The sequence below is a fragment of the Pseudoselenomonas caprae genome (genome assembly GCF_008271345.1).
In the GTDB taxonomy this organism is placed as follows: Bacteria; Bacillota; Negativicutes; order Selenomonadales; family Selenomonadaceae; genus Selenomonas_A; species Selenomonas_A caprae.
In genome coordinates this window covers 173,015-222,496 of the sequence record NZ_VTOZ01000001.1, presented here as the reverse complement: position 1 = coordinate 222,496, position 49,482 = coordinate 173,015, and the positions used below count along the sequence as shown (strand labels likewise).

Below are 49,482 nucleotides of genomic sequence, written 5' to 3'. Positions count from 1 at the left end.
CGCTGGCCTGCCCGGCACATGTATCTAAGTACGTATTAAAGCAGCCGCGCGGGTCATTTAGCGGGAGCGGAGAAAAAGTGCACCCGCCCCCACCCAAGCTGAGCTGTAACGAGTTTGTTTTAACCACGTACGGACAGATAAACTGCAATTTATCTATATCTTTTTGCATCCCGTCTCACAATTCACATATGCTTGACCGGTACCGGGCCACGCGAGAGCGCAATCGCTCCTGTGCGGGCAATCTCCAGGATCTCATACTCTGACAACACCTCAATGATTCCATCGATCTTGCTCTGCGATCCCGTGAGCTCGACCACGACATCCTCCGGACCGACATCGACGATCTTAGCCCGGAAAATCTCGACAATGTTGATGATATCCGCGCGGTTCTTGCGGCCTGCCTTGACCTTTATCATGACGAGCTCGCGCTCGATGGACTCCACCTTGCTGAGATTGACGATCTTGATGACATCGATGAGTTTCGACAGCTGTGTCACCACCTGATCGAGCTCATTTTCCGACTCGACAGATACGACGATATTGATGCGCGTGACCTCCGGCTCTTCGGTATAGCCAGCCGATATGCTTTCGATGTTGAAGGCGCGGCGGCTGATAAGCCCCGATACATGTGTGAGCACGCCAGGCTTGTTGTCGACCAGGACGGCCAGCAGATATTTTTTCATCATCACTTACTCCCTCCCAGTACCATCTGATCCAGACGTTTGCCGCCCGGCACCATCGGCAGGACATCTTCTTCCTCTGGAATCAGGACATCGATGAGTGCAGGACCTTTTTCCGCCAGGATAGCCGGCAGTCTCGACTCCAGCTCCTCCTTAGCCTTCAAGCGATAGCCCTTGAGCCCCATAGCCTCGGCCAGTTTGACGAAATCGGTCTTGCCCTTGAGCTCGGACTGCGAATAATGATGGTTATAGAACAGGCGCTGCCACTGGCCAACCATGCCCAGAATGCAGTTGTGGACGATGATGACCTTGACATCGATGTCGTTATCGGCAATCGTCGCAAACTCCTGGCAGTTCATCATAATGCTGCCATCGCCTGTGAACAGCACGACCTTGCTGTCCGGCTTGCCGATCTTGGCCCCCATCGCCGCCGGCAGGCCATAGCCCATGGTCCCCTGGCCACCAGAGGTCAGGAAATGACGCGGCTTATAGACGTCAAAGAACTGCGCCGCCCACATCTGATGCTGGCCGACATCCGTGACGGCGATCGTATCTTCATCCGACAGCTCGCTGACCTTCCGGATCAGTGCTCCCGGCTTGATGAGATCACCTTCTTCCCGATAGCTGAACGGACGCTCCTCGCTCATGGCGACGGCATGCTCAAGCCAATCCTTGTACTCTGCTGCAAATGCCCTGCCCGTAGCACTGAGCTTTTCCTTGAACAAGGGCAGGGACCAGCGCAAATCGCCGAGCACGCGGTAATCTGCCACAACATTCTTATTCACCTCAGCCCTGTCGAGCTCAAAATGCACGACTTTGGCCTTCGGCGCAAAGCCGGATACCTTGCCGGTCACCCGGTCGCTGAAGCGCATGCCGATACAGAGCAGCAGATCACACTGCTGGATGGACATATTGGCCGCATACGAACCATGCATGCCCGCAAAGCCTAGGAAGCCCTTATGGTCCGCAGGGACGACGCCCAAGCCCAGAAGTGTCGTCGTCACTGGCACGCCGAGAAGCTGGGCGATCTTGCGCACCTCGCCGGCCATCTCAGAGCCCACGACGCCGCCTCCCACGAACAGCAGTGGCCGCTCAGCCTGCTTGACTGCCTCGACCACAGCATCGATTTCCGCTTCGCTGCCCGTGTATTCACCCGAATAGCCGCGCAGCTGGACCGTTTCCGGATATTCATAGTCGAATTTCGTATCGAATACGTCCTTGGCCACATCAATGACGACTGGCCCCGGACGGCCCGTGCGGGCAATGAAGAACGCTTCCTTGAGGACGCGCGGCAGTTCCTTTACATCCTTGACGAGATAATTATGCTTTGTAATGGGCGTCGTGATGCCAAAGATGTCCGCCTCCTGGAACGAATCCTTGCCGATATAGGGATTAGCCACCTGTCCGGTGATGCAGACGAGCGGAACCGAGTCTGTACAGGCCGTAGCAATGCCCGTGATGAGATTCGTCGCCCCTGGCCCCGAGGTCGCAAAGACAACGCCGACCTTGCCCGTAGCGCGGGCATAGCCGTCAGCTGCATGGACTGCGCCCTGCTCATGGCGCGTGAGCACATGCGGGAATTTCATCTTGTAGACAGCATCATACAGGGTCAGCACTGCACCGCCCGGATAGCCGAAGACGACGTCCACCCCTTCTCTTTTCAGGCTCTCCAACACAGCCTGAGCTCCATTCATCAACACACGAAAGCCCCCTCTAGCATTTTGTTTACAAAGCGTATTTTTGTTTTGCTATATTATACACTATTTGTATACAATATTACAACCAGAAAATACATCTTTAACAAATATGCTCCGAAGGCTTTCAGCAGCGATGGTCACTGGCCAGCACCAGCACACGCACCTCTGCTGCCCCAGCCCGCTTGATTTCCCGGGCACAGGCACCAAGCGTAGCCCCTGTCGTCAAGATGTCATCGACCAGCAGGACATGCTTGCCTGCAAGGCTGGCCGCCGCACAGACAGCAAAGGCACCTTTGAGGTTCTCCCGGCGCTGCTCCGGTGTAAGCTCATACATGGGCAGAGTGGCCTTGACGCGCTGCAGAGCCCGTACCATCGGGACACCATGCACCTGCAGCCATACGGCAAATATCTGCTCCGACTGGTTGAAGCCACGCAGCCGCTCGCGGCTGGCATGCAGCGGCACCGGTACGGCCACCTCACTCCATGCCAATAGCGCCGCTATCCCCTTATCCGCATCAGCGGCGGCCAGCAGCCGGTGGATATAGGGCAAGGCACTCTGCTGCCTCCGGTATTTGAGCCGGCGCAGAAGGTCCCGCATCCCGCCCCGATATAGGCAAAGCGCCCATGCACTGCCGGCAACCGGCTGCATGGGCGCTGGAACTGGCAGCCGCGTTGGCTGACAAACCTGACGGAGACAGGTCTCGCACCAGTCTCCCTTATTCTTGACATATTTATGGCAAAGCGGGCAATGTGCAGGAAAAAGAAAATCCCACAATGCTTGAAACAGATCACTCACCATAACAGCACCTCAATCAATGGCGCTGGAAGAAACCACGCTTGGGACGCTTATGATCCCATACCATGACGGCTTCGAGTACCGAACCGGCAATGCAGCGCGCCTTATCCGAAATCGTGAAGCACTCTTCCTGCCCCATCGTCGGGTGGATATCGGCTACCTTCTGCCCCTTGCGCACGCGTGAACCGCCGTGCAGGGCACCGCGCAGCACACCATCGATCGTCGCCTTGAGCTCAATGACCTGCCCATCGTCTGTGTGCAGATGGGCCACCGATTCGCCCTGCTTGACCATCAACGAGATGCTGCGAAGCATCTCCAGCCGTCCATTCTCTGGCGCAAAGACCAGATGCTCGACATTCTGGCTTATCCCCACCGTGGCATTGTCCAGATTCTGGTCCTTCGAGGAAAAGCCCTCATAGATCAACCGGCCAAGATTATGGCCACGTCCAGTCTCCACTACCACGTCCACATCACGGCCAGCACAGAACCCCGGCCCCAAGGCTACCGTATGTTCAGCCATATCACGCTTGGTTCCCTTGTTCTCATGGGCCACCATCGCATCGACAAGCACCTGCGGTTTGAATCCCCGCACGCATTTGGCCTCCGGATCTTCCAGCATCACGAGCTGTCCTTCCTTCAACCGCCTTTTCGCATCCTCAACATTTTTCGCACGATAGCAGGTGATACGCTCCACGGTCGCCTCACCGCGGTACATGGCCTCCGAATACGCGACACGCCGCCGGGTAGCCGTCGGCTCCGCCTGCTCCAATACCAGCACGCGGAATCCCGTACGGTAAAGCGCGTGGATCACACCACTGGCGATCTCACCGCCGCCACGTACGATTATGAGATGTTTCATTGCGTTTGCTCCCTTTCATTCTGTTCTATATCTTCTCTATTATACTATATCTGCATAAAAGCGCGGCTTATTTTTTACAAAAAAAATATTACATATTTTGTACGAAGTATTGCAATCGTCTGAAAAATATGTTAATATAAAGGCGTAAAGAGGAGATAGATAAGCAAACCAGCAGGAAAGTAGTCCTGGAGGTCGAAAGCTTGCCAGGTGTTTATCCAGCCGAAACAGGCTCTCTTCAAGAACAACCATATCTGGCTATTACGAAAGGATGTGAGTGTTTATTGAAGATATCACGCAGTTACCCTTTATCCCGGACTGACTAGCAAGTGCAGAGGTGAAGAAAACGATTATCCTCAGGACGGAAGCGAGACGTAATGATGGTCAGGTGGCCGCCAGTCGTACTCAGAGTCTGAGGAAGTTGGGAGCACATCGTCGGCGCCACGAGATAAAGTGAGTGACTATCCCGGGTAAATCTTTACGAATCATCTGGAAAACCGTCGAAACTTTAGGAACCCTATCGTTATCGGTAACGGCAAGATGACTAACAAGAACGTGTACATGAACCATGGTGTAAGGCACATTGTTTCAGCTGAACATCTACATACGTAGTCAACAAAGTGCGCAGCCTTCCTGCTCGAGACGGAATGTTGCAGACAAATGAATAAGAAGGATCACAACTATCTATGTTTATCAAAGAATAAAGCCGGTTCTCGGAAATGAGAACCGGCTTTTGTCATGCCTGGATTTTTTCAGCTGTCTTCGTATTCACGAACACGCAGGGTAAGACCGCGCTCTGCGCAGATTTCCCGGCAGCGGGCGATCTCCTCAGGCCCTTCCACTTTGTCGACGATGGTCAGCACGACATTCGGCACATACTGCTTGCTGCGCTCAGCAAAGTCCAGCATAGCCTCATACGACTTGATGCCATACTTGGCCCGCGTGAGCTCATAGTAACGCTCCGCATTGGACGCATTGAGGCTGATGGACACCGTATCGAGTATACCGGCAAAATCTGCCGCGATATCGCGTCCATACTCAAGATTGCCCAGGCCGTTCGTATTGAGGCGCGTCGGCAGATCCGGATGCGTCTTCTTGACATAGTGGAGCAGCTCCACCAAAGTCGCCAGTTCCATGGTTGGCTCACCAAACCCGCAGAATACGACTTCCTTGATATAGTCCCAAGGAACACTGTCAAGCGCCGCCTTGAACTCCGGAAGCGTCGGCTTTTCCTTGAGCCATAGCGAAGATTCCTCAGCCATCTCCTTCATATTGCGCAGACAGAACGTGCAAGCACAATTGCACGCATTGGTGATATTGACATACAGATTGCGCTTGCCTTCCGGCTGCAGGCGCAGGCTGTCTGCCAACGTCATATATTTGCCCCCCGCATGGGTTGCGTATACCAGCATATCACTTCAGCTCCCTTAGATATTCTTCAAACGGCAGGCCATAATTCCAAGGCAGGTTGAGTTCCACCGCATACGCCAAGCATCTGCTGATGAAATCCGCCGCCTTGCGGACCGCCTGTTCGAGACTTTCGCCATTGATGAGACTGCCAGCCACGATGGCGGCAAACGCATCGCCTGAACCTGACCGGTCACCGCCTATCTTCTCCACCTCCAGGACGCTGCCCCGTCCCGCCTCATAGATGAAATTGCGGATGGTATCGCCCTCGCTGAGTCCCGTGATGATGACCTGTGACGGGCCTTGATCCGCCAATGCGCCTGCCATATACTCAAGCTCCTGGTCCGATACCCGTCCATCCTTCGGATAGGGCATCCCCAGCAATTGGCAGGCCTCGGTGAGATTCGGCGTCACCAGGTTAGCATAAGCCAGAAGCTTCCGCATCTCCTCACACATCTCCTGCGTGTACGAGCTGTAAAGCTTGCCATAGTCCCCCATGACCGGATCGACCATGACTCGCGTTGCCGGCTGCTTGAAGCGGCGGATAAAATCAGCCACGATCTCAATCTGGTGCACCGAGCCTAAAAAGCCAGTGCAGATACCATCAAAAGACAGCTGGTTTTTCTCCCAGCTGTCCATGTACGGCCGCATGCGGTCTGTATAGTCATCAAGATAGTGATTGGCAAAGCCGGTATGAACCGACAGGATAGCCGTTGGCAATGGGCATGCCTGAATCTTCATCGCTGACAGCAACGGCAGCTCGACAGTCACCGAGCAGCGTCCGAATCCCGTAATATCATTGACCAATGCAACGCGCTTCTGATGTTTCAACGGCTTTGCTCCCTTCTTCTGCTACCGCCTCAGCGGTTATCGACCTTATCCATGGCTACGAGGTCATGCTCCTCAAAACGATGCCAAGCCAGCTGCTCGTACTTCGTGCCCGGCCGGCCATAGTTCGCATACGGATCGATGGAGATGCCGCCGCGTGGCAGGAACTTTCCCCATACCTCGATGTATTTCGGATCCATGAGCTTTATGAGGTCCTTCATGATGACATTGACGACATCTTCATGGAAATCCCCATGATTGCGGAAGCTTACCAGATAGAGCTTCAACGATTTGCTTTCGACCATGCGCTCACCAGGCACATAGCTGATGTAGATGGTCGCATAGTCCGGCTGGCCTGTTATCGGGCACAAAGCTGTGAATTCAGGACAGTTGAACTTGACCCAATAGTCATTTTCCGGATGCTTGTTCTGGAAGGTCTCCAGGATTTCCGGGCAGTAATCGTAATGATAGTTTACCTTCTTCTTACCAAGAAGGGTGATCTCTTCAGCGTTCTTATCGCGTGACATTAATTCTTCTCCATGTGTAAAAACTTTTCTTCAAAATTCTCGACGCTCTCCGGATGGCCAAACAGGTACCCCTGGATGGAGTCTGCCTGGCATTCCTTCGTCAGCAGCTCATACTCAGCCAGTTCCTCGACGCCCTCGATGCAGCATTTGATGCCGATGCTATGGCAGAGCGAGACAACGTATTTGACCAGACGGCGGTCAAAATCGTTTTCGAGTATCTTCTTGACGAACTCACGGTCAATCTTGACGATATCGCAGGATAGATACTTGAGCGAGGCCAGCGAGCTATAACCCGTGCCGAAGTCATCCATCGCGATGGCCAGTCCTTGCTGGCGGAATTCGTCAAACTGCTTGTTGACAAAGCTCCAGTCCGCAACGATCTTGCTTTCCGTGAGCTCAAGGATGATTGCCTCCGGCGGCATCTCATAGCGCTGCAGGCAATCTGCTACAAACTTCTTGAAAGACAGATCCTTGACCTGCTCATAGCTCATATTGATGCTGACGCGGAACTCAGGGATCACCTCGCGCCAGCGCTTGCAGACGCGGACCGCCTCCGCAAAGATCCACTTGCCCACGGGGATGATCAGCTTCGTTTCTTCAAGAATGGGAATGAACTCCATCGGCGCCACCATGCGGCCCTTCGGATTCTTCCAGCGCAGCAGGGCCTCAGCACCGATGATCTTCTGCTCGACGGCGCTGACCTGTGGCTGGAAGAACAAGCTGAAACCCGTACAGCCATTTTCGACGCTTTCCCATAGGCTGTCGCGCATCGATATGGAGCGCACCCAGCGGTTGTACTCCTCCTTGCTGAACAGCACGTTGCGGTTCTTGCCCTCGCGCTTGGCGATATCCATGGTCGCCTCTGCATGCTTATGCAGCACCAGGTAGTCCTTGCCCGCCGTGGGATAGAAGACCGTACCGCACGAGGCCGTGCAGAAATACTGATGCCCATCGATATCCTGCGGACGCGAAAGTGCACTCTGCACGCTGGCAAAGATCTCGCCGACTTCCTTTTCGCCAGCACCGGGATAGATCACGGCGAACTCATCGCCGTCCAGTTTGAACAATGTCAAGGCTGGCGGCAGGACATTGGCAATCACCCGCGCTACACGCTTGAGCACCTGATCGCCAAGCAGGCGGTTATACGTCTCATTGACGATCTTGAAGTTATCCAGGCCAAACACCATGATTGCACCGCCATCACCAGTCGCACGGTATTCTGCCAAAGCCAGCTTGACCGCATGCTCGAATTGATATTTGTTCAGCAAGCCTGTGATCTCATCTGCCTGGTTGCGCTGTGCCATCCTCGACATCATGCCTACAAACATACTGGGCCGGCCCTCACGATCAGCGCCTACCCGTCCACGGCAGCGGATCCATACATATTCACCTTTACGGCTCTTTACGCGATACTCGGCCGCATGCTCAAAGACACATTGCGCTGCCTCAAGATTATGGGCCAAGGCCGCATACTCCTCCCGCTCCTCGGGATGGACCAGCGGGCCCCAATATTGGTCAAAGTTCTCCATAACCTCGCCCGGCAGGTCGAAATCCTGGACAAGATTCGGTGAAACCATGACAATATTCTCTTGTATGTCCGTAAAGAACAAGTAATCATTTGTTGTTTTCTTCAAGAGGTCGAAATAAAACTTGAACCGTTTCAAGCAGGGGCTTAAGGGGATACGATTATTCTTCTTCATACATTTATCATCCTAATTGCCTAAAACCAAACCTCGGGCAACCTACCCACTATATTCCTATCATATACCAAAACAGGACAGGGGGCAAGCCACTTCCAGCGGTAGAAAAAGGGCGCACGCTGCTACGCCCTCCCTTTTTCTCTCCCACAACCTATGTCAGGACTTACTTGAACAACTCGATAAACTTGTTGAGCTGCTCGGCAGCTTTCGTCACCCGCGCCAGATGCGCCGTGATCTCTTCCGTCGAAGCAGCCTGCTCTTCGCTGATAGCACCTGTCGACTCGATGGTATGCGAAATCTCATTGACCGCATTGTTCATTTCCGCCAGCGTCGCCTGGATCTTCTCCGTAGCTTCGCGCGACTGCTCTGCCAGCTTCCTTACCTCCTCAGCCACGACAGCGAAGCCACGGCCCTGCTCACCAGCACGTGCCGCCTCGATTGCCGCATTAAGGCCCAACAGGTTCGTCTGGCCAGCGATATTGGTGATGAAGTCGATGACCTTGAGCGTCTCCGAATTGCGCTCCTGCAGGAACTTCGCCTGCTCGATCGACTGCTGCCCCGATTTCGCCAGCTCGCCCGCACTCTCGGCTACCTGTTCCACGGCCTGATATACCGTCTGCGTAGCTGCAGTGATGTCCTCGATCGAGCGCACCAGAGCCAGATTGCTCTCCATATCCACGCCAGTACTGATAGTACCGATCACTTTGCCACTAACACCGTGGATTGGCGTGAAGATTGTCTTGATGGGAACACCATAGACGCTCGCATCCTGGTCATCATAGGTAACGCGATCATACTTGATGCATTCCTGGATCGTCGGTATATTGCTGATGGGCATACCCGGTGTGATCTTGATATCAAGCTTTTTGCCCGGTACATAATCGATATACTCGGTAAGATTCGTAAGACCGATGACTACGTCCTCACGAACGATCTGATTGATATACGGAATCACAACCTTGAATGCCTGCAACACATCTTCATCGGATTTGAACATCTCTGGAAAAGCCATTTATATTCCTCCCTAAAATTTTGTATCCTTTCCTTATTCCTTTAATAGTTCGCGCTATGATAACTGTTTTCCTCTTCTTTGCGCAAAAAAATACCATAAAATGCAAAAACTCCGGCAGAAATCTGCCGGAGTCGGATGAACACAATCTTTATTTGTTGAAAATGTTCTTGAGTGCCTGTTTGTTGACATCGCGGTTAAGCTGCGCGAGATACGTCGTGAGCTTGATGTTCTTCGGGCAAGCCTCGACACAGTTCTGGCTGTTGCCGCAGCTCGTGATACCGCCTTTTTCCATCAGGGCATTGAGACGCGTCGGCGCATCGAACTTCCCGAGCGGATGGAGATTGAAAAGGTAAGCCTGTACCGTCGGGGACGGTCCGATGAAGTCGGACTGCGGGCCAACGTTCGGGCAAGCTTCAAGGCAGCAGCCGCAGGTCATGCAATGCGAAATCTCATAAGCGGTCTCAGCCGTATGCGGATTCTGGATAGGTGCATCTTTGACGTCCCAGGTACCATCGACTTCAATCCAACCATGGATGCGTTTGAGACTCTCAAACATAACGGAACGATCAATCAAGAGATCGCGGATAACCGGGAACGTGCGTGCCGGTGCCAGACGGATTGGCTGCTCAAGGTTATCAACCAGCGAGCAGCAAGCCTGACGGGCTTTGCCGTTGATGACCATCATGCAAGCACCGCAGACTTTCTCCAGGCAGTTGCATTCCCAGACAACCGGAGCGACTTTCTTGCCGTCTACGGTCACCGGATTTTTCTGGATTTCCATCAGGGCGGCAACGATGTTGAGGCCCGGACGATAATCTACTTCGAACGCCTGCTCGTACGGCTTGTCATTCGGGCCGTCCTGGCGTTCGATAACGAGTCTGACTTTCTTCTGTTCTGCCATTCTATTTGTCCTCCCTCATTACTCTTTCTTAGCTACGGCGTAGTTGCGCAGACGCGGCTTGATGAGAGAATGCTCGAACTCACGATAGGAAACCTCCGGCTCGCTGTTAGCAGCATCGAAGGAAACGACGGTCGTGTACATGAATTTCTCATCGTCACGGCCAAAGAATACGAGGTCGTCATTGCCATCATCCGTCATAGCGCGGCCCGTCTCAGCATCGAAATGATATGCGCCGGTCTTCTCGTCGAAGGCCTTCTTCTTCGCATCATCCCACTGCTCATAGTCGGATTTGAGGACGATCTTCGCATGGGCACCACGGCTCTCGTCACGCAGCAGAGCGGACTTCGTGATAGCCATTGCATAGATGATCATATTGCGGAGCTGGCGAACGAACATAGCCTCCTGGTTTGCCCAGTTGCCATGGTCCGTAACGCCGATGTTATCCCAGCGTTTGAGCAGTGCATGGAGTTCTTTCATGCACTGTTTGAGGCCGTTGTTATCACGCTCAACCGATACATATTTGTACATGATATCGCCGAGCTCGTGATGCATCTGATGTGCGTTCTCCGGACCGTTCATATTGCGGATACGGTCGAATTCCTCTACGCACTCTTTGCGAGCTGCCTCGAGCTCTGCCTCCGTGAGGGCATCGCCGAGCTTGCCGCTACGGGCAAGACGCAGGGACTCTGGGCCGGAGATCGTACCGGAGTACGTAGCCGACAGCAGGGAGTTTGCACCCAGACGGTTTGCACCGTGATACTGGTAGTCACACTCGCCGGAAGCCATGAGGCCCGGGATGTTCGTATGATGCTCACGGTCAACCCAGATGCCGCCCATGGAATAATGGATGGACGGGAAGATCTCCATCGGTACTTTGCGCGGATCTTTACCTACAAAGTCATCATACATCTCGAGGATACCGCCGAGTTTGCGCTCGAGGTAATCAGCCGGGATATGGGAGAGGTCGAGGTATACGCGGTTCGGGTTCTGCATGCCGAGGCCCATGTGGACAACGACTTTGTAGATCGCACGGGAAGCAACGTCACGCGGTACGAGGTTGCCGTATGCCGGATACATATCCTCGAGGAAGTACCAGCGCTCTTTCTCGTGGGTCTCCGGATTCTCGCGGTAAACCCATACGCGGCCACCCTCGCCACGGCAAGCCTCCGACATCAGGCGGTTCTTGTCCGAGCCCGGGATTGCCGTCGGATGGATCTGCAGGAACTCCGGGTTGCCGATCTCAGCACCCTGCTGATAAACAGCCGATACTGCCGAACCGTTGCAGATCGTGGAAGCCGTGCAGCGGCCATATACCTGGCCAGGGCCGCCCGTTGCAAGGATGACGACATCAGCCGGGAACGAAACGATCTCGTTGGAGTTCATGTTCTGGGCAACGATACCACGGCAGATACCATCTTTGTTCTTGATGATCTTGATGAATTCCCAGAACTCATATTTCTTGACGCCACCCTTGACTTCCCAGCGACGAACCTGCTCATCGAGAGCATAGAGGAGCTGCTGGCCCGTCGTGGAACCGGCGAATACCGTACGTTTGTTTTTCTGTCCACCGAAGTTACGGAGGTCGAGAACGCCTTCAGCCGTACGCGTGAACGGTACACCCATGCGGTCGAACATCTTGACAAGTTTCGGAGCTGCCTCAACCATGCCTTTTACAGCCAGCTGGTCAGCGAGGAAGTCACCGCCATATACGGTGTCATCGAAATGCTCATAGACGGAATCATGCTCACCCTTCGTATCCATGCAGGCGTTCATGCCGCCCTGTGCGCACAGGGAATGGGAGCGTTTTACCGGGCAGTAAGAGAACAGGTCTACTTTGCCGCCGCCTTCGCAGATTTTCAGCGCAGCCATGAGGCCCGAAAGGCCGCCGCCTACGACAATAATCTTATTTTCAGGTTTATTAGCCATTGAAATTCTCCTTTACTTTGCTAAGCTTCCACTTACATCACGAAGTAGCTGCCCATGAATACCAGCGTAACCAGGCAGAGAAGAGCACAAAGACCCATGCTGCAAACGCTGATGACGTTCTGGATGCGCGGGCCCTTAGCGATACCCCAGGTCATGCAGAAGGTCGTGATACCATTGCAGAAATGGAAGATAGCTGCAAACATGCCAAGGATATACAGCAGAGCATAGATCGGATGACCGACAAAGTAGCTCTGGAGAAGCTCATAGGAAATCGGCGTGCCGCTGATGCCCTTCGTAAATACACGGAGATAGAATACATGCCATACGAGGAACACAACGAGGAACCATGCCGTCCAGCGCTGGAGCGCGAACTGCCAGTTGCGGATATATCCGAAACGGCCCGGGTTGTTGTTAGCCTGCAGGGCAATGTAAACGCCATAGATGGCATGGAACAGGAGCGGAACGGCAATGCCGAACACCTCAAGACCGAGGAAGATCGGTTTCGGGATGAGCTCCATCATAGCAAGTGCACCATTGAGTGCCGGAGCGCCGCCGAGGGCCATCGAGTTGGTGAAGATATGCTCAAAGAGAACGATACCGAGCACCAGGAGACCCACTAAAGAATGCAAACGACGCAGATAAAAAGTTGTGTGGAACATTCTGTACCTCCTAAAATAATTCCTTTACCCCTATCAGTAGCCTTTCAGCGTACGATACTTCGCCTGGTTCGTCTCGTAAAGGTTATTGCCTTCACAGTCAATGACGACAATAGCCGGGAAATCCTCAACCGTAAGAGCTGCTACAGCCTCCGGGCCAAGCTCCGGGTAAGCGAGGACTTCATACTTCTTGACGGATTTTGCGATCAGGGCAGCGGCGCCGCCGACAGCAGCAAAATACGTTACACCATTCTTCTTCATCGACTCGACAACAGCAGCCGAACGGGAGCCCTTGCCGATCATGCCCTTGATGCCCTGGTCGAGCATCGTCGGCGTATAAGCATCCATACGGCCGGAAGTCGTCGGGCCGCAGGAGCCAATCGGATCACCCGGTTTTGCCGGCGTCGGTCCGAGATAATAAACCATCTGATTTTTCCAATCAACCGGCAGCTCCTCGCCGCGTGCGAGCGCCTCAGTCATAGCCTTGTGCGCAGCATCGCGGGCAGCGATGATCGTGCCGCTGATAAGTACCGCATCACCGACATGCAGCTTGCGGGACATCTCTTCCGTAAACGGAGTCTGGATTTTAATTGGTTCTGCCATTTCTGTTTCCTCCTATCCTCAAATCAAAGCGTACGCGATGCATGGCGCATGGCATGGCAGCAGATCGTTACAGCGACTGGCAGGCCTGCGATATGCGTCGGGCCCCACTCGACGTTGACAGCGAGTGCAGAGGTCGTACCGCCGAGCTGCGGTCCGATACCCGTCTGATTGATGAGTTCCAGGAGTTCGCCCTCGAGTTTTGCGTATTCCGGCATCGGATTGCGCTCATCGATGGAACGGGTCAGAGCCTTCTTGGAAAGGAGTGCGGCACGATCCATGGTGCCGCCGATGCCTACACCGACAACCATCGGCGGGCACGGGTTCATGCTGGCATGCAGGATGATGTCCATGACAGCCTTCTTGACACCCTCAACACCATCGGCCGGAACCAGCATCTTGACGCCGGATTTGTTCTCCGAACCGAAGCCTTTCGGTGCTACCGTGATCTTGAGCTTATCGCCCGGCACGATCTTCGTGTAGATGACGCCCGGCGTGTTGTCCTTCGTATTGACACGATTGAACAGCGGCTCAGCAACGACAGATTTGCGCAGATAGCCCTCAGTATAGCCTTTGGCAATACCGGCATTGATGGCATCCTCAAGCTGGCCACCCGTGATGTGCAGGTCCTGGCCCACTTCGAGGAAGACGATCGTCATGCCAGTATCCTGGCAGTACGGACGATCCTCAGCGCGTGCAATCTCAGCATTCTTGATAATCTGGTCGAGAACGTTCTGACCGACCGGAGATTTCTCCGTCTCACGGCCGCGTTTGAGGCCTTCGTAAACGTCCTTCGGCAGATAATAAGCTGCCTCTTTGCACATCTGTGCTACGGTTTCCGTGATTTGTTTTGCGTCAATTTCTCGCAAAGTAATCCCTCCCATAAATACAACTTATCACACATCTGTGGGTTCATCATAGCACATTTTTTCGCCCCTTTCAAGCGAAAGGAAAAGTGCCGCAAACCCGCATAAATAGTGAACCCAGTTCACTTTTTACCCCAGTTCCCATGGAGACGCGCGTGACAACTATCACATCAATTAGTATATTAGCGATTTACGGGAAAATTCCTGCTGTAATTTTTATTTTCGTAAAAAAAAAATTCGTTTTTTTTATTGCTGGATTATTGCAGAATTTAAAATATTTATATCCGTATAAGCTTCACAACCGGCTCGCAATCAGCCTGCAGCTCCGCCACCATGAATGACCCTTTGGCCGCATCTCGCGGCCGGGCAATACTGCCAGGATTGAGCACCGTGACCTCGCCCGGCTGGATATCCGCGACGTGCGTATGGCCATATATGGCGATATCTGCCTGCTGCGCAGCCGCTGCCTGCACCAGCATATCCGTAGAGAACTGCACACCGTAGAGATGACCATGGGTCAGCAGGATGCGGTGTCCCTCGATCTCCGTCACGAGGGCATCCTCAAGGCTCGTATATGGCCAGTCATTGTTGCCAGCCACCTTCGCCACAGGCAGCTGCGTGACCATCGCCAGATATTCCGCGTCCATGGCGATATCACCGGCAAAGAACCACCCCTCTACCTCCTGGGCTTCCGGATGGGCCAGCATCAGGTCCAGTGCCTGGGTGTCTCCATGGCTATCGCTTACGATTCCGATTTTCATTCCTGTCCTGCCTCCAGCTTTTGCGCTAACACCTTGAGTGCCTTGCCGCGATGGCTGATCTGCTGTTTTTCTGCCAGCGTGAGCTCAGCCATCGTACGGCCCGGATATTCCTGCGGATAGAAATACGGATCATAGCCAAAGCCATTCGTGCCGCGCGGCGTGAGCTTTATCTGCCCATCGCAGCGTCCCTCAGCCGTCAGCACCGCCCCATCCTCATCCACGAAGGCGATGGCACAGCGGTAATCAGCTGCCGATTCGCTGACACCAGCGCGCTGCAGCTCTTCAACCATCTTCGCATTGTTGGTCGCATCATCGGCATGGAAGCCGGCGAAACGAGCCGAATGGATGCCTGGCGCACCATCCAGCACTGCAATCTCCAGCCCCGAATCATCAGCAATGCAGGCACAGCCCGTCTGCTGCTGATAATAAGCCGCTTTGATGAGCGCATTCTCAGCGAACGTCTTGCCATCCTCGATGGCATCTGGCAGCTCGCCGAACTCCGCGAGCGATACGACATCAAACGGCAGCGCGCTGAGCGCCGCCGCCATCTCGCGCACCTTGCCTGGATTCTTGGTTGCAATCACGATTTTCTGCATGGATTTCCTCCCCACTGCTTTCATCCTTCACGGCCGACCAGCCAGACAAGCTGGCCGCCCAGCACATCCTTCTGATACGAAATGAGTTCACGGCACCCCTTCTCGCCAAGCTGCAGCAAAGCGCCAAGTTCCGCATGAGAAAAAGGCCTGCCCTCACCAGTACCTTGAACCTCAACGAATTTGCCCTCACCAGTCATAACGACATTCATATCAACGATAGCTTGTGAATCCTCCTCATAGCAAAGGTCGAGTATCGGTTCGTTTTCATGACTGATGCCAACACTGATAGCCGAAACAAAGTCTTTGACTGGGAAAATATTTCCTTTCTCATAAAATGAGGCACACGCCTCCACCAAAGCGACAAAGGCACCGGTGATCGACGCCGTACGCGTACCGCCATCCGCCTGGATGACATCGCAGTCGATCATGATGGTGCGCTCGCCGATGGCTTTCGTATCGACCACCGAGCGCAGGCTGCGGCCAATCAGCCGCTCGATTTCCTGTGTGCGGCCCGACTGCTTGCCACGCACGGCTTCACGCTGCGTGCGTGTGCCTGTGGCGCTCGGCAGCAGCGAGTATTCGGCTGTGATCCACCCCTCGCCGGTTCCCTTGAGGAAGAACGGCACCCTGTCCTCGACCGTTGCGGCACAAATGACCTTCGTGTTGCCCATCTCGATGAGCACCGAACCGGCCGGATATTTCTGGAAATGACGATGTATCGTATATGGACGGAGCTGGTCCGCGCTCCGCCGGTCTATGCGTTGCATGATATCCCTCCTGTCAAAAAAACCTCCCCCTGCGGGGAGGTTCTTCATCTTCAATTCTTTTCTTGATACTGGCGATAGTTCTTGATGATGCAGATCGGCGTCTTCTGGGAAGCATTGCCGAACGGGTTATCGATCAAGAGTTGTGCAGCCTTCGGGCCATCGACCTTATCCGTGACACCGACCACACGCGAACGCTTGAGGTCATTGACATCGGCGATCATCGCCCCGAAGCAGCCGAGACGCTGCTGGATCTTATTTACGACCTCATTAGGCTCGCCCGGGCCGTAGACGATGCATTTGTCAAACGGCGGCATCGTGCCCGTAACGTCATCGATCATAGCCGTCTCTTTGCCGCCCCAGACATAGAACATGCCGGACTTGCCAAAGATCTTGGCAATGAAGCCAGCAAACAGCGCAAAGGCCACACGCCACTTGCCCTCGACATCCATCAGCGACTGCATGCCATGGGGCGATGCCAGCGAACCATAGTCGGGGATGAAGCGGCAGCAAAACTGTGCCACGCGGCTGATCTTGAGATCCTCCGGACGTACGTAACGTCCCTGCGTGATGGCCACGACACTCTCTGCGCAGCAGAGCAGATCATTCTCGCCAATCTTGTCTTTCGTATAACGCTCGATTGCATCAACGATATCGTCTTTTTCTGTCAGGATGCGCGTCGGCACCGGGATGAGTTCTAATTCTTCTGCCATTGCTCGCTACCTCCTTAGTCCTGTACCAGCTGGACGCCTGCCAGCTGGGCAATCTCTTCAGCCGTGAACACCAGACGGATCTTGCGGTAATGCCACGGCGTGCGGCCCGTCTCCATCCAGATGAAATCCAGCGGCAGGTCAACCATATGCGAAAGCGCCGTCTTGAGATCCTGGCCCTTGCGCGGCGTCAGCTTGACTTTCGCGAAGATATTCAGCTTGTCCTCAGCATGGGCATCGCCCTTTTTCTGGATCAGCACAGCCTCGAAGTAGTCATCCTCACGGACCTCCCCTTCGCGCTCTGCCTTGCCACGAACCTCGATGCCGTCATACTGCTCATAGGGCAGCTGTGAACGGCAGATTGCATCCATGATGGTCGCACACTGCTTGCCTTCATTATAGAAGTTCAGCTTCTTCGACAGCACGATGCTATTGTCATCCTGCGCCTCAACAACGACCGGTGCACTCGTGTCCACACGGATGTCCTCGATACCGGCAGCTGCGAGATAGAGTTTAGCGGCCACTGCGGCCAGAACAATCAGACCAACGATAACGTAAACGATTGTCACAATGATTCCTCCTAAAATCCAGATGCTTATTGCGGCTGCATGGCTTTCTCTTTTGCCATGGCTGCCGCTAATATACTATAATATTTTTCCGGCAAACGGGTGATGCGTCCTGTTTCCTGACTGGTGAACACATTCTGGGAATGGCCGGTTACCATGACCTCGCCATCGGCCTTGCGGATGATGCGGTAATCAAAGGCCATCTTGGCCTTTGTCAGCGCCGTCGGTGTCGTCTCGATGAGCACGACATCGTCAAACTTGCCCGGCGACACGTACTTGGCCCGGACGTCCGTGATTGGAAACACGAAACCATCCTCCATCAGCTCACCCAGCGTGATGCCGATGGACCGCAGATACTCCACACGGCCAATCTCAAACCAGCGGATGTAGTTCGAATGATGTACGACCGCCATCGCATCCGTGTCGTAGAAATTCACGTGATGTTCCGTAATGACCGGCATACAATCCCTCCCAACGGAAAAATTTTCTTTCATTAATAAATGAAATACACAATGTATAGCCTAGAACAATTGCCGTCTAAAGTCAAGTCAAATCCTATACATCTTGTCCAACCGCCGCAGATACGCCTGCAAGCGGTCAAGTTCCGCTGCTTCCTTGACCAGCCGGCCCGAATAATAATACTCCACGGTCTGCCTCTGGTCTTCCAATTGGTTGCACTCCTTGAGCCGCCGTATGAGCTCGCGCACCGTCCCCTCGTTGCCGTCGACAAACGCCACATTATCCGGCAGCAGGCGGCGCATCGTATCCTTGAAATAGTTGAAATGCGTGCAGCCCAGGACCAAAGCCGAGTACTCACTGAAGTCAAAGGGCGCGAACTGACTGGCCAGATAGTCCGTCACCGCCTGTGACTCAAACTCCTGGCGCTCTGCAAACTCCACCAGCTCCGGCAGTGCCAGCCGGTCAACGAGATGGTCTTTATCGACCTTCTCGATGAGCAGTTCCATCTTGCGGCCCTTCACCGTTATAGGCGTTGCCGTCACCAAGACCCGATGCTCGCCATCCATATCCAGCGCCTTCTTAGCCGCCGGCTCCATCCCGATGATGGGGATATCGTAGCGGCGGCGCATCTCTGCCACTGCCACCGACGTCGCCGTATTGCAGGCCGTGACGATTGCCTTGACATCCTTCGTCATAAGGAAATCAAAGGCGCCCGCCACGAAATCACGGACCTGTTCCTTGCTCTTGGTTCCGTATGGAACATTATCCTCATCAGCAAAAAAAACGAACTGCTCATGCGGCAGGACCTTCATCGCGTGATGCAGCACCGATAAGCCGCCAACTCCTGAATCAAAAAATGCGATTTTCATGCACTCAGCTCCTAAAACGCATCTATAACATACATAAAAATAATCCAATGGCTATTATAGCAATCTGCTACTTGTTTGACAAGATATCCGCATTCCTGCTATAATATATCTGTTCATTATGGAGAGGTACTCAAGTGGTTGAAGAGTCCGGTCTTGAAAACCGGTAGGCTGTAACAGGTGCGTGGGTTCGAATCCCACCCTCTCCGCCATATAAATACATGGAGTGGTACTCAAGAGGCTGAAGAGGACGGTTTGCTAAATCGTTAGGCTGGGTAACCGGTGCGGAGGTTCGAATCCTCTCCACTCCGCCACTGAAAATTATAAGCGACTGTGAACAAAATGCGGAAGCATTTTTGTTCGCAGTCGCTTTTTTCATATCCCTTTTAATCTTTTTCTTTCAGTATTCCCTTTAGTTTGTCCCGGGCCTGCTTGAGCGCCACCCGGACAGAACTTGGCGCGATCCCCAATTGGCCGGCAATCTCATTGGAGTTCATTTCCAGCCAATAGGTCATCTCCAAAATCTTTTGCTGGCGCTCTGGCAGCTGCAGAATGGCCGCCCGCAGCTCCTCGGTACGTTCCCGTGTCAGCGCCTGTCCCTCCGGCGTATCCTGACGATCATCGGCGGGATCGAACGCCTCATCCCAGGGAGCGTTCATTGTATAGGCCTTGCTGCCATAATATTTATTCATTACATTTTGCGCAATGCGAAACAGCCACGTAGAAAAGGCCCCCTTTTCCGGATCAAACTGCTCCAAATGCTGGTACATGCGGATAAAGGTATCGCTGACCAGTTCATCTGCCAGGCCACGGTCTTTTGTCTTGCCCAGCAGATATTGATAAACCCGGGGGAAATAGTATTCATACAATTCCGTAAGTGCAGCTGAATCACTAACCGCCTTAACCGCCAGCCTCCCCCAATAAGCTGTATTTTTGACTTCGCTCATTTTTCAGCCTCCATTAATCCTTGAGAAACACTGGCCTCTTCTAAAGCCTGCTCGGCAGATGCGCCCTCGCCTTCAGCCGCCTGGTACCGCTGGCTGTCAAAAGCCACCGGTACGCCCATAGCTTTTTCCAATTTGGCCTGACTGAGATTATACTGATACAGGGCCGTAATATAATTGGAACGGGCCTGGATGAATTTTTCCTGCGCATCCGTTACCCCCAAAAGCACATCGACGCCCTCCTCATAGCGTACCTGCGCGATTGTATAGCTATCCTGTGCCTGTTTGACTGCAGCGGCCGTCTCCGTGATATTCTGCTCAGCCGCCTTCATTTCAAGATAAGCCTTGCGGGTATCCAGCTGGATATTCTTCTTTACCTGCCGTGCTTTTGCTTCATAAGCACGGATATTCGCATCTGCCTGCCGGACATTCGCCTCAGTTATCCCGTTATCAAATATATTCCAAGAGACATTCACCCCTGCCTCCCAGGCATTGCTGCGCTCGCTCCGGAACGGATAATTGCTGGCAATATTCTGTGTAGCCACTGCGGATACCTTAGGCCGGTAACCAGATTTAGCCGTCTCCATCTGCGCATTAGCCGCCTTGATATCATACTCTGCCGCCAGTCCATCCGGACGATGTGCCAAAGCATAGGATTCACAAGCCGGCAAATCCTTATCGTACGGCTCATAGGAAAAGACCGTCGATGGCTCGACATCCATATCCTGCGGTAGCCCTACCACACTGGCAAGCGTAGATTTTGCCACAGCTACCGCCGCCTCTGCCGTAACCAGATTCTGCTTGTAATTCGCAATATTTACCTTCATCATCAAAAGATCCGCTTCCGCTACTGCCCCCTCCTCAAACTGGGCACGGATAAGTTCCAGCTGGGTATTGCCCTTATCTACCGCATCCTGTGCAATCTGCGCAATATTTTCCCGGTAAATAAGATTGGCATATGCTTCCGCTGCCTGATAACGTACGGTCTGGCGCATGTTTTCCCGCTCCATATCGGCGCGATTCAAGCGGTAACGGGCAGCTGCAATCTGCCCTTCCAGCTGGCCGCCGGTATAGACAGGCACCGTGAGTTTCCAGCTATTGGCAAACGTATTGTGATAGGGATAGGAACCTACGGTTACCGGATTGCCCAAACGCGGCAATCCGGATTCCGTAATATATACAGGCCGGTAATCTCCCGCATGCGGGTCACCATAGGCATCGTGTGCATCGTTCGCAGACTGGTAATTCCTGCCGCCAATCTTGTACGCCTGCGAATTCCAGCTGACTATTGGTCCCTTGTTGCGTCTGGCCGCCTTCAGCGCATGATCCGCTGCTTCTCTTTGCGCATCAGCAGACTCAATGCTCGCATCATCTGCCAGCGCCATGCTGATACTTTCGTCCAGGGAAAGCTGTACCTGTTCTGCCGAGCAGATTCCGGAAGAAATGGCAAGACTGCAACTTAGTATGCTGGCTAAATATAACGTATTGTTCAATTTCATGGAGTATCACCTTCCTGTTCAGGCCCCTGTCACCTGACGTTTTACCAACTCAGCAAAGAGCCCGCCCTTTGCCAATAATTCATCAAAACTTCCCATCTCCGCTATGCGCCCATCATCCATGACAATGACACGATCGCACTGGCGGATAGTGGAAAGACGATGAGCTACCACGATGCGGGTAGATTTAAGCTTGTCCAAGCTGCGGGTCACGATGGCCTGCGAACGATTGTCTAGCGCACTAGTAGCTTCGTCGAGAATCAAAATCGCAGGATTTCCCACCAAAGCCCGGGCAATCAATATACGCTGACGCTGCCCGCCGGATATATTTGAACTGCCCTCACTGATAATCGTCTGCATACCCATAGGCATATCGGCAATATCTTCGGCAATACCAGCTGCCTCTGCTGCAGCCCAGGCAGCCTCCTGAGGAAGCATCCGTGTACCTACGATATTTGTATAGATATCCCCTGTCATGAGCTGCCCATTCTGCAGGACAACCCCCATCTGGGAGCGGACCGATGGCAAAGCCAATTCGGATAGATCCTGCCCGTCAAAGGTAATACTCCCCCGCTTGGGCATTTCAAATCCCAACAACAATCGCACCAGCGTACTCTTGCCGCTGCCAGACCTGCCGACAATGGCTACATTCTCCCCGGCCGCTATCGAAAAACTCACATCTTTCAGGACATCCTCGCCTTCCACCTCCTCAACGCCGCCCTTCTGATCAGGTATCACATGGGTATAGGCAAAGGACAGATGACTTACTTCGATTGCACCGGACAATTGACCCGCTTCCTGTTTTTCTTCGGTAGTTTCCGGAACAGCTTCTAAAATCGGCCGCAGATTCTCCAGCTGGGGCTGGATGGCAAAATACTGGCTTACCAAGCCGATGACGCCCCCCATCACGCCATTGAAACTAGAATACGCTGCATTAAAGGCAATGAATTGGGCATAGCCAATCCCCGTATTGACGATCTTGCCATCGGGGCTTACCTCATTCATGCCATAGACCGCGATATAGTACAGGATCAGCGTCAACACAAACGGCTGAATACTGGAGATAATCGACGTGTAGTTATTCTGCCAGCGCAGCTTAAGGGTCCAATTCCAATGCTCGCCAAAGGTGCGCGTCCAAAGATTGTAGGCCTGTTCCTCAGCTCCCTGTACCCGGAATTTTGGCAGGCCAGCAAAAATCTGCTGTACCGTACCTGCGGATTTATTGCCTGCCTCAATGATCTTGCGCTGGAAAAACAGCACCCGCCGCAGAACAATAGCTACAAACAGAGAATACACCAGCCAGACGACAATAGCCGCCGCCGTAAGTTTCATGCTGTAATAACACATGAGGAAAATGCTCCAAAAGGAAAAAACGAAACTCAAAATGGAGCTTACGAATTCGCCAGAAGCCAGTCCTTTGGCTATGCCGATGCCGCCCATGCGGCTTGCAAGTTCTCCCACCGTAAACCGGCGGAAGAATTTAGTCGGCAAGCTCATGAGCCGCCCCCACATAGCCGCTTCAGCAGACATCTCGATGCGATTAGCTATGCGCAGCACCGCAATGGAACGCACAATCCCCAACGCTGCCGTAGTAAAACTGGTCACCATCAAAGCCTGCGTAACAGTCGCCAATCCCTGCCGGTCTAAGATGGGTATGATATCCTGGAAAATGGTTTCCGTAATAAGCGGCGTAGCCAGCGGAATAAGTCCTGCAAACAGACTGCAAATAAGAATGGTGCGATAATCTGCCAGCCAGCATTGATGAAACATGAATTTTATCAGATCCCATAATTTTAAGGCCCGTGCCGGAAATCCCGCATAGCATTGAAAGGCATCCCGGCTGACGTTTTGAGCCTCATCACCAGATAGCGCGATGCCCTCCGGATGCTGGGGCATAAAAACTCTGTAGCTATCCGGTGCCATAGGAATAAGCGCTGCGATTTCCTTCGCACCTGTATCGGGAGCAGTATAGAATCCCAGCAAGACCCCGGAATCACGCTTATACCAATTATCTGGCAAAGTTACCAGCCGCATCTGCATATTTCCTTTTTGCATCAAACGACGCAGGATTGCCACTTCATCCCAATCCCTGGTAAGCGTATCCTCCAAGCCAATGAAATCCACCGGCATTTTCAATGCGGCTGCTACCTGCCGTACAGCAAACGTAGCTTCCTCCCAAAGCGCCTTATCATGTTCTATATCTTTACCACCATCAAACAGCTGCTCTTCGCCCAAAAGGCTGCGAATGCCATTTTCCACCAGTACAATCTTACTCTTATCCCGCATGCGGATGCGACGGGCCAGCCGCTTATCGCTGGCACCGAAACGCACCCATAGCAGCATGGACAAGATACTTTCGTGTTGAATAAATGTTTCATATATTTCCGGATTGCTTGTGGCAGCGGCCAGCACTTGCCGCTTTTTCCACAGCTGCAGCATGTCATCGCCCTTGTCTGCCAGCAAGCGAAGCCAGGAAATCTGCACCAAACCGAAAAACCATTCCTCCATCTGCTGGCGCAGATATTCACCATCAACATCCTGCCACCTGAAAAGTTCGAGTTCGCAATCCTCTAAGGCATAAATCTGCATGCGGACCTCCTGAAAATCATCCAAAGCAGGAAATACCGCTTCTCCGGCCCGCTTTTCCAGCAAATAACACTGATGGAAAGAAATTTCGCCGCCTTTCTGGGTAGTGGCATAAACTTCCACACTACCGGATACCACTTGCCAGAAACTCTTATCTTCCTCCAGCAGGAAGCGATCTCCGGCAAAGAGTTTTTTTCTCATCGTCATTCCACGCTTTCCATTTCTTCCTGTTCCCGTTCCTCAATCAAACGGCGATAGGGGCCATCATGCTTTATCATCTCCCGATGCTTGCCCCGCTCGACAATCTTTCCCTTGGACAGGACTATGATTTCATCACAGTCACGAATCGTGGACAAGCGATGTGCCACAATCAAACAAGTACAGCCCCGATGACGGATATTGTCCAGCACTCGTTTTTCCGTAATCGGATCAAGCGCACTGGTTGCTTCATCCAGAACGAGAAGGGACGGATTTATGGCCAAAGCCCGGGCAATCTCCAGCCGTTGCCGCTGGCCACCGGAAAAATTCATGCCACCTTCCTGTATGACTGCTTCATAGGTACCATTGAGTTTTAAGATGTCCTCATGAATGCAAGCATCCTGAGCAGCCGCAATGATATCACTCCTGCTGACCGTATGGTCAAATAGCGCAATATTCTCTGCCACCGTACCACTGATAAGGAAAATATCCTGGTCGACAGCTGCCAATGAGCTTGTAATCATCTTGCGCGGTACATCGCGGCGAAGCACCCCATCCAAACGTACCTCTCCGCTCCATTCCTCATAAAGACCAGTGACAATCTTCGCCAGCGTGCTCTTGCCACTGCCAGAAGCCCCAACCACGGCCACCCAGCGGCCGGGACTGGCATGAAGATCAAAGTGTTCCAATAAAGGCTTTTCCAATGGGCTGTAACCAAAGCTTACATCTTTCAGCAATAAATCTCCTGACAATCGTTCCTGCGGAAACGATTTTGCCGCTTCTTCTTCAGCAGTTGGAAAATTCAAATGATCCACTTCATAAGCACGCACATCGTTAAGACGCTGCATCTGCATTTCTGTGGTCTGCAAAGTGGCTCCCAAACCCACCAGCGCATTGACCGGTGCCTGAAAGCTCCCCATCAGATGCTGAAAAGCCATGAACATACCAGCAGTCATAGCGCCTTCCATAATAGAAAAACCGCCCACCGTCATAATCAAGGCCCCATTGATGCCCGCCAGCAAAGTAGGCAACAGCTTCACAGACATGGCCCAAAGAGCCGTCTCCTGCGAGGCCATCAACACCTTGGTCTGATAGCCTGACCATTTGGTAAAGAAATCCGCCTCATCACCACTGGCCTTGATGGTCTCGATCATACGCAAACCATTCATGGCCACACCATATGCCTTGCCGGCATCCTGCTGCATACGCATATTGAGGTCTGTGAGATGCCGCCGCATCGCAAAGAATAAAATAATTTCCACGGAGCTGAATGCCACACCGATAAGGGTCAGAGCCACATTATATTGCAATAGCAATAAGAGATAAAACACCGCCACAAATAAGTCCAGCACCGCCGTAGCCGCCGGTCCCGACAGCGTTCCGGCAATGGACTCATTGAACCCCACACGGCCTGCCACCTCAGCTGCATAACGCTGATGGAAAAACTGCATCGGCAGCTTCAGCAAATGCCAAAAATAAGCAGAACTGTCTGCTAAGGTAAGCTTGCGCTGCCACTGCGTCAACACCACGGCCCTAAGCCAAGTCATGATACCGGACAGAATAAACGACACCGTCATAGCCAGACAGAAGTTCGTCATCCAATCCAAATGCTTGCGGGTAAGAATATCATCCAAGAATATCTGGCTCATCACCGGGCCAGCCAGACCAGGTATAATCGCACATAATTCCAAAATAATGATAAAGGTCAAAGCCCAACGATCCTGCAGGAGCTTTCCTGCCACATCCTTAAAGACGTTGTACCGGTGACCGGCTTTTTGAAAATCCGGCCCTGGCATAATCTGTAAGGATACGCCTGTGTATGAGGTGCGAAACTCCTCCCAAGGCACCGTACGCCGTCCCATTGCAGGATCATTGAGATACGCCTTGCCGTTGGTGATTCCCTCTAAAACTACAAAGTGGTTGAACTCCCAGTGGATAATCAAGGGAAAAACATCTTCTTCCCCAGCCAGTTCCAAAAGATCCCCCGCTGACCAGCGGTAGCCGTCAGCCTCACAGCCCCGATTACGGGCTGCCCGGATTACACAACTGGCCTTAGAGCCATCACGGTTCACACCGCATTCTGCCCGCAGCTTTTCCAGCGGAATCCAAAGGCCGTAATGCGCCAGGACCATCCCCAGTGCAGCCGCCCCGCATTCCGTGGCCTCCATCTGTAAAACCGTAGGGACTTTGACCCGGTATTTACCCGACCAAAAAGTGTTCTTCAATCGTTCGATAACATTCACCCGGATCACCTGCCCCTTAACCATTGACTCAGCTTATAAAAGACTTTCTCGATGGGCGGCCGCCGTTCAATAATGATGGACCCCGTGACAAAACTGCCTGCTGTAATGGGTTTATGCTCACCGACACTGGATGTCCAGAGATAGCCGGACTCCGACCCCGGGTCACGTACCAAATCAAAGTTCACTTCCATTACCGCACTTTGCTGCTTGGAAACAATCCACTGCGCCAATTGTTCATTCCCCAAATTCTTCTGCATCGATTGCGCCGTTACCGGATACTGCGATACGGAACGCACCGTCCCCAAAAGACTGCCCGATTGGGAAATATCCACCCCATTGGGCGCCAGCTGGATAGTCTGCCCCTTCTCTACCCGCTTTCCTTTTTCTACCGGAATATACAGGACACCTTTGAGATACTCCCGTCCGCCATCTATACGCATAGTAATGACAGGCATGCCATTTGTGACAATACTGCCTTCTCGTACCATGATCTCATCCACCGTACCGTCATAAGGGGAGTAAATGTATTCCATTGCCTCTTGCTGATAGCGGCGGGAATCAAATTCATGGACACGGCTCACAGCCTCACGCGAGCTGGATGCCAATCCCGGCCCGTATTTGGCCATACGGGTAGCCGCCTCCTCTTGTACCATGCTCACATGCGCGATAAGGTCTCCTTTTTTCACTTTGTCACCAGGATGGACATAAATCTCATCCATGCTCCCCCCCGCCATGGCACAGACTTTTGATACGCCAGAAGAATCCATGATCAATCCCATACCATCTGCCTTTACGGTAAATGAACCAAAGATAGACCAGATAACAACTGCCAGCATCATAACAGCTACCGAGATAACTCCCATCCAGCCAATCGGAGTGGTAATGCTCATTGTCATATCCAGTTTTTCCGGAGAACGCATCTTGTCCAGCGCTTCCTTGCTGAATATCTCATTGCCCTTCCGGTTCCAGCGCGCTGCTCCAACCGTTTTTTTCTCTTCGCCCATCAGTCATCACCTTCCAGCGCTGCATCCACCCGCATGCCATCTTCCAGGCCTTCCAGATTCCCCACAATGACAATATCCCCTTCTTCAAGGCCCTCGTAAATCTCAATATATTTTTGATCGTCTGCCCCTGCTTTTACCTCACGCAGATGAATGATTCCATCTGCATCCATCACAAACACAGTATCATTGGACTTATCTGTCATTGCGGACAACGGTATTGTCAGGGCTTCATAGGACTGCTCCGCCTGCATCGTCACACCGGTATAGATCATCGGTTCCAGCAGTCTGGCACGATTGTCGACCTCCCAGACCGTACGCCGGATATCCGCCGGCTCGGAAAGGTCCGGAACAATTTCTTTGAGGACAGCTTTTATCCCCATGCCATGATCTTTATTGCCCGCACCATAATCCGTGTCATACGCTTTGCCTGTAAGTTTATGCTCAGCAAAAGTCAGATTGCTTACCTGACCAAGCTGCAGATGGCGGGCATCCACATCTGTCAGATTCAGTGAAAACATCAAACGGGAAAAATCTCCCACCAAGGCAATAGGCGTTCCCGCCTGAACCTGTGCCCCTGCTTTCTGATATACCAAGAGTACCTCTCCATCCAATGGTGCTTTCACAGACAGCCAGTCCTGCTGGACCAGGTACTGGTCGCGCTGAACCTGCGCCTCACGCAAAGCCCCCTGTGCCGCCATATACTGTGCCTCAGCTTCCTCATATTTTTCCTTGGACGTCGCCCGCCGGGACATCAATCGCCCTTGGCGCTGATAGCTGTTACGTGCTCGGGTCAACATAGCCTCAGCACGGCTGATTGCACTTTCCGCCTGCTGGATTTTCAGCGGAACATTTTCATTGACCATCTCCACCAGATTCTGTCCCTTATATACTTTATCATTCTTATTCACATGCCAGCTTAGTATGCGGCCATCGGTAAGAGCCACCGCATCGGTCATATTTCTACTGGCGAAACGTACAGCATCCAAGGAAATGGCTGGCGCAAACTGCCGGCGCACGGCCTTGGCGGCGGTCACTTCTACCCGCCGGTTATCCATGCGGTTGGCGATCTGATTCTCATCGCTATAATTGAGCCATGCCCCCCAGGCTACAATAGCCAGTGCCATCAGAAGGATGAACACCATGGCTACACCATAAATCTTTTTCATATCTCGCCCTGTCCCTTCTATACTAGGTTCCTATAATTAGGTACTTACTTTATTGATTCGCCAAAAATCAAATGAATCCTACCTGCATATTGGCAAGCACAAAAAAGGCCAAAGACTGACAGGCACAGTCTTTAGCCTTTTACAAGCAAGTTTTCGTATATCTTTTTAATCTTCTTCTGCATCCGGGACCATATCCGCAGCTGTCAATGTACCAGCCTTTGCCCGCTGGGTAAGCTCTGCCGTTGCCGTGAACAAGACATCGCTCGAGCTGTTGAGTGCCGTCTCACAGGAATCCTGGAGCACCCCGATGATAAAGCCAACACCAACTACCTGCATGGCAATATCATTGCCGATACCAAATGAAGAGCAGGCTACAGGGATAAGCAGCAGCGAACCACCAGCGACACCGGATGCACCGCAGGCTCCAACCGTCGCGATGATGCAGAGCAGCAGCGCCGTCGGCATGTCGATGTCAAGGCCCAGCGTATGAGCTGCCGCCAGCGACAACACTGCAATGGTGATAGCCGCACCGCTCATATTGATTGTCGCCCCCAGCGGGATCGAAATCGAATAGGTATCCTCATCGAGGTGCAGGCGCTTGCAGAGCGACAGATTCACCGGGATATTAGCAGCTGAGCTGCGGGTGAAGAAGGCATAGATACCGCTTTCCCGCAGCGTCGTCCAAACCAGCGGGAACGGATTGCGGTGGATATGCGCATAGACGATCAGCGGATTCATGATGAGTGCCACCGAGAAGAAGGCACCGAGCAGCACGCCGAGCAGCTGGACATAGCCCAAGAGCGCCCCAAGACCGCTTTCCCCGATCGCATTGGCAACGAGGCCCATGATACCGAACGGTGCAAAGCGGATAACCCACTGGACGATTTTCGTTACCGTTTTCGCCAGATCATTGATCATGACTTTCGTGGTATCAGAAGCGCTGTGCAAAGCAACGCCACAGAGGACACCCCAAGCCAGGATACCGATGTAGTTAGCCGAAGCGATTGCATGGATCGGATTGTCCACCACGCTCAGGATCAGATTGTGCAGGACTTCCAGGATGCCACTCGGTGGCGCGAGCTTGGCATCAGCCATCTGCAGCTGCAGGCTGGTCGGGAAGGCAAAGGAAAAGCCAACCGCTACCAGCGACGCCAGGAAAGTAGCAATCACATAGAGCTTGACAATCGGGCGCATCGAAGCACTCGCATCAGCATTCTTCTGTGCCATCGCATTCATGACCAGCACAAAGACGAGGATCGGGGCTACGCCCTTCAATGCGCGTACAAACAGATCGCCGAAGATGGCGATGACCGGCACCGTCTGTGGTGCGGCTACCGCCAGGATAATACCTATGACCAGGCCTACGGCAATCAATTTGATCAATGCCGTTTCCTGATACTTTCTACCAATTTTCTTCAACTGGTTGGACATCAGAAACATCTCCCTTGCAACTCTTATTACGTAAAATCAGTCCGTCTATGCTAGGAATACATATGTTAGTATACATCAAACTTTACACCCTTGCAAGATATTTCAGTAAAAATGTTTTCCTAGAGTGAACTATTTATATTGTGTACTAAAATACGCACATATCTTTGGGATATGTGCGTATATCATGGACATATTAAGTATTTATTCTGCTTTACTGTTAAGTTCGTGCAGGTAGCGGCCCACAGCATCCTGCCAGGCCGGCAGGCGATGGAACCCCGCCGCCTCAAGGCAATCCTTGCTCATGCGCGAATTCTTGGGGCGCACAGCCTTCGTCGGATAAGCCGAGGAAGGTACCGGCGTGACCGTCACCTTGCGCCCCGCCTGACGAAACGTCTCTGCCGCCAGCTCAGCCCAGGAGCAGACCCCTTCATTCGTAGCATGATAGACGCCGTACTTATCGCTCTGGGCCATATCAGCCAGCAGTACAGCCAGGTCATGCGTATAGGTTGGGGAGCCGATCTGATCGTCGACAACCGTCAGCGTATCATGGGTTTCCGCCAGCTTCAGCATCGTGCGGATGAAATTCCGGCCATTGATGCCGAACACCCACGAGATGCGGACAATGAAGTATTTCTCCACGAGCTCCTGCACAGCTTCTTCGCCGTGGAGCTTGGACAGGCCATAGGCATTCTGCGGCTCTTTCTTGTCTGCCGGTTCATAGAACCTTTCACCATCTCCGGGGAATACGTAGTCCGTGCTGATGTAGATCATCTTTGCCGCCAGCTCCTGCGCGATCTTCGCCAGATTGCGCGTGCCCTCCGCATTGATCGCCTCGCAGATTTCCTGCTCATCCTCAGCCTTGTCCACAGCCGTGTATGCAGCACAATGGATAATCACATCCGGGCGATAGGTTTCGATATACCGTTTCGCTGCGGCATGATCCGTCAGCGAAAAATCCCGGCTTGCTACGCCCCTCACCTCGATGCCACGGCGTTCCAGCTCCTGCACGCAGTCATAGCCAAGCTGCCCCGTCACACCTGTAACCAATACTTTCATGCTTCCTAATCCTTTCTCTCTGCCGGCGGCTTCTCCCCCGCCAGCGGTATCTTCAAGAGCATCTTCGTTCCCTTGCCGAGTGCGCTCTCCATAGAAATCTCGATGCCGTGCTGCTCACAGATCCAGCTGGCGATCGACAGGCCCAGTCCCGTACCGCTGACCCCACCGTCAGCCTTCGTACGTGACGCATCCACACGGTAGAACCGCTCGAATACCCGCTGCTGGTCTTCTTTGGCGATACCGATACCGTCATCGGCCAATTCCAGCATGATATGGCCGCCATCCGGCAGGCGGCGCGCTCTGGCCGTGATATGTCCGCCCTGGGGCGTATACTTCACACTGTTTTCCAAGAAGATGCGCATCATCTGCCGCATCGTGACCTGATCGGCATAGATGACACCCTCGTCGTTTTGGAGCAGATCCACCGAATGGGTCTTGGTCACCAGCTTCATCTTGCGCATGACATCCTCGACGAGCTCTGACAATTCGATGCGCTCCTTATGGAGTACCTGCCGCTTCTGATCGGCACGCGCCAAAAACAGCAGCTTCTCGATCAATTGCTGCATGTCCTCGGCCTCCGAGCGTATCGATGAAATCCCCTCATCAAGCACTTCCTTGTCCGAGCGTCCCCAGCGCGACAACAGATCCGAGTAACCCAGGATGACCGTGACCGGCGTGCGCAGCTCATGGGAGGCATCCGATACAAACCGCTGCTGCTGCTTGAAGCCTATCTCCAAGCGCTCGAGCATATGGTTGAACGTATCGGCAAGCTCCGAGAGCTCATCACGGGCCGGCGGCACCGTGATGCGGCGGTCCATCTTCTCGACCTCGATCTTGCGCGCCGTAGCCGTCATCTCGCGGATGGGCAGCAGGATGCGCTTGCTGACGAAATAGCCAGCGAGCAGAGCCAGCAGAAAGCCCAGTATCGTCATGAGGAATAGAATTTTCTGCAGCGTCTCCAGGAAATGTTTTTCGGCCGTTATGGTCTTGAAGAAATGCAGCTGATAGATCTGCCCCTGGTACTCGACATCCATCTTGGCATGATAGATGGTCATATTGCGAACCTCAGCAACCTGCATATTCTTGTTGGCCCAGAATGGCGGATTCTTCACCGAGCTTCCCTCGATGCGCTGCAGGGACGGATAGCGGGCATCGTTTTCATAGACGACCTGTCCCGACAGATCCGTGATGCGCAGCACTACGCCAGGCATGACCGGATCATCCCGCCAGAAGCTGTCCCCCATGGGGCGCCCCTGCCGCATGCGCTCGAGTACATGATTCATGCTGATCTCGATTTCCACCTCAGCTTGGTGGTAAAACGAAAAATAAACGCCGAGTCCTGTCAGCACACTGGTAAGAATCAGCACAAGCAACAGGACCGACGCATAGAAACAAGTGATTTTCGTCGAAATCCGCGCATAACGCAGCCGGTTGAACATCATCTCCGGATGACGCAGCCAAGCTTTAATCCTTGATCGCATATCCTACGCCTCGGACAGTAAAGATGTATTTATCATCGAAATGATCGTCAATCTTAGCCCGCAGGTAACGGATATAGACATCGACAACGTTCGTGTCTCCCGTGTAATCATACCCCCATACTTCCTGCAGGATCTGGTCACGCGTAAGCACATTGCGTTTATTGCGCAGCAGGTACTCGAGCAGCGAATATTCTTTTTTCGTCAGCTGGACTTCCTCGCCCTTGACGCGTACCTCATAGCGGCTCGGGTACATGATGAGATCACGGACCTGAAGCTTCTCTCCCTCGAGGCTCACCTCGCGGCCATCAGCGCGCGGCTTGCGCAGGGCATTGCGGACGCGGGCCAGCAGTTCCTGGATGGCAAATGGTTTCGTCATATAGTCATCGGCACCGATGTCGAGACCGTTCACCTTGTCCTCGACATCATCCCGGGCCGTCAGCATGATGATGGGAATATCCGAAATCTCACGCACCTTGCGGCAGACTGTCATGCCGTCCATATCGGGCAGCATGATGTCGAGCAGCACGAGGTCGTAGTCCTCCTGCGCAATGCGCTCAAAAGCCCGCAGGCCGTTCTCCTCTGTCTCCGTCTCATAACCTTCATGTTCAAGCTCAATCTGCAGAAAACGCGCAATCCTTCGTTCATCCTCAACAATAAAAATACGTGTATTCGTCATACTAAAACTACCTCCGGAATCTACGTGATCACAGCCATCACATAATGTTTCTAATATAGTCTATTACTATGATATAACGAAAGACAGGGAAATTAAACCCCTGCCTTCCATTTCTAATTCAAATATAACCCCCGCAGCGGCTCAGACCTTCGCAGCGGCTTTGCTCACGAACTTTTCCTGCTGCACAGCAAACCGCTCGTGGATGCCGCAGCCGATTTCCTCGCGCTCATCAAAAGCGCGGACAGCAAAAGTGATCTTGCGGCCCTCCACCGCAGTGACCTCAGCTTCAGCACGTACCGTAAGCCCGACCGGCGTCGCCGCCTTATGCTGGACTGATAGCGAAATGCCTACGCTCGTCCAGCCCTCAGGCAGCAGCGCTTCCACTGCCTCAGTCGCTGCCTTCTCCATCAAGCAGGTCATGGCCGGCGTCGCGTAGACTGGCAGGCTGCCGCTGCCCATGGCGGCCGCCGTATTGGCAGCCGTGACCTTTTCCTCTACCGTATTGCTGATTCCCGTCTTGATTTCCGTCAGTTCCATTTACCATTCGCCTCCATCAACGGCCTCACAACCCTCGCTCAGATACATTTCCCGGAACAGATCGATGAGATGCGCGCTCGACGAAGACAGCGTGCGGTTCTTGAGCCAAGCCACCACCGTATGCGTGCTCATCTCCGGCTCTACCAGTTTCTTATAGATCAGATTGCCATCCGTCAGCAGATTCTTCGACGAAATCGGCACCAGCGCATAGCCCATATCCATCTTGGCCAGCAGGAGATCCTGCACGATGCTGTCGCTGACACAGACCACATTGGGCTCGAAGCCCAGCTTGCGGCAGTTCGACACGAAAATCGACTGCCAGCGCAAAGGAATGATGATCGGCGCATCCTTGAGCTCCTCCATGCGAACCCGGTCACTGGCCTCGCCAATCTCGTCGTTCTTGTTCATAATCACCACAAAGGGCTCATTGGGCAGGACAATCGATTCGTAGACCTTCGAATCGACCTGGGTACGCGTCACGCCGATCTCGATGACACGGTTATCCAGCAGCTCCAGGATCCGCGATCCTTCGGCCTCCCAGATCTGGTAGTTGACATTCGGATACCGCGCATGGAACTCCGTGATGAGCTCCGGCAGCAGCATGGCCCCCGACGAAGTGATCGTGCCGATACGGATAGAACCAGCCACCCCTGAACCGATTTCCGTGATCTCGCGCACCGTGCCATCAACCATCCCGAGAATATGCTCTACCCGCGAATACATGACCCGGCCTGCATCCGTCAAGCGGATGCGGCGGCTGCCGCGCTCGAAGAGCTGAACCCCCAGTGCCGTCTCCAGGCGCTTCATCTGCCGCGACAATGCCGGCTGGGCAATATCTAGCCGCTGGGCTGCGTGACTGATATTGCCCTCCTCGACGATGGCATAGAACGCTCTCATATCCTTGATTTCCATAACAATCCTCTTTCTTGCTCTCCCTATTGGTATACTCTTATTTTATAGTAGGTATACTATGGTTAGTTCTATTATACTTTTCTCCTCCGAAATAGGCAAATAATTTTACCGAAATTCATAGTACGAACAAAGTTTACACACCAACACATTGTAAAGCTGTAACTCTTATCCCATATTTCTGTCAATTCACACTTGTGATTTAGCTATCGCATGCTATAATATTATGAGGAAAATTTACCAATTCACATTCTATTGTTCTCCACACAATAGATACATACTATTTAAATGAACCGATTACGATAAAGGAGTTTTCGAATGACCAGAATCAAAGATGCATTGGATGCCGTTGCCGCTGCTATCATCGCTCAGAAGGATTACCTCACGGACCTTGATGCCAAGACTGGCGATGGCGATCACGGCTTGAACATGGCCCGCGGCTTCCGTGCCGCGCAGGAAGTCGTCGAAGAAATGGATGACACCTCCAAGCCCGGCCCGGTTCTCCAGGCCATCGGCAAGGCGCTGATCCACAACGTCGGCGGCGCTGCCGGCCCGCTCTACGGTGCAGGCTTCGTCCGGGCCGGGGAAGCCTGTGACGAGGACACGCATATGAACGTCGTCAGCATGGAAAAACTTCTGCGTGCAGCCATTGAAGCCATCCAGAAACGCGGCCGGGCGGAAAAGGGCGACAAGACCATGCTCGACACGCTGATTCCGATCCATGAATGCTTCCTGCCGGAAAACGCCCAGGGCAAGACACTGTTCGAGGTCCTGCAGGAGGCTTCCAAAGCCGCTGGCGAGGGCGTCAACTACACCAAGACCATCGCTGCCCGCAAAGGCCGTGCCAGCCTCGTCGGCGAGCGCAGCATCGGCTTTGAAGACCCGGGAGCTGTAAGCTCCATGATCATGTACCGTGCCCTGTATCAGTTCCTGAAAAACTAAGCACGAACCAGCCTTCTCCCTGGCAACGCCGCGGAGAAGGTTTTTGTTTGCCCGTCTCACGGGTTTGTAGTATACTCATAGAAGAAATTTCGACGCAATACAGGATTGTATAAATAGGAGGAAACAACATTGACTGAACAGAGAGTCCGCACCCGTTTTGCCCCGAGCCCGACGGGTTACATGCACATCGGCAACCTGCGCACCGCGCTTTATGGCTACCTCTACGCCAAGGCACAGAAGGGTGACTTCATCCTGCGCATCGAGGATACCGACCGCACGCGCTATGTCGCAGATGCTGTCGACTTCATCAACCGCACGCTCGAGCTCGCCAAGATCGTCCCAGACGAAGGCCCGGACATCGGCGGCGACTGCGGCCCCTACATCCAGAGCGAGCGCATGGACATCTACAAGAAATACGCCGAAGAGCTCGTCAAGAGCGGCCACGCTTACTACTGCTTCTGCGATCCAAACGAGGATCACTCCGTCGGCCAGTTCGGCGGCTATGACCGCACCTGCCGCGACCTGCCGCAGGAGGTCATCGACGAGCATCTCAAAAATGGCGATCCCTATGTCATCCGCCAGAAAATGCCGCTGACGGGCGAGACGACCTTCTTCGACGTACTGCATGGCAACATCACGATCCCGAACGAAGAGCTGGAAGATCAGGTTCTCCTCAAACGCGACGGCATGCCGACGTACAACTTCGCCAACGTCATCGACGACCATCTGATGGGCATCACTCACATCATGCGCGGCGCTGAGTTCATCACCTCCACGCCGAAGTACAACCTGCTCTATCAAGCTTACGGCTGGGAAGTCCCGACGTTCATCCACCTCGCACCGGTCATGGGCAAGAACGAAGACGGCTCCGTCTCCAAGCTCTCGAAACGTCATGGTGCTACGTCCTTCGACGACCTCGTCAACATGGGCTACCTGCCGGAAGCCATCGTCAACTACGTGGCCCTGCTCGGCTGGAACCCGAAGACGACCAACCAGGAAATCTTCTCGATGGACGAACTCATCGAGCATTTCAGCCTCGACGGTCTTTCCAAGTCGCCAGCAGTCTTTGACTACGACAAGCTCGGCTGGATCAACGGCGAATACTTCAAAGCCATGGACGACAAAACCTTTGCTGGTATGGCCCGCAAATTTGCTGGCGAGCTGCCGGAAAACCTTGCAACCAACTGGGACGACCTCGCTGCCCTCCTCAAGACGCGCCTCACGCGCTTTGGCGAGATTGCTGGCGAGATCAGCTTCCTCATCAATATGCCGGCCTTTGACGCTGAACTCTATGTCAACAAGCGCAACAAGGTAACGGTAGAAAAAGCTGCCGAATTGCTGCCGACGCTCATCGGACTCATCGAGAAGGTGGACGAAGCAGACTGGAACAACGACAACCTCTACGCAAAACTCGAAGCCTTCATCGAGGAGAACGAACTCAAGAAAGGCCTTGTGATGTGGGTGCTGCGCATTGCCGTCGCTGGCCAGAAAGTAACGCCAGGTGGCGCTACCGAGCTGCTTTCTTTGCTGGGCAAGAAAATTTCTTTAGAAAGATTGAAAAAAAGCCTTGCAAATTTGCAAAACATGTAATATAATAAATCAAGTCAGTTACGTGGCACCTTCGTCAAGTGGTTAAGACACCGGCCTCTCACGCCGGGTTCATGGGTTCGAATCCCATAGGTGTCACCAAATATCGGCGCCTTCGTCAAGTGGTTAAGACACCGGCCTCTCACGCCGGGTTCATGGGTTCGAATCCCATAGGCGTCACCAAATCGGCACCTTCGTCAAGTGGTTAAGACACCGGCCTCTCACGCCGGGTTCATGGGTTCGAATCCCATAGGTGTCACCAGGAAATAACAAGCCAGGATATATATCCTGGCTTTTTTGTTGCATGCAGCAGCAGCCCACGGATTTGACATTTCATCCCCAGCTCTTATAATGAAGTGTAATACTGTACCCTTATAGAAAGGCTGTGACTCCATCCATGTTATTTTTCTCCATGCTGCTGCTCGGTGCTGTCATCGGTTTCGTCGGCGCTGGCGGTGCCGGCGTCACCATCACGCTGTTGACCGTCGGCTTCCATGTCCCGATCCACACGGCACTGGCCGTCGCACTGGCCTCGATGGTCTTCACGATGCTCTCAGGCACCATCAGCCACTTCCGGCAGAAGGAAGTCATCGTCAAGACCGGTGCCATCATCGGCCTTGGCGGCATCAGCGGCGCTTTTATCGGCGCCAACGTCTCCAATAGGATGCCCGCTGATTTCCTCAGCGAGATTACAGGCCTCATGCTGTTTTCCAGCGCCATCATCCTCTATATCAAGCTCTACCATGACAAATGGCTTGCAGCCCATACACCGATGCGCAGCGAGCTCCTGACCGGTCACAAGCTCTGGATCTACGGCCTTATCACAGGCATCATCACAGGCTTTCTCTCCGGCGCCTTCGGCATCGGTGCAGCCGCCTATATCCAGCTGGCCCTCATGGTCATCTTCGGCGTGCCCCTGCTGCAGACCATCGGCACCTGCATGATGATCATCCTGCCGATCTCCGCCGCAGGCGGCCTTGGCTACCTGTTCAACGACCGCCTTGATTTCATGATCTTCATCCAGACGCTGGCCGGCCTGATGATCGGTGCTTGGTTCGGCGCCAAAGGCACACACCTGGCGCCGCTCCCCCTGCTCAAAGCCGCCATCGTCGCCCTGCCAGCCATCGGCGGCATCACCATGATACTCTTCCATTGATCGCAATAGAAAAGCCGGCCAGCCATGCATGCATGGCTGGCCGGCTCTTTATTCTCTTTAACGCAGGAATACGACATTCGTCGCATCGAGGAAATGGGTTGCCCCATTCTCGATCAATACGCGGTTGGCATCTGCCGTCGAGAGGATGGGATTGCCATTGTGGTTGTCGAGCGATACGGCCCGGACGACGAGCGGATTGCTGCCTGCGCGGGCAGCGCGGTTCATATCCGTCGTATAGCCGACCATACCATTGGCAACGACCTTGTCATAGTCGAGGTTCTTGTAACCGTAGATCGGCTGGCCGCTCTCATTCTTGATGACCGGGCTCATGACAGGCTTGAGTCCCAGGCCACGGCAGTCAACGATGAGACCCGTATAGCCGCCGATGGCACGTCCTGACGGTGCCGAGGCTGCCGACGACCCCTTGGACGATGCTGCCGAGCCAGTCGTACCCGTATTCGTGCCAGGCGTCGTCGTCCCTGTTCCCACATTGATATCGATATGGACCGACGACGGCATGGACGGAGCTACCGAGGGCACCGGCTCAGGGAACGTCTCCACTGCTGACGGACGCTCCATGACAGCGCTTGCCAGCGACGAAGATACGCCGAACATCGGCACCTCCATCGTGACTTCGTAGCCGCCGTCACTCGTCACGCTCTCGCTGACGATCCGGGCACCGCGAATCGTGGCATTGACTTTCGTGCGGATGACATCGCTCGTCACCTCAGCCATCTCCACCGTCGTCTCCGAGTCGATGTTGACACCACCAACATACTCAGCCAACTGGCGGTAGGCATCGACGATAGCCGCCCGGCGGGCCATCATACGGGCCTGCGACTGCGTGCGCGCCCGTGACGGTGCTACGCCGCCGCCCGTTGCGCGGATGACGCTGTTGTCCCAGTCCACATGGTCATTTGACGCGGCAAAAACCGTCGTCATGGACAGCACCATGATGGCGGTCATAGCAACAACAGTTGCCATGAGTTTGGATACTCTCATCATTTTCTTCCCCTCATTTCTTTGCAAAGGTATTTGTTCCAGTTATTTACCTAATTGTATATTAAACAAATTCTCTTAAAATCCTCTTGAAACAGGGTTTAAATTTGATTAAATAGTTGTAGAAGTCAACAAAGAGTATAACGCCCCCACCATACCTGCATCATTGCCCAAACGGGCAAATTCGAGCCGGGTCGACGTACGCATGGCTGGAACCACCAGCGCCTCCAGCCGCTGCTCCAGCCGCGGGCGCAGATAATCCTGCTGGGCCATGACACCGCCACCGAGTACAAACACCTCAGGATTCAGCAGGCAGTAGATATTGGCGATTCCCTCTGCGAGGTTGTCCACCATATGCTCGATGGCCAGCACCGCATCGGCATCCCCTGCAAGAGCCCAGGCAAAGACCTGCTCACCCGTAAGCTCTGCCGGAGAGACATTATGGGAAGCAGCCGCCTCCACGAGCATCGCCCGTGTCGAAGCTGCCTCCTCAAAGATGCGCTGCTCACCATGCAGGCGCATGAAGCCGGCCTCGCCGGCGCTGAATCCCGCACCATGCCAGGCCTTGCCCTCAAGGATGAAACAGCCGCCGATTCCCGTGCCGACCGTCATCATGAAAGCCGACGACGCGCCCTTGGCAGCACCTTGCCAATACTCGCCCAGCGCAGCCGCATTGACATCATTCTCGACCACACACGGGACCCCGCAAGCCTCGCGTACCAGCTTACCAAGCGGAGTCCCGCTGTACCCTGGGAAACTGGTCTCACCGGCAAAGACAATCTCGCCCGTCACGGGATTGACAATGCCCGCCGTATCGATAGCCACACCGGCGATCGGCATCTCTGCCTGATACTGGCGGACAATCTCCACCACCTTGCGGACGATACCTGCACCGCCTTCTTCCCGGGCCAGTGTCGGCCGGTTCTTCTTGGCTGTGAAATTGCCCTGTGCATCGGTCAGGCCATATTTGATGGCCGTTCCACCGATATCTATTGCTACATAATTCTTCATGCTATACGCCACACTTTATCTGCGTTTTTTCTGCTCTTTCTTATTCTTCTTGGCATCCTTGCCATCCTTATCCGTCTGCTGCCCCTTTTCGAGCTGCTTCTGCGCCTCTTTTGTCAGCTTGGCGCCTTTTTCCTTTTCCGTGCGGGCAGCGATCTCAGAGCCATGCTGCTCTGCATACTCGAGGATGGCATGATAGAATTTCGCGTCAACATCCTTTTCGGACAGGTCAGCGATCTTGACCGTGCGCTTCACCGTCGTCGTGCCCAAAGTCCCCCAGTCGCTATCGAGGTCTTCGTGCTTGACGATCTCCACGGTCTGCTCCTTGACATGGAACAGCAGATACTCCGCACAGCCTGCCAGATCGCCATAGCCTACCGTCGACTGGCCTTTCCAGCGGCGCTTGGAGACGACATCCTGGATCTGGATGGAATCATACGTCTTGAGTACCGGCACTGTCAGGATATCGAGATTGATATTCCCCTTCTCATCCTTGCCGAAATAGATATGCTGCTTATTGAAATAATAATTCTGACGGGCCGTCGACTGCACCCACTGATAGATTTCCTCCGAAATCGTTTCCTCTGCGTCTGCTTGCGGAGCTGCGGCAAACAGCAACGCTGCCGCGAGCAATCCCGCTCCCCATCGCATCTTCATGTAATCTTCCCCTTTAGCAATTGATTCATTCAAATGTCAGTAAGTATAACACCATCAGCTGAAAACACAATGAACTCAGTCTTCTATCTCCTTGTAGAGTTCATCCAGCTCATAAGGCGTCTCCTGATAGACGTAGTAATTGAGCCAGTTGGCAAACAGCAGATGTGCCACACTGCGCCAGCGGACAATTGGCGGGCGCGAGGGATCATCATCCGGGTAGTAGTTCTGCGGGATATTCGGGTTCATGCCTGCCTTGAGGTCGCGGTCATACTCCTGCTTGAGAGTCGTCGGATCATATTCGGCATGGCCAGTGATGAAGAACTGCCGCTTGGCCAAGTTCGCGATGATATACGGGCCGGCTTCCTCATCCGATTCCGCCAGGATCGTAAGCTCAGGCACCTTCAGGATGTCTTCCTTATGCTCCTCCGTATGGCGCGAATGCGGCACATAGAACTCATCATCAAAACCACGCAGCAGGCGCTCATGAGCCACACAGGTATGATGCTTGAAGACACCGAAGATCTTCTCCGGTACCGGATACTTCGGAATGCCATAATGGTAGTAGAGTCCAGCCTGGGCGCCCCAGCAGATATGGAAGGTGGAATAGACATGCGTCTTGCTCCACTCCATGATCTCGGAAACCTCATCCCAGTAGGCCACCTCCTCGAACTTCATGTTCTCGACCGGCGCCCCGGTGATGATCATGCCATCGTATTTCTTATGGCGCACCTCATCAAATGTGCCATAGAACTGCGCAAGATAATCGCTGGGCGTATGGCTGGGCACGTAAGTCTCCGTGTAGATGAAGTCAACCTCTACCTGCAACGGCGAGTTGCCCAGCAGGCGCAGCAGCTGAGTCTCCGTGATGTATTTGATTGGCATCAGGTTCAAGATCAATATCTTCAGCGGACGGATATCCTGGCTATAAGCCCGGTCCGCATCCATGACAAACAGATTCTCACTCTCGAGAATATGCGCCGCAGGCAGCGCATTCGGTATCTTGATTGGCATTCAACCACTTCCTTCGTTTCGCAATCTCGCCCAAGCTTTACACTTGAGCACATACTTTTTCCATTATACCATAAATGGCGCCATTCATTTACAATCTTACAATAAAATAGCCGGTTCCTTGCAGAACCGGCTCATGTCCATTTCATTTTTTCGGTGCATATAAGCGATAGTAGCGGTTGACCCACGTATCATGCTGCTTGGCATAGTCGCGCAAGGCCGTGACCATCTGATACTCATCCGAGGTTGGCGGGATCATGCGGTAGTGACCATCGAGCTCATTTTCCAGCGACTGCCAGCCCGTCTGAGGTGCCCAATGCGTGCCATTGATGACGAGCAATGTAGCCTCTGGCAGGTTCATCGCCATCTTGAGGAACTTGACATCGACGACCTTGCCATCGGTATCCTTTGTCTCCTGCCAGCTCCAGAAGATCAGGTTATTCTTTTCCATGCGCATCGTCGTCGTATCGGCAGCAATCGTATAGCGGATGCCATCGGGCGTCTGTTTCGTAAAGATATCGTACCAACGGTCTTTCGCCTCAGCCCGTGCCGTCTCACCGGCGCCCGGGAAAGCCCGGTCGATGGCAGCCTGATAGAATGCCGCATCAAAGGCCTGCGAGTTGATTTCCTTGCCCTTGGCATCGTTGTTGCGATAAGCCGCATCATTGGCATGCGACCAGATCACCGCGCCCGTCTTATCATGGAAATGTTCCTCCATATACCACACCTGACGCGTCTGCGGGTTTATCGACAGCAATGCCGTGCTATACGCAAGTTTCCCCGGATCACCGATCTTATCCAGCAGACCATATGCCGTCAGGGTTTCCTTGGCTCCCTCATAGCTGTATTCCGTCTTTGTCCAGGCCTGTACATCCGTCTCATAGGCTGCCTCCCCTGCCTTGCTGCGGCGTGGCATCGTCACGACAGACTGGTAATCGATATACTTGCTGTAATTATCGTCGGAGCTCAGCCAAAACCAGCCCGTTGGTGCCGGCTTGCTTACTGGCTGTGCCTCTGCCTGCGTCGCAGCCAGGCGTATCGTCGCCGACCCAGGATCCGTATGCACGACCGTCTTAGCCGACACCGGTGCGGCCAGGAAAAGCCACAGCGAGCAGGCCCCCAGCCCCAAGATATACCTTGCTTCTTTTCTCATTGCTATCCACCTCTTTATCAGCGGTAATTTTATCGGAATATGTATTATTGTACCGTATTTGCGTGTGACTGGCAAATTTCCTGCCTGTCATTTTCCCCGCCCGGCATCTCCACATCATCCAGGATGCCCAGCAGCGCCGCAATCGCAATGCCATAGTTCGACATCGGCACGCCCTGCCTGCGGCACGCTTCGACGCGGCTCAGTACATACTTGCGATTGAACATGCACGCCCCGCAATGGATGACAAAATCAATGCCCGCCTGCCGCAGGTCCGCGGGAAAATCGCGGCCTGCTGTCACCGTGATCTCCAGCTGCCCGCCCAGGCACTTGCGCAGCAGCCGCGGCAGCTTCACCCGGCCGATGTCTTCGTTCAGCGGCCGGTGGGTACAGGCCTCAGCAATCAGGATATGCGCATCAGCCGGAAGCTCCAGCAGCTTGCGGGCCGATGCGGCAAAATAAGCAATATCGCCCTTATAGCCTGCAAACAGCACGGAAAATGACGTCAGCCGGCTCGCTGCCGGTTTCTGTGCATGGACACTGCGGAATGCCTGCGAATCCGTGATGATGAGCTGTGGCGGCTCCTTGAGCAAAGCCAGCGTCGCTGCCATCTCATCCGTCGTGCAGCAAAGCACATGACAATGCCTGTCCAGCAGCTCCCGCAAAGTCTGTACCTGCGGCAAGATCAGCCGCCCCTTCGGTGCCTGTATATCCTGCGGCATGACCAGCAGGACTGTATCGCCTGCAGCACAAAGCCCTGCGGTGATGCTCTCGGCCGCATAATCCTCTGGCAGCTGGCGGATCATTTCTGCCCGCAGCGCGTCCAGGCCGCTCTTTTCCGCAGCACTCACCACCAGCGGCGTCAGGCCTGTCTGTTCCTGTATCCTCCGGGATAGCTCCTGCCCACCATCAGCCCGCACATCGGCCTGGCTGACCACAGCTACCACAGGTGTCTTCGCCGCCTGCAGGCGCTTTATCCACTCGCACTCGCCAGCCATATCCTCATCGCTGAAAAGCACCAGCGCAATATCTGTTTCCTTGGCGGCCTGCTCGGTCCGGCCCACACGCAGTGCGCCGAGCTCCCACACATCATCGAAGCCGGCCGTATCGATGAATACCACTGGTCCGATGCCATGAAGCTCCATCGCCTTGTAGACCGGATCTGTTGTCGTCCCTGGTACAGCCGACACCGTTGCCACCTGCTGCCCCGTCAATACATTGACCAAACTCGACTTGCCACTGTTGCGCTTGCCAAACAGGCCGATGTGCAGCCGGTTGGCCCGCGGCGTATCATTAAGACTCATTTCTACTCACTCCTTGCGTCCTTCTTCTTATTCAGTATAGCACAGCCCCATCAAAATATGATACACTGTATGGGTACATCAACAGAAACAAAGGAGTCTTCATCCATGAGTGATTATACGAACTTCCAAGTAGGAGAACGCTTCCCGCTGCCCATCAAGAACCAGCAGGATGGCGGCATGTTCCAGATTGATGCCAACGGCAGCATGTTCATCCTGCAGCTCTCGCGCACTGACGTCATCGCCACGGAAGCCTTCCGCACGGGCAAGATGGAGCTCGCGCTCTACGAGCAGGATGGTCTGCTGTTCTTCCTCTATCAGATTGACGGCATCTTCAAGGAAGGCTGGGGCGATGCGCCCTTCTCGCTTACGGGCATCAAGCCCGAACTCATGCCGACCGAGAAAAGCCTGCGGGACTCCGTACTGCATCTCTATCTTGTCGACACTACTCTGCAGATCTTGCTGGCCCAGCGTGAGGTCCAGGTAAACGAGAAATTCATGTGCATCCTGCGCAAGCACGTCAATCACCAGCAGCAAAAACCGCTCTCCCCCGAAGGCTATCGCAAGAAAGTCCAGCAGATCTGGGCCCAGAAGACCTCTGCACAAATGCGTGAACAAGCCTGTGCCGTCCAGGAAGTCAAGCTCGACATCACCGTTCCCCAGCCGCCACAGAACCTGCACTGAATAAAGGCATAAAATAAAGGCGCCGCCTGCACGATAAAACAGGGACGCCATTCTTACATATTTTGTTACGCGACACCTTCAGCCACGTTGTTATCAATCTCACGGCTATCGAGCCATTCAGCTACTGCCTGATACTCTGCAGATTTGCGGTCTGACAAAGTCCGGCCGACCACGTCATGATTTTCAGCATAAGCTTTAAAACCGGTATGGCCCATCAGTTTAGCTGCTTTCGTGAACTGTTTTACGCGGACGGGAATAAACACATCTTCCATCCACTGAGAATAAATTTGCACTTTCATGATAATCTCTCCTTGTAACAAAAATCCTGATTGCAATTGATCGAATTGATGAAATAACCCTCCACATTATCTCGACCAATTCCCAATCATGCAAGTACAATCCTCTGTCATTGCTCTTCTGTTGCAAGTTATATCGTTGATTATCACGAAAAACTTAAGCTCACGTAACAAAAATATGTAAAATCCTTAATCCACTTTTGATATCACTTTGTACTCTTATTCTACTACCACGCAGGTATCATGTCAATAGATTTGTTAGAATATTTTTTATAGTCGATAAATAGTCTTTATCAACTTAATCCAGCTCGATAACCTTGCGTTTCCGCCCCGCCAATTGCAGAGTCGTTGTATAGCCAAATCCCTTCGCGTAATCAACAGCTTCCTGGTTATACGCGCCACAATCCTCCGGCTTATGGGCATCGGAGGTCGTGATGATCGGCAGGTCATATTTCGCTGCCAGCCGCATGAACTCTGGATACGGGGAAATCTCGGCAATCGGATAGCGGTACAGCGTCCCCGTATTTACGTCGACAATCATATCCGCTTGCTTGAGTGCCTTGACCGCCCGCTCGAGATACGGGGTCACATCAAAATCAGGCAGGAACTTGAACAGGCGGATATTGAATGGATGACCGAGCACATCATACAAACCAGCCGCAGCCAGCTTCTCGATTTCCTCCGTATACCATTCGTAGATATCTTCCAGCGGATGATTTTCCCATTCCGCCTTGATCTCCGCCGAATCATACGCCCAGCCATGCAGGAAATGCACGGAGCCGATCACATAGTCAAACGGATACTCCCTGAGGATATCCCTGACCTTTCCCTGATCCTGGAAGTTGCAGACCTCAATCCCGGTCCGCACGGTATGCGTCTTGCGCAGCTCCGCCATGAAGGCAAAATATTCATCGAGCGTATACTTGAATTTGTTCGACTTGAGCCACTGCTGCTGGAACCGTCCGATGAACGAATCATCGAGCACCAGGTCCTCATAGTAGAGCTCCTTGAATTCCGGAAATGTATGCGAATGCTCGGAAATGCCGATTTCCGCCAGTCCCCGTGCCTTGGCCGCCGTGAAGAAGCCTTCCACCCAATCCTTGTCGTAGGCCCCCTTCTCAAAATGCATATGGTAATCGATCTTCATCGTATCAACCTCCCCATCAAAAAACCTGCAACCCCATTGTAGCATATCCGCTCACGAAGTTACAGGTTTACACCATTTCTTTACTTGTCGCAGAGTCCCTGCTGGATGAGCTGGCCAACGGCCTGCATGACACCACCAGCGGTATTGGACGGTGCTGCAAAACGTGCCAGGGATCTGATGGCCGGCTGGGCATTTGCCACAGCAAAACTATAAGCTACTGCCTTCAGCATATCCGCATCGTTGGCATAATCGCCAAACGCCGCACATTCCTCAGCTTCCAGCCCCAGATAGTGCTGCACCTGCTTGACAGCTGCGCCCTTGTTCACCCCCGGGGCCATGACATCCACCCAGCGGTCGTCCGCATAGGCAATCTGCACCCGCGCACCGAATTCCCTGAGCTGCGGGCAGATCCGCTGCTTTGCCCGCCCCTCCGGCACAAAAAAGGCCAGCTTGAGCACCTCATCGTCCACTGCCGCCCAATCGTCCACCAGCTCCCACCACGTGCCATAACGTGCCAGCTCGGCCCGCAGCCGCATATCGATCTTCCTGCGGCGCAGATAAGCGGCCCGCTTGCCCCCGAGCAGGACGCAGACCTGCTCATCTGCCGCAAACCTTGCCAAAAGATCTGCCGCCAGCTGCCGCTCCAGCGCACACGAAACAATCTCCTGGCCCCGATACTGAGCCAAGGCTCCATTTTCCGCGATGAACAGGAATTCCTCCTGATAGGGGGCAAACAGCGTCAGCAATGATGGATACTGGCGCCCGGAGCACGGCGCAAAGAGGATTCCGCGCGCATGCAGCTGCTGGATCATATCATCAAAACCTGCGGGCAAGCGCCCCTTGTCATCCAGCAATGTCCCATCCATATCCGACAGTATCAGTCTGATCATCGGCAGCCTCCTGACACAAACTCCGTGCAGAACAATGTTCCGCACGGAGTTTCCTGCTTATTCGCCACGCCGGCCATGGTACAGGCACCACGGCTCCTCTGACATATAGTCGCCCTCATGATAATAGGCTGCACGTGCCCGGCAGCCGCCACAGCCCCCCTTGTACTGGCAAGTACCGCAGCCGCCGCTGTAATCCAGCGTGCGGAGTTTCTGGAGCACCTCATTGTTCGCCCAGATCTCATCAAACGGCGTCTCGCGCACATCGCCGAGCTCCATATTGAGGTAGGCGCACGGCTGCACCTTGCCTCGCGGGCTGATGATGCAGTAGGACAGTCCCGCCAGGCAGCCGCGATGGAAACGGCTCTTGACACCAAGCTGATCGGCAATGCGCAGGAACTGCGGCGCACACGTCGGCTTGAGCTCGATGTCCACCTCTTCCTGCTTCTTCATGATGCGTGTAAGCACGCTCTCATACTGCTCTGCCCGCAGCGATTCTTCCTCGATGGTCTTAGCTCGCCCCGTTGGCACGAGGAAGAAGAAATGGACAGCCTTGGCACCAAGCTCGACGGCGAAATCAACCATAGACTCGATTTCTGCCTGATTCCAATCCATGATTGTCATATGAATCTGGAACGGCAGGCCAACTGCCTTGCAGTTCTTCATACCTTGCACCGCGCCATCCCAGCCACCGGGGAAGCTGCGGAACTTATCGTGCTTTGCCTTGTCGAGGGAGTCCAGAGAGATGCCCATGCCACGCGCACCGGCCTCAGTGAGCTTCTTGGCCACCTCCGGCGTGATCAGCGTACCATTCGTGCCGAACACCGGGATCAAGTGCAGATCCGACGCATACTTCACGAGCTCAAAGATATCGGGGCGCGTCAACGGCTCACCGCCCGAGAAGATCATAATCTTGAAACCGGCCTTGGCAATCTCACGCAGGAGTTTCTTGGCCTCCTCGGTATTCAGCTCTTCCTCAGCCTTGCAGCCCGCATCACGGTAGCAATGCGCACAGTACATATTGCAGGCATTCGTCGTATTCCAGGAAATGATTTTCATCTTACTTGCCCTCCGTCAGACCGATTTCCTCATCCGTGAGGTAGCAGGACGGATCAGATTCCCAGAAGTCTCCCGTGACTGCCTCAGCCCGCGTGCGGAAATTGCCGTTGCAGTTGTCCAGCCATCTGCACTTGGCACAGCGTCCCTTGAGAAGATGCTTGCGGTCTTTGAGGCCAGCCATGATGGGATTGGATACATCCGACCAGATATCGCCGAACTTGCGGTCACGCACATTGCCGAACGTATGGTGCTGCGTGAACTGATCCGGATGCACATAGCCCAGCGGGTCGACCTCGCCAAACGCGATGCCCGAACGGTTGCCACCATTCATCGCGATATACTTCTTGATCTGCTCAGCCACCTTATCCTCGCCAGCAGCCAGTGCCTTGAGATACATATAGACGCCATCGCAATGGTTGTCTACGGTCAGGATTTCCTTCTCAAGACCGCGCTCCTCGAAATCCTTCGTGCGGCGGATGATCGTATCCATTGCCCGGCGGGATTCCTCTGCCGTCACATCCTGATCCACCATGTGCTCGCCACGACCCGAATAGACCAGATGATAGAAGCAGACACGATTGATGTTCTCGCGCTCGATGAAGTCAAAGATATTATCGAGTTCCTTGATGTTGTGATGGTTGATGGTAAAACGCAGGCCCACGCGCTGGCCAACTGCCACGCAGTTCTTGATGCCCTGCAT

At 53.7% G+C, this 49,482-nt stretch carries 48 protein-coding genes and 5 tRNA genes (1 of these 53 running past the window's edge); 9 read left to right on the top strand and 44 right to left on the bottom strand.

The genetic code is table 11. From position 1 onward, the window contains the following. Positions 1–182: 182 nt before the first annotated feature. From ilvN to murI, 21 genes are all read right to left on the bottom strand, one after another. Positions 183–683, bottom strand: a complete 501-nt coding sequence (ilvN, locus tag FZ041_RS01020; protein WP_075429171.1) for an acetolactate synthase small subunit — start codon at positions 681–683, stop codon at positions 183–185. Between the two features lie 2 nt (positions 684–685). Next, positions 686–2,374 (bottom strand): biosynthetic-type acetolactate synthase large subunit, encoded by a 1,689-nt coding sequence (gene ilvB, locus FZ041_RS01015; RefSeq protein ID WP_149188244.1) that lies wholly within the window; start codon positions 2,372–2,374, stop codon positions 686–688. Positions 2,375–2,501: 127 nt separating this feature from the next. Then, on the bottom strand, positions 2,502–3,176 hold the full coding sequence (locus FZ041_RS01010; protein WP_149188231.1) for a ComF family protein: 675 nt from the start codon (positions 3,174–3,176) through the stop codon (positions 2,502–2,504). Positions 3,177–3,189: 13 nt separating this feature from the next. Then, positions 3,190–4,032, bottom strand: coding sequence for a selenium-dependent molybdenum cofactor biosynthesis protein YqeB (yqeB, locus tag FZ041_RS01005; RefSeq protein ID WP_075444633.1), 843 nt, complete (start codon positions 4,030–4,032; stop codon positions 3,190–3,192). A gap of 749 nt (positions 4,033–4,781) precedes the next feature. Next, on the bottom strand, positions 4,782–5,441 hold the full coding sequence (locus FZ041_RS01000) for a TatD family nuclease-associated radical SAM protein (RefSeq protein ID WP_075444631.1): 660 nt from the start codon (positions 5,439–5,441) through the stop codon (positions 4,782–4,784). 1 nt (position 5,442) lies between these two features. Beyond that, positions 5,443–6,267, bottom strand: coding sequence for a pyridoxamine kinase (locus tag FZ041_RS00995; protein WP_075444629.1), 825 nt, complete (start codon positions 6,265–6,267; stop codon positions 5,443–5,445). Between the two features lie 29 nt (positions 6,268–6,296). Beyond that, positions 6,297–6,791 (bottom strand): preQ(1) synthase, encoded by a 495-nt coding sequence (queF, locus tag FZ041_RS00990; protein ID WP_075444627.1) that lies wholly within the window; start codon positions 6,789–6,791, stop codon positions 6,297–6,299. Next, a complete protein-coding gene (locus FZ041_RS00985) occupies positions 6,791–8,491 on the bottom strand; it encodes a putative bifunctional diguanylate cyclase/phosphodiesterase (protein WP_149188230.1) in 1,701 nt (566 codons plus the stop codon). The genes queF and FZ041_RS00985 overlap by 1 nt, the downstream gene beginning before the upstream one ends. A gap of 163 nt (positions 8,492–8,654) precedes the next feature. After that, positions 8,655–9,503: a methyl-accepting chemotaxis protein gene (locus tag FZ041_RS14900; RefSeq protein ID WP_149188229.1), complete on the bottom strand. Its 849-nt coding sequence runs from the start codon at positions 9,501–9,503 to the stop codon at positions 8,655–8,657. A 148-nt stretch (positions 9,504–9,651) separates the two neighbouring features. Beyond that, positions 9,652–10,404, bottom strand: a complete 753-nt coding sequence (sdhB, locus tag FZ041_RS00975) for a succinate dehydrogenase iron-sulfur subunit (RefSeq protein WP_149188228.1) — start codon at positions 10,402–10,404, stop codon at positions 9,652–9,654. Positions 10,405–10,422: 18 nt separating this feature from the next. Further along, a complete protein-coding gene (gene sdhA, locus FZ041_RS00970) occupies positions 10,423–12,330 on the bottom strand; it encodes a succinate dehydrogenase flavoprotein subunit (RefSeq protein WP_075444621.1) in 1,908 nt (635 codons plus the stop codon). 32 nt (positions 12,331–12,362) lie between these two features. Continuing rightward, positions 12,363–12,989, bottom strand: coding sequence for a succinate dehydrogenase/fumarate reductase transmembrane subunit (locus tag FZ041_RS00965; protein WP_075444620.1), 627 nt, complete (start codon positions 12,987–12,989; stop codon positions 12,363–12,365). Between the two features lie 33 nt (positions 12,990–13,022). Beyond that, positions 13,023–13,589 (bottom strand): Fe-S-containing hydro-lyase, encoded by a 567-nt coding sequence (locus tag FZ041_RS00960; protein WP_075444619.1) that lies wholly within the window; start codon positions 13,587–13,589, stop codon positions 13,023–13,025. Positions 13,590–13,612: 23 nt separating this feature from the next. Next, positions 13,613–14,455: a fumarate hydratase gene (locus FZ041_RS00955; protein ID WP_075444617.1), complete on the bottom strand. Its 843-nt coding sequence runs from the start codon at positions 14,453–14,455 to the stop codon at positions 13,613–13,615. A 275-nt stretch (positions 14,456–14,730) separates the two neighbouring features. After that, on the bottom strand, positions 14,731–15,213 hold the full coding sequence (locus tag FZ041_RS00950) for a metallophosphoesterase family protein (protein WP_149188227.1): 483 nt from the start codon (positions 15,211–15,213) through the stop codon (positions 14,731–14,733). Continuing rightward, positions 15,210–15,809 carry an RdgB/HAM1 family non-canonical purine NTP pyrophosphatase gene (rdgB, locus tag FZ041_RS00945; protein ID WP_075444606.1) on the bottom strand — a complete coding sequence of 200 codons (600 nt, stop codon included), beginning with the start codon at positions 15,807–15,809 and terminating at the stop codon, positions 15,210–15,212. The genes FZ041_RS00950 and rdgB overlap by 4 nt, the downstream gene beginning before the upstream one ends. A gap of 20 nt (positions 15,810–15,829) precedes the next feature. After that, positions 15,830–16,576, bottom strand: coding sequence for a ribonuclease PH (gene rph / locus FZ041_RS00940; RefSeq protein ID WP_149188226.1), 747 nt, complete (start codon positions 16,574–16,576; stop codon positions 15,830–15,832). A gap of 50 nt (positions 16,577–16,626) precedes the next feature. Next, positions 16,627–17,286, bottom strand: coding sequence for a coenzyme F420-0:L-glutamate ligase (locus FZ041_RS00935; RefSeq protein ID WP_149188225.1), 660 nt, complete (start codon positions 17,284–17,286; stop codon positions 16,627–16,629). Between the two features lie 14 nt (positions 17,287–17,300). Beyond that, entirely contained in the window at positions 17,301–17,852 is a 552-nt protein-coding gene (locus FZ041_RS00930; protein WP_149188224.1) for a hypothetical protein, read from the bottom strand. A gap of 26 nt (positions 17,853–17,878) precedes the next feature. Beyond that, positions 17,879–18,310: an acyl-CoA thioesterase gene (locus FZ041_RS00925; protein ID WP_075444598.1), complete on the bottom strand. Its 432-nt coding sequence runs from the start codon at positions 18,308–18,310 to the stop codon at positions 17,879–17,881. Positions 18,311–18,397: 87 nt separating this feature from the next. After that, positions 18,398–19,177, bottom strand: coding sequence for a glutamate racemase (gene murI, locus FZ041_RS00920; RefSeq protein WP_149188223.1), 780 nt, complete (start codon positions 19,175–19,177; stop codon positions 18,398–18,400). Positions 19,178–19,297: 120 nt separating this feature from the next. Here murI and FZ041_RS00915 point away from each other — a divergent pair. Continuing rightward, positions 19,298–19,386, top strand: a tRNA-Ser gene (locus tag FZ041_RS00915). An 11-nt stretch (positions 19,387–19,397) separates the two neighbouring features. After that, positions 19,398–19,488, top strand: a tRNA-Ser gene (locus FZ041_RS00910). Positions 19,489–19,560: 72 nt separating this feature from the next. Here FZ041_RS00910 and FZ041_RS00905 read toward each other — a convergent pair. From FZ041_RS00905 to FZ041_RS00850, 12 genes are all read right to left on the bottom strand, one after another. After that, positions 19,561–20,121, bottom strand: coding sequence for an RNA polymerase sigma factor (locus FZ041_RS00905; protein WP_149188222.1), 561 nt, complete (start codon positions 20,119–20,121; stop codon positions 19,561–19,563). Further along, positions 20,118–21,617, bottom strand: a complete 1,500-nt coding sequence (locus tag FZ041_RS00900; RefSeq protein WP_149188221.1) for a TolC family protein — start codon at positions 21,615–21,617, stop codon at positions 20,118–20,120. The genes FZ041_RS00905 and FZ041_RS00900 overlap by 4 nt, the downstream gene beginning before the upstream one ends. 18 nt (positions 21,618–21,635) lie before the next feature. Continuing rightward, positions 21,636–24,407 carry an NHLP bacteriocin export ABC transporter permease/ATPase subunit gene (locus tag FZ041_RS00895; protein ID WP_149188220.1) on the bottom strand — a complete coding sequence of 924 codons (2,772 nt, stop codon included), beginning with the start codon at positions 24,405–24,407 and terminating at the stop codon, positions 21,636–21,638. Beyond that, a complete protein-coding gene (locus FZ041_RS00890) occupies positions 24,404–26,641 on the bottom strand; it encodes an NHLP family bacteriocin export ABC transporter peptidase/permease/ATPase subunit (RefSeq protein ID WP_222931105.1) in 2,238 nt (745 codons plus the stop codon). Before FZ041_RS00890 ends, FZ041_RS00895 begins: the two co-directional genes overlap by 4 nt. A 5-nt stretch (positions 26,642–26,646) precedes the next feature. Beyond that, a complete protein-coding gene (locus FZ041_RS00885; RefSeq protein ID WP_149188218.1) occupies positions 26,647–27,645 on the bottom strand; it encodes an HlyD family efflux transporter periplasmic adaptor subunit in 999 nt (332 codons plus the stop codon). Then, the gene (locus tag FZ041_RS00880; protein WP_149188217.1) at positions 27,645–28,811 is read right to left on the bottom strand and encodes an efflux RND transporter periplasmic adaptor subunit; all 1,167 of its coding nucleotides are present in this window, start codon (positions 28,809–28,811) and stop codon (positions 27,645–27,647) included. Before FZ041_RS00880 ends, FZ041_RS00885 begins: the two co-directional genes overlap by 1 nt. Before the next feature lie 165 nt (positions 28,812–28,976). Then, positions 28,977–30,242 carry a serine/threonine transporter SstT gene (sstT, locus tag FZ041_RS00875; RefSeq protein ID WP_149188216.1) on the bottom strand — a complete coding sequence of 422 codons (1,266 nt, stop codon included), beginning with the start codon at positions 30,240–30,242 and terminating at the stop codon, positions 28,977–28,979. Positions 30,243–30,443: 201 nt separating this feature from the next. After that, positions 30,444–31,298 carry a dTDP-4-dehydrorhamnose reductase gene (gene rfbD, locus FZ041_RS00870; RefSeq protein WP_149188215.1) on the bottom strand — a complete coding sequence of 285 codons (855 nt, stop codon included), beginning with the start codon at positions 31,296–31,298 and terminating at the stop codon, positions 30,444–30,446. 5 nt (positions 31,299–31,303) lie between these two features. Next, on the bottom strand, positions 31,304–32,779 hold the full coding sequence (locus FZ041_RS00865) for a sensor histidine kinase (RefSeq protein ID WP_075444590.1): 1,476 nt from the start codon (positions 32,777–32,779) through the stop codon (positions 31,304–31,306). Further along, the gene (locus FZ041_RS00860) at positions 32,763–33,455 is read right to left on the bottom strand and encodes a response regulator transcription factor (protein ID WP_075444588.1); all 693 of its coding nucleotides are present in this window, start codon (positions 33,453–33,455) and stop codon (positions 32,763–32,765) included. The genes FZ041_RS00865 and FZ041_RS00860 overlap by 17 nt, the downstream gene beginning before the upstream one ends. Before the next feature lie 141 nt (positions 33,456–33,596). After that, on the bottom strand, positions 33,597–33,992 hold the full coding sequence (locus FZ041_RS00855; RefSeq protein ID WP_075444586.1) for a thioesterase family protein: 396 nt from the start codon (positions 33,990–33,992) through the stop codon (positions 33,597–33,599). Further along, positions 33,993–34,904 carry a LysR family transcriptional regulator gene (locus FZ041_RS00850; RefSeq protein WP_075444584.1) on the bottom strand — a complete coding sequence of 304 codons (912 nt, stop codon included), beginning with the start codon at positions 34,902–34,904 and terminating at the stop codon, positions 33,993–33,995. Between the two features lie 315 nt (positions 34,905–35,219). Here FZ041_RS00850 and dhaL point away from each other — a divergent pair, with 315 nt between their 5' ends. The 6 genes from dhaL (at position 35,220) to FZ041_RS00820 (ending at position 38,586) form a co-directional block, all read left to right on the top strand. After that, positions 35,220–35,843, top strand: a complete 624-nt coding sequence (gene dhaL / locus FZ041_RS00845) for a dihydroxyacetone kinase subunit DhaL (RefSeq protein ID WP_149188214.1) — start codon at positions 35,220–35,222, stop codon at positions 35,841–35,843. A gap of 129 nt (positions 35,844–35,972) precedes the next feature. After that, positions 35,973–37,433 (top strand): glutamate--tRNA ligase, encoded by a 1,461-nt coding sequence (gltX, locus tag FZ041_RS00840; protein WP_149188213.1) that lies wholly within the window; start codon positions 35,973–35,975, stop codon positions 37,431–37,433. A gap of 24 nt (positions 37,434–37,457) precedes the next feature. Then, positions 37,458–37,532: transfer RNA gene (locus FZ041_RS00835), tRNA-Glu, on the top strand. A 6-nt stretch (positions 37,533–37,538) separates the two neighbouring features. Then, a tRNA-Glu gene (locus tag FZ041_RS00830) sits at positions 37,539–37,613 on the top strand. A 4-nt stretch (positions 37,614–37,617) separates the two neighbouring features. Further along, a tRNA-Glu gene (locus tag FZ041_RS00825) sits at positions 37,618–37,692 on the top strand. A gap of 135 nt (positions 37,693–37,827) precedes the next feature. After that, entirely contained in the window at positions 37,828–38,586 is a 759-nt protein-coding gene (locus FZ041_RS00820) for a sulfite exporter TauE/SafE family protein (RefSeq protein WP_149188212.1), read from the top strand. Positions 38,587–38,643: 57 nt separating this feature from the next. On the opposite strand, the gene FZ041_RS00815 is transcribed toward FZ041_RS00820, so the two are convergent. From FZ041_RS00815 to hydF, 6 genes are all read right to left on the bottom strand, one after another. Continuing rightward, on the bottom strand, positions 38,644–39,588 hold the full coding sequence (locus FZ041_RS00815) for an LPP20 family lipoprotein (protein ID WP_075444641.1): 945 nt from the start codon (positions 39,586–39,588) through the stop codon (positions 38,644–38,646). 108 nt (positions 39,589–39,696) lie between these two features. Further along, complete coding sequence (locus tag FZ041_RS00810; RefSeq protein WP_075444566.1) at positions 39,697–40,596, bottom strand: ROK family protein; 900 nt, start codon at positions 40,594–40,596, stop codon at positions 39,697–39,699. 15 nt (positions 40,597–40,611) lie between these two features. Continuing rightward, a complete protein-coding gene (locus FZ041_RS00805) occupies positions 40,612–41,250 on the bottom strand; it encodes a hypothetical protein (protein ID WP_149188211.1) in 639 nt (212 codons plus the stop codon). 75 nt (positions 41,251–41,325) lie between these two features. Next, positions 41,326–42,261 (bottom strand): homoserine O-acetyltransferase MetA, encoded by a 936-nt coding sequence (gene metA / locus FZ041_RS00800; protein WP_149188210.1) that lies wholly within the window; start codon positions 42,259–42,261, stop codon positions 41,326–41,328. A gap of 142 nt (positions 42,262–42,403) precedes the next feature. Continuing rightward, the gene (locus FZ041_RS00795) at positions 42,404–43,411 is read right to left on the bottom strand and encodes a hypothetical protein (RefSeq protein ID WP_149188209.1); all 1,008 of its coding nucleotides are present in this window, start codon (positions 43,409–43,411) and stop codon (positions 42,404–42,406) included. A gap of 44 nt (positions 43,412–43,455) precedes the next feature. Next, a complete protein-coding gene (hydF, locus tag FZ041_RS00790) occupies positions 43,456–44,712 on the bottom strand; it encodes a [FeFe] hydrogenase H-cluster maturation GTPase HydF (protein ID WP_149188208.1) in 1,257 nt (418 codons plus the stop codon). A gap of 105 nt (positions 44,713–44,817) precedes the next feature. On the opposite strand from hydF, the gene FZ041_RS00785 reads away from it, so the two are divergent. Further along, positions 44,818–45,393, top strand: coding sequence for a hypothetical protein (locus FZ041_RS00785; RefSeq protein WP_149188207.1), 576 nt, complete (start codon positions 44,818–44,820; stop codon positions 45,391–45,393). Positions 45,394–45,458: 65 nt separating this feature from the next. Here FZ041_RS00785 and FZ041_RS00780 read toward each other — a convergent pair whose 3' ends face one another. From FZ041_RS00780 to nirJ1, 5 genes are all read right to left on the bottom strand, one after another. Beyond that, complete coding sequence (locus tag FZ041_RS00780) at positions 45,459–45,692, bottom strand: hypothetical protein (RefSeq protein WP_075444554.1); 234 nt, start codon at positions 45,690–45,692, stop codon at positions 45,459–45,461. A 295-nt stretch (positions 45,693–45,987) separates the two neighbouring features. Further along, a complete protein-coding gene (locus tag FZ041_RS00775) occupies positions 45,988–46,836 on the bottom strand; it encodes a histidinol-phosphatase (protein WP_149188206.1) in 849 nt (282 codons plus the stop codon). An 80-nt stretch (positions 46,837–46,916) separates the two neighbouring features. Beyond that, entirely contained in the window at positions 46,917–47,726 is an 810-nt protein-coding gene (locus FZ041_RS00770) for a Cof-type HAD-IIB family hydrolase (protein WP_149188205.1), read from the bottom strand. Between the two features lie 57 nt (positions 47,727–47,783). Next, positions 47,784–48,782, bottom strand: coding sequence for a putative heme d1 biosynthesis radical SAM protein NirJ2 (gene nirJ2 / locus FZ041_RS00765; RefSeq protein WP_149188204.1), 999 nt, complete (start codon positions 48,780–48,782; stop codon positions 47,784–47,786). A 1-nt stretch (position 48,783) separates the two neighbouring features. Beyond that, on the bottom strand, positions 48,784–49,482 hold the 3' portion of the coding sequence (gene nirJ1, locus FZ041_RS00760; RefSeq protein ID WP_075444546.1) for a putative heme d1 biosynthesis radical SAM protein NirJ1. The gene runs 489 nt beyond the window's last position; 699 of the gene's 1,188 nt are visible here — the last part of the coding sequence; its start codon lies off the right edge, out of view; it ends in the stop codon at positions 48,784–48,786.

Excerpts from the sequence above, each read along its gene's own strand:
- hydF (WP_149188208.1), bottom strand. The coding sequence starts at position 44,712 with ATGAGTCTTAATGATACGCCGCGGGCCAACCGGCTGCACATCGGCCTG.
- FZ041_RS00775 (WP_149188206.1), bottom strand. The coding sequence starts at position 46,836 with ATGAAGATCGATTACCATATGCATTTTGAGAAGGGGGCCTACGACAAG.
- FZ041_RS01010 (WP_149188231.1), bottom strand. The coding sequence starts at position 3,176 with ATGGTGAGTGATCTGTTTCAAGCATTGTGGGATTTTCTTTTTCCTGCA.
- FZ041_RS00935 (WP_149188225.1), bottom strand. The coding sequence starts at position 17,286 with ATGGCAGAAGAATTAGAACTCATCCCGGTGCCGACGCGCATCCTGACA.
- FZ041_RS00795 (WP_149188209.1), bottom strand. The coding sequence starts at position 43,411 with ATGAGAAAAGAAGCAAGGTATATCTTGGGGCTGGGGGCCTGCTCGCTG.
- FZ041_RS00810 (WP_075444566.1), bottom strand. The coding sequence starts at position 40,596 with ATGAAGAATTATGTAGCAATAGATATCGGTGGAACGGCCATCAAATAT.
- FZ041_RS00885 (WP_149188218.1), bottom strand. The coding sequence starts at position 27,645 with ATGGGCGAAGAGAAAAAAACGGTTGGAGCAGCGCGCTGGAACCGGAAG.
- FZ041_RS00985 (WP_149188230.1), bottom strand. The coding sequence starts at position 8,491 with ATGAAGAAGAATAATCGTATCCCCTTAAGCCCCTGCTTGAAACGGTTC.
- FZ041_RS00820 (WP_149188212.1), top strand. The coding sequence starts at position 37,828 with ATGTTATTTTTCTCCATGCTGCTGCTCGGTGCTGTCATCGGTTTCGTC.
- dhaL (WP_149188214.1), top strand. The coding sequence starts at position 35,220 with ATGACCAGAATCAAAGATGCATTGGATGCCGTTGCCGCTGCTATCATC.
- FZ041_RS00965 (WP_075444620.1), bottom strand. The coding sequence starts at position 12,989 with ATGTTCCACACAACTTTTTATCTGCGTCGTTTGCATTCTTTAGTGGGT.
- FZ041_RS00770 (WP_149188205.1), bottom strand. The coding sequence starts at position 47,726 with ATGATCAGACTGATACTGTCGGATATGGATGGGACATTGCTGGATGAC.
- FZ041_RS00805 (WP_149188211.1), bottom strand. The coding sequence starts at position 41,250 with ATGAAGATGCGATGGGGAGCGGGATTGCTCGCGGCAGCGTTGCTGTTT.
- sdhB (WP_149188228.1), bottom strand. The coding sequence starts at position 10,404 with ATGGCAGAACAGAAGAAAGTCAGACTCGTTATCGAACGCCAGGACGGC.
- FZ041_RS00865 (WP_075444590.1), bottom strand. The coding sequence starts at position 32,779 with ATGCGATCAAGGATTAAAGCTTGGCTGCGTCATCCGGAGATGATGTTC.
- rph (WP_149188226.1), bottom strand. The coding sequence starts at position 16,576 with ATGCAACGCATAGACCGGCGGAGCGCGGACCAGCTCCGTCCATATACG.
- FZ041_RS00855 (WP_075444586.1), bottom strand. The coding sequence starts at position 33,992 with ATGGAACTGACGGAAATCAAGACGGGAATCAGCAATACGGTAGAGGAA.
- FZ041_RS00905 (WP_149188222.1), bottom strand. The coding sequence starts at position 20,121 with ATGAGCGAAGTCAAAAATACAGCTTATTGGGGGAGGCTGGCGGTTAAG.
- murI (WP_149188223.1), bottom strand. The coding sequence starts at position 19,177 with ATGAAAATCGCATTTTTTGATTCAGGAGTTGGCGGCTTATCGGTGCTG.
- FZ041_RS00815 (WP_075444641.1), bottom strand. The coding sequence starts at position 39,588 with ATGAGAGTATCCAAACTCATGGCAACTGTTGTTGCTATGACCGCCATC.
- nirJ2 (WP_149188204.1), bottom strand. The coding sequence starts at position 48,782 with ATGAAAATCATTTCCTGGAATACGACGAATGCCTGCAATATGTACTGT.
- FZ041_RS00880 (WP_149188217.1), bottom strand. The coding sequence starts at position 28,811 with ATGAAAAAGATTTATGGTGTAGCCATGGTGTTCATCCTTCTGATGGCA.
- metA (WP_149188210.1), bottom strand. The coding sequence starts at position 42,261 with ATGCCAATCAAGATACCGAATGCGCTGCCTGCGGCGCATATTCTCGAG.
- rdgB (WP_075444606.1), bottom strand. The coding sequence starts at position 15,809 with ATGCAGAAAATCGTGATTGCAACCAAGAATCCAGGCAAGGTGCGCGAG.
- FZ041_RS00950 (WP_149188227.1), bottom strand. The coding sequence starts at position 15,213 with ATGAAAATCGGAATCGTAAGCGATAGCCATGGAGACACCCAGGCACTG.
- FZ041_RS00900 (WP_149188221.1), bottom strand. The coding sequence starts at position 21,617 with ATGAAATTGAACAATACGTTATATTTAGCCAGCATACTAAGTTGCAGT.
- ilvN (WP_075429171.1), bottom strand. The coding sequence starts at position 683 with ATGAAAAAATATCTGCTGGCCGTCCTGGTCGACAACAAGCCTGGCGTG.
- FZ041_RS00960 (WP_075444619.1), bottom strand. The coding sequence starts at position 13,589 with ATGGCAGAACCAATTAAAATCCAGACTCCGTTTACGGAAGAGATGTCC.
- FZ041_RS00780 (WP_075444554.1), bottom strand. The coding sequence starts at position 45,692 with ATGAAAGTGCAAATTTATTCTCAGTGGATGGAAGATGTGTTTATTCCC.
- sstT (WP_149188216.1), bottom strand. The coding sequence starts at position 30,242 with ATGTCCAACCAGTTGAAGAAAATTGGTAGAAAGTATCAGGAAACGGCA.
- rfbD (WP_149188215.1), bottom strand. The coding sequence starts at position 31,298 with ATGAAAGTATTGGTTACAGGTGTGACGGGGCAGCTTGGCTATGACTGC.
- FZ041_RS00895 (WP_149188220.1), bottom strand. The coding sequence starts at position 24,407 with ATGACGATGAGAAAAAAACTCTTTGCCGGAGATCGCTTCCTGCTGGAG.
- FZ041_RS14900 (WP_149188229.1), bottom strand. The coding sequence starts at position 9,503 with ATGGCTTTTCCAGAGATGTTCAAATCCGATGAAGATGTGTTGCAGGCA.
- yqeB (WP_075444633.1), bottom strand. The coding sequence starts at position 4,032 with ATGAAACATCTCATAATCGTACGTGGCGGCGGTGAGATCGCCAGTGGT.
- FZ041_RS00850 (WP_075444584.1), bottom strand. The coding sequence starts at position 34,904 with ATGGAAATCAAGGATATGAGAGCGTTCTATGCCATCGTCGAGGAGGGC.
- sdhA (WP_075444621.1), bottom strand. The coding sequence starts at position 12,330 with ATGGCTAATAAACCTGAAAATAAGATTATTGTCGTAGGCGGCGGCCTT.
- FZ041_RS00785 (WP_149188207.1), top strand. The coding sequence starts at position 44,818 with ATGAGTGATTATACGAACTTCCAAGTAGGAGAACGCTTCCCGCTGCCC.
- queF (WP_075444627.1), bottom strand. The coding sequence starts at position 6,791 with ATGTCACGCGATAAGAACGCTGAAGAGATCACCCTTCTTGGTAAGAAG.
- FZ041_RS01000 (WP_075444631.1), bottom strand. The coding sequence starts at position 5,441 with ATGCTGGTATACGCAACCCATGCGGGGGGCAAATATATGACGTTGGCA.
- ilvB (WP_149188244.1), bottom strand. The coding sequence starts at position 2,374 with ATGAATGGAGCTCAGGCTGTGTTGGAGAGCCTGAAAAGAGAAGGGGTG.
- FZ041_RS00860 (WP_075444588.1), bottom strand. The coding sequence starts at position 33,455 with ATGACGAATACACGTATTTTTATTGTTGAGGATGAACGAAGGATTGCG.
- FZ041_RS00925 (WP_075444598.1), bottom strand. The coding sequence starts at position 18,310 with ATGCCGGTCATTACGGAACATCACGTGAATTTCTACGACACGGATGCG.